Source organism: Nocardia sp. NPDC058633 (assembly GCF_042717045.1).
Taxonomy (GTDB): domain Bacteria; phylum Actinomycetota; class Actinomycetes; order Mycobacteriales; family Mycobacteriaceae; genus Nocardia.
Genome location: NZ_JBHXRA010000025.1, coordinates 1 through 57,671, shown reverse-complemented (window position 1 = coordinate 57,671; position 57,671 = coordinate 1). Strand labels below are relative to the sequence as shown.

Annotated in this window: 52 protein-coding genes and 1 pseudogene (1 of these 53 running past the window's edge); 29 read left to right on the top strand and 24 right to left on the bottom strand. The window is 65.4% G+C overall.

Annotated features, from left to right (window positions below; translation table 11 throughout):
* Nucleotides 1-345, top strand: partial view of a polymorphic toxin type 44 domain-containing protein gene (locus tag ACFWUR_RS27315; RefSeq protein WP_378910603.1) — the 3' end only. Its footprint begins 975 nt before the window's first position; the window shows 345 of its 1,320 coding nt (coding positions 976-1,320); its start codon lies beyond the left edge, outside the window; its stop codon occupies nt 343-345.
* Nucleotides 346-1,446: 1,101 nt separating this feature from the next.
* Nucleotides 1,447-2,361, top strand: a complete 915-nt coding sequence (locus tag ACFWUR_RS27310) for an ADP-ribosylglycohydrolase family protein (protein ID WP_378910602.1) — start codon at nt 1,447-1,449, stop codon at nt 2,359-2,361.
* A 112-nt stretch (nt 2,362-2,473) separates the two neighbouring features.
* On the opposite strand, the gene ACFWUR_RS27305 is transcribed toward ACFWUR_RS27310, so the two are convergent.
* From ACFWUR_RS27305 to ACFWUR_RS27295, 3 genes are all read right to left on the bottom strand, one after another.
* Entirely contained in the window at nt 2,474-3,175 is a 702-nt protein-coding gene (locus ACFWUR_RS27305) for a hypothetical protein (protein ID WP_378910601.1), read from the bottom strand.
* 94 nt (nt 3,176-3,269) lie between these two features.
* Entirely contained in the window at nt 3,270-3,770 is a 501-nt protein-coding gene (locus ACFWUR_RS27300) for a hypothetical protein (RefSeq protein WP_378910600.1), read from the bottom strand.
* A gap of 116 nt (nt 3,771-3,886) precedes the next feature.
* Nucleotides 3,887-4,177 carry a macro domain-containing protein gene (locus ACFWUR_RS27295; RefSeq protein WP_378910599.1) on the bottom strand — a complete coding sequence of 97 codons (291 nt, stop codon included), beginning with the start codon at nt 4,175-4,177 and terminating at the stop codon, nt 3,887-3,889.
* A 220-nt stretch (nt 4,178-4,397) separates the two neighbouring features.
* On the opposite strand from ACFWUR_RS27295, the pseudogene ACFWUR_RS27290 reads away from it, so the two are divergent.
* The 12 genes and pseudogenes from ACFWUR_RS27290 to ACFWUR_RS27235 all read left to right on the top strand — a co-directional run.
* Nucleotides 4,398-4,616: pseudogene (locus tag ACFWUR_RS27290) on the top strand (helix-turn-helix domain-containing protein); the annotation flags it as partial.
* A gap of 204 nt (nt 4,617-4,820) precedes the next feature.
* Nucleotides 4,821-5,828, top strand: coding sequence for a hypothetical protein (locus ACFWUR_RS27285; protein WP_378910616.1), 1,008 nt, complete (start codon nt 4,821-4,823; stop codon nt 5,826-5,828).
* A 280-nt stretch (nt 5,829-6,108) separates the two neighbouring features.
* Nucleotides 6,109-6,954, top strand: a complete 846-nt coding sequence (locus tag ACFWUR_RS27280; protein WP_378910598.1) for a hypothetical protein — start codon at nt 6,109-6,111, stop codon at nt 6,952-6,954.
* 72 nt (nt 6,955-7,026) lie between these two features.
* Complete coding sequence (locus ACFWUR_RS27275; protein WP_378910597.1) at nt 7,027-8,520, top strand: pyridoxal phosphate-dependent decarboxylase family protein; 1,494 nt, start codon at nt 7,027-7,029, stop codon at nt 8,518-8,520.
* Nucleotides 8,517-9,434 carry a methyltransferase gene (locus ACFWUR_RS27270; protein ID WP_378910596.1) on the top strand — a complete coding sequence of 306 codons (918 nt, stop codon included), beginning with the start codon at nt 8,517-8,519 and terminating at the stop codon, nt 9,432-9,434. The genes ACFWUR_RS27275 and ACFWUR_RS27270 overlap by 4 nt, the downstream gene beginning before the upstream one ends.
* Nucleotides 9,431-10,156, top strand: coding sequence for a hypothetical protein (locus tag ACFWUR_RS27265; protein ID WP_378910595.1), 726 nt, complete (start codon nt 9,431-9,433; stop codon nt 10,154-10,156). Before ACFWUR_RS27270 ends, ACFWUR_RS27265 begins: the two co-directional genes overlap by 4 nt.
* Nucleotides 10,157-10,203: 47 nt before the next feature.
* Complete coding sequence (gene argS, locus ACFWUR_RS27260; protein WP_378910594.1) at nt 10,204-11,970, top strand: arginine--tRNA ligase; 1,767 nt, start codon at nt 10,204-10,206, stop codon at nt 11,968-11,970.
* Between the two features lie 328 nt (nt 11,971-12,298).
* On the top strand, nt 12,299-13,843 hold the full coding sequence (locus tag ACFWUR_RS27255; protein WP_378910592.1) for an N-6 DNA methylase: 1,545 nt from the start codon (nt 12,299-12,301) through the stop codon (nt 13,841-13,843).
* Nucleotides 13,844-13,848: 5 nt separating this feature from the next.
* Nucleotides 13,849-15,024, top strand: coding sequence for a restriction endonuclease subunit S (locus ACFWUR_RS27250; protein WP_378910591.1), 1,176 nt, complete (start codon nt 13,849-13,851; stop codon nt 15,022-15,024).
* Nucleotides 15,021-15,953 (top strand): restriction endonuclease, encoded by a 933-nt coding sequence (locus ACFWUR_RS27245; protein ID WP_378910589.1) that lies wholly within the window; start codon nt 15,021-15,023, stop codon nt 15,951-15,953. The genes ACFWUR_RS27250 and ACFWUR_RS27245 overlap by 4 nt, the downstream gene beginning before the upstream one ends.
* Nucleotides 15,950-16,528 (top strand): hypothetical protein, encoded by a 579-nt coding sequence (locus ACFWUR_RS27240; protein ID WP_378910588.1) that lies wholly within the window; start codon nt 15,950-15,952, stop codon nt 16,526-16,528. The genes ACFWUR_RS27245 and ACFWUR_RS27240 overlap by 4 nt, the downstream gene beginning before the upstream one ends.
* A 148-nt stretch (nt 16,529-16,676) precedes the next feature.
* Nucleotides 16,677-20,123 (top strand): DEAD/DEAH box helicase family protein, encoded by a 3,447-nt coding sequence (locus ACFWUR_RS27235; RefSeq protein ID WP_378910587.1) that lies wholly within the window; start codon nt 16,677-16,679, stop codon nt 20,121-20,123.
* 190 nt (nt 20,124-20,313) lie between these two features.
* On the opposite strand, the gene ACFWUR_RS27230 is transcribed toward ACFWUR_RS27235, so the two are convergent.
* Complete coding sequence (locus ACFWUR_RS27230) at nt 20,314-22,479, bottom strand: AIPR family protein (RefSeq protein ID WP_378910585.1); 2,166 nt, start codon at nt 22,477-22,479, stop codon at nt 20,314-20,316.
* Nucleotides 22,480-22,531: 52 nt separating this feature from the next.
* Nucleotides 22,532-23,536 carry a hypothetical protein gene (locus ACFWUR_RS27225; RefSeq protein ID WP_378910584.1) on the bottom strand — a complete coding sequence of 335 codons (1,005 nt, stop codon included), beginning with the start codon at nt 23,534-23,536 and terminating at the stop codon, nt 22,532-22,534.
* A gap of 818 nt (nt 23,537-24,354) precedes the next feature.
* Here ACFWUR_RS27225 and ACFWUR_RS27220 point away from each other — a divergent pair.
* Nucleotides 24,355-25,143, top strand: coding sequence for a hypothetical protein (locus tag ACFWUR_RS27220; RefSeq protein ID WP_378910583.1), 789 nt, complete (start codon nt 24,355-24,357; stop codon nt 25,141-25,143).
* Between the two features lie 161 nt (nt 25,144-25,304).
* Here the strand turns inward: ACFWUR_RS27220 and ACFWUR_RS27215 are convergent, their stop codons facing one another.
* Both ACFWUR_RS27215 and ACFWUR_RS27210 read right to left on the bottom strand, forming a co-directional pair.
* Complete coding sequence (locus ACFWUR_RS27215) at nt 25,305-26,840, bottom strand: hypothetical protein (protein WP_378910581.1); 1,536 nt, start codon at nt 26,838-26,840, stop codon at nt 25,305-25,307.
* Complete coding sequence (locus ACFWUR_RS27210) at nt 26,837-27,052, bottom strand: hypothetical protein (RefSeq protein WP_378910580.1); 216 nt, start codon at nt 27,050-27,052, stop codon at nt 26,837-26,839. The genes ACFWUR_RS27215 and ACFWUR_RS27210 overlap by 4 nt, the downstream gene beginning before the upstream one ends.
* A gap of 181 nt (nt 27,053-27,233) precedes the next feature.
* Here ACFWUR_RS27210 and ACFWUR_RS27205 point away from each other — a divergent pair, with 181 nt between their 5' ends.
* Complete coding sequence (locus tag ACFWUR_RS27205) at nt 27,234-27,875, top strand: TetR/AcrR family transcriptional regulator (RefSeq protein WP_378910579.1); 642 nt, start codon at nt 27,234-27,236, stop codon at nt 27,873-27,875.
* 187 nt (nt 27,876-28,062) lie between these two features.
* On the opposite strand, the gene ACFWUR_RS27200 is transcribed toward ACFWUR_RS27205, so the two are convergent.
* A complete protein-coding gene (locus tag ACFWUR_RS27200) occupies nt 28,063-29,481 on the bottom strand; it encodes a WGR domain-containing protein (RefSeq protein ID WP_378910577.1) in 1,419 nt (472 codons plus the stop codon).
* Between the two features lie 431 nt (nt 29,482-29,912).
* Between ACFWUR_RS27200 and ACFWUR_RS27195 the strand changes: the two genes are divergently transcribed.
* The 3 genes from ACFWUR_RS27195 (at nt 29,913) to ACFWUR_RS27185 (ending at nt 32,108) form a co-directional block, all read left to right on the top strand.
* On the top strand, nt 29,913-30,614 hold the full coding sequence (locus ACFWUR_RS27195) for a hypothetical protein (protein ID WP_378910576.1): 702 nt from the start codon (nt 29,913-29,915) through the stop codon (nt 30,612-30,614).
* A 139-nt stretch (nt 30,615-30,753) separates the two neighbouring features.
* A complete protein-coding gene (locus ACFWUR_RS27190; protein WP_378910574.1) occupies nt 30,754-31,494 on the top strand; it encodes a glucose 1-dehydrogenase in 741 nt (246 codons plus the stop codon).
* A gap of 80 nt (nt 31,495-31,574) precedes the next feature.
* Complete coding sequence (locus ACFWUR_RS27185; RefSeq protein WP_378910573.1) at nt 31,575-32,108, top strand: hypothetical protein; 534 nt, start codon at nt 31,575-31,577, stop codon at nt 32,106-32,108.
* Nucleotides 32,109-32,155: 47 nt separating this feature from the next.
* On the opposite strand, the gene ACFWUR_RS27180 is transcribed toward ACFWUR_RS27185, so the two are convergent.
* From ACFWUR_RS27180 to sucB, 9 genes are all read right to left on the bottom strand, one after another.
* A complete protein-coding gene (locus ACFWUR_RS27180) occupies nt 32,156-32,467 on the bottom strand; it encodes a pyrimidine/purine nucleoside phosphorylase (RefSeq protein WP_378910571.1) in 312 nt (103 codons plus the stop codon).
* 28 nt (nt 32,468-32,495) lie between these two features.
* Nucleotides 32,496-32,690 carry a DUF86 domain-containing protein gene (locus tag ACFWUR_RS27175; protein WP_378910615.1) on the bottom strand — a complete coding sequence of 65 codons (195 nt, stop codon included), beginning with the start codon at nt 32,688-32,690 and terminating at the stop codon, nt 32,496-32,498.
* Between the two features lie 117 nt (nt 32,691-32,807).
* Nucleotides 32,808-33,107, bottom strand: coding sequence for a nucleotidyltransferase family protein (locus ACFWUR_RS27170; protein WP_378910570.1), 300 nt, complete (start codon nt 33,105-33,107; stop codon nt 32,808-32,810).
* A gap of 32 nt (nt 33,108-33,139) precedes the next feature.
* Nucleotides 33,140-34,162 carry a lipoyl synthase gene (lipA, locus tag ACFWUR_RS27165; RefSeq protein WP_378910569.1) on the bottom strand — a complete coding sequence of 341 codons (1,023 nt, stop codon included), beginning with the start codon at nt 34,160-34,162 and terminating at the stop codon, nt 33,140-33,142.
* The gene (gene lipB, locus ACFWUR_RS27160; RefSeq protein ID WP_378910568.1) at nt 34,159-34,908 is read right to left on the bottom strand and encodes a lipoyl(octanoyl) transferase LipB; all 750 of its coding nucleotides are present in this window, start codon (nt 34,906-34,908) and stop codon (nt 34,159-34,161) included. Before lipB ends, lipA begins: the two co-directional genes overlap by 4 nt.
* A gap of 42 nt (nt 34,909-34,950) precedes the next feature.
* On the bottom strand, nt 34,951-36,291 hold the full coding sequence (locus ACFWUR_RS27155; protein WP_378910566.1) for a hypothetical protein: 1,341 nt from the start codon (nt 36,289-36,291) through the stop codon (nt 34,951-34,953).
* 13 nt (nt 36,292-36,304) lie between these two features.
* Complete coding sequence (locus ACFWUR_RS27150; RefSeq protein WP_378910565.1) at nt 36,305-36,808, bottom strand: GNAT family N-acetyltransferase; 504 nt, start codon at nt 36,806-36,808, stop codon at nt 36,305-36,307.
* Between the two features lie 7 nt (nt 36,809-36,815).
* Entirely contained in the window at nt 36,816-37,709 is an 894-nt protein-coding gene (locus tag ACFWUR_RS27145; RefSeq protein ID WP_378910563.1) for a TIGR01777 family oxidoreductase, read from the bottom strand.
* Nucleotides 37,710-37,721: 12 nt separating this feature from the next.
* Nucleotides 37,722-39,470, bottom strand: coding sequence for a 2-oxoglutarate dehydrogenase, E2 component, dihydrolipoamide succinyltransferase (gene sucB / locus ACFWUR_RS27140; protein ID WP_378910561.1), 1,749 nt, complete (start codon nt 39,468-39,470; stop codon nt 37,722-37,724).
* Between the two features lie 232 nt (nt 39,471-39,702).
* On the opposite strand from sucB, the gene ACFWUR_RS27135 reads away from it, so the two are divergent.
* On the top strand, nt 39,703-40,053 hold the full coding sequence (locus ACFWUR_RS27135) for an oxidoreductase (protein ID WP_378910560.1): 351 nt from the start codon (nt 39,703-39,705) through the stop codon (nt 40,051-40,053).
* Here the strand turns inward: ACFWUR_RS27135 and ACFWUR_RS27130 are convergent, their stop codons facing one another.
* Nucleotides 40,054-41,562: a leucyl aminopeptidase gene (locus ACFWUR_RS27130; protein ID WP_378910559.1), complete on the bottom strand. Its 1,509-nt coding sequence runs from the start codon at nt 41,560-41,562 to the stop codon at nt 40,054-40,056.
* A 147-nt stretch (nt 41,563-41,709) separates the two neighbouring features.
* Here ACFWUR_RS27130 and ACFWUR_RS27125 point away from each other — a divergent pair, with 147 nt between their 5' ends.
* From ACFWUR_RS27125 to ACFWUR_RS27110, 4 genes are read left to right on the top strand one after another with little or no spacing between them, the layout of a single operon-like run.
* Complete coding sequence (locus ACFWUR_RS27125; RefSeq protein WP_378910557.1) at nt 41,710-42,495, top strand: hypothetical protein; 786 nt, start codon at nt 41,710-41,712, stop codon at nt 42,493-42,495.
* Nucleotides 42,492-43,577: a hypothetical protein gene (locus ACFWUR_RS27120; protein WP_378910555.1), complete on the top strand. Its 1,086-nt coding sequence runs from the start codon at nt 42,492-42,494 to the stop codon at nt 43,575-43,577. The genes ACFWUR_RS27125 and ACFWUR_RS27120 overlap by 4 nt, the downstream gene beginning before the upstream one ends.
* Complete coding sequence (locus ACFWUR_RS27115) at nt 43,574-45,055, top strand: hypothetical protein (protein WP_378910554.1); 1,482 nt, start codon at nt 43,574-43,576, stop codon at nt 45,053-45,055. Before ACFWUR_RS27120 ends, ACFWUR_RS27115 begins: the two co-directional genes overlap by 4 nt.
* Nucleotides 45,052-46,353 (top strand): AAA domain-containing protein, encoded by a 1,302-nt coding sequence (locus ACFWUR_RS27110; protein ID WP_378910553.1) that lies wholly within the window; start codon nt 45,052-45,054, stop codon nt 46,351-46,353. The genes ACFWUR_RS27115 and ACFWUR_RS27110 overlap by 4 nt, the downstream gene beginning before the upstream one ends.
* A gap of 18 nt (nt 46,354-46,371) precedes the next feature.
* Here the strand turns inward: ACFWUR_RS27110 and ACFWUR_RS27105 are convergent, their stop codons facing one another.
* Nucleotides 46,372-48,327 (bottom strand): GMC family oxidoreductase, encoded by a 1,956-nt coding sequence (locus tag ACFWUR_RS27105; protein WP_378910551.1) that lies wholly within the window; start codon nt 48,325-48,327, stop codon nt 46,372-46,374.
* A gap of 108 nt (nt 48,328-48,435) precedes the next feature.
* A complete protein-coding gene (locus ACFWUR_RS27100; RefSeq protein WP_378910550.1) occupies nt 48,436-48,939 on the bottom strand; it encodes a carboxypeptidase-like regulatory domain-containing protein in 504 nt (167 codons plus the stop codon).
* A gap of 145 nt (nt 48,940-49,084) precedes the next feature.
* On the opposite strand from ACFWUR_RS27100, the gene msrA reads away from it, so the two are divergent.
* The gene (gene msrA, locus ACFWUR_RS27095; RefSeq protein ID WP_378910549.1) at nt 49,085-49,600 is read left to right on the top strand and encodes a peptide-methionine (S)-S-oxide reductase MsrA; all 516 of its coding nucleotides are present in this window, start codon (nt 49,085-49,087) and stop codon (nt 49,598-49,600) included.
* 108 nt (nt 49,601-49,708) lie between these two features.
* Nucleotides 49,709-50,737 (top strand): hypothetical protein, encoded by a 1,029-nt coding sequence (locus ACFWUR_RS27090; protein ID WP_378910548.1) that lies wholly within the window; start codon nt 49,709-49,711, stop codon nt 50,735-50,737.
* Between the two features lie 54 nt (nt 50,738-50,791).
* Here ACFWUR_RS27090 and ACFWUR_RS27085 read toward each other — a convergent pair whose 3' ends face one another.
* The gene (locus ACFWUR_RS27085; protein ID WP_378910547.1) at nt 50,792-51,040 is read right to left on the bottom strand and encodes a hypothetical protein; all 249 of its coding nucleotides are present in this window, start codon (nt 51,038-51,040) and stop codon (nt 50,792-50,794) included.
* Between the two features lie 114 nt (nt 51,041-51,154).
* Between ACFWUR_RS27085 and ACFWUR_RS27080 the strand changes: the two genes are divergently transcribed.
* Nucleotides 51,155-52,189, top strand: coding sequence for a hypothetical protein (locus ACFWUR_RS27080; RefSeq protein ID WP_378910614.1), 1,035 nt, complete (start codon nt 51,155-51,157; stop codon nt 52,187-52,189).
* A 14-nt stretch (nt 52,190-52,203) separates the two neighbouring features.
* Here ACFWUR_RS27080 and ACFWUR_RS27075 read toward each other — a convergent pair whose 3' ends face one another.
* The 3 genes from ACFWUR_RS27075 to ACFWUR_RS27065 all read right to left on the bottom strand — a co-directional run bounded on the left by ACFWUR_RS27075 (nt 52,204) and on the right by ACFWUR_RS27065 (nt 54,862).
* Entirely contained in the window at nt 52,204-52,857 is a 654-nt protein-coding gene (locus ACFWUR_RS27075; protein WP_378910545.1) for a nucleotidyltransferase domain-containing protein, read from the bottom strand.
* A 79-nt stretch (nt 52,858-52,936) separates the two neighbouring features.
* Complete coding sequence (locus ACFWUR_RS27070; RefSeq protein WP_378910544.1) at nt 52,937-54,562, bottom strand: phosphatase PAP2 family protein; 1,626 nt, start codon at nt 54,560-54,562, stop codon at nt 52,937-52,939.
* Nucleotides 54,563-54,727: 165 nt separating this feature from the next.
* Nucleotides 54,728-54,862, bottom strand: coding sequence for a hypothetical protein (locus ACFWUR_RS27065; RefSeq protein ID WP_378910543.1), 135 nt, complete (start codon nt 54,860-54,862; stop codon nt 54,728-54,730).
* A 109-nt stretch (nt 54,863-54,971) separates the two neighbouring features.
* Between ACFWUR_RS27065 and gcvT the strand changes: the two genes are divergently transcribed.
* Both gcvT and ACFWUR_RS27055 read left to right on the top strand, forming a co-directional pair.
* Nucleotides 54,972-56,072 (top strand): glycine cleavage system aminomethyltransferase GcvT, encoded by a 1,101-nt coding sequence (gene gcvT / locus ACFWUR_RS27060; RefSeq protein ID WP_378910542.1) that lies wholly within the window; start codon nt 54,972-54,974, stop codon nt 56,070-56,072.
* A gap of 89 nt (nt 56,073-56,161) precedes the next feature.
* Nucleotides 56,162-57,259 (top strand): branched-chain amino acid aminotransferase, encoded by a 1,098-nt coding sequence (locus ACFWUR_RS27055; protein ID WP_378910541.1) that lies wholly within the window; start codon nt 56,162-56,164, stop codon nt 57,257-57,259.
* Nucleotides 57,260-57,671 lie beyond the last annotated feature (412 nt).

Sequence of the window (57,671 nt, the reverse complement as noted above, 5' to 3'; positions counted from 1 at the left end):
GATCGTTTCGATCTCTCCGCCGAAGACGATTACTACTTCAAGGATCCCTCCCAAGACCGAGCAGTCTATTACGACCTGTACTCAAATATTCATTACGGATATGTTGGCCGAGCCGCCGGATTCCCCGAGGATACCTTGATATGGGCGGCGAATCAGGGTGGGTCGACTGGCGCCAACGATGTGGGCGATGACATCTCGATGCGAATCGGTTCCGAGTTGTACGAAAAGTATGGAAATGATATGACCCAAGCCCAACTCCACGAGGGAATTGAACAGGCCATGCAGGAAATGGATCAAGCGATGAGTGAAGGCGAGAGCGTTACCCAGATCAGGGTGACTCAGTGATCCTACCGAGGTCGATAGCTATGCCCCACTTTTTCCTTTCGGCGCTAGATAGCGTGTCCGTAGTCGGTTCGGAGTGACCAATGGTGGATAGTTCCAACTTTGTAGATCGGTCAGCGAGGCCGACCGGTCGAGCCCTAGCGATCTATGTCGTGGTCAGCCTCGTGGCAGGTGTAATCACCTCTAAAACGGTCCACAGCACGGTCACGCGTTCCTGGCGTGATTGCGGGGTGGCTGGAGCTGGGGAAGGTATCACCTTGCTGCTGCTCTTGGTGCCGAACATTATCGTGGTCGCTCTTTGGTGGGGGGCCACCCTGACGGTCAGTAGGCGCTTTAGCGGTAGCACCCCTGAAATTCTTCGGGTTTGCTTGACCTTCGTGGTTTGCCTGCTCGGCTCATTCGCGATTCTATGGTTCATGATGTTCTGGCTTCATGATCCCGGTCAGGCTGCCCGGATTCCGGTGTGCCCGCCGGGCAACATCCCGCCATGGTGGCCTACTTGGTTGCCAATTTGATCCCCCACTGTGGCGGCTCAGGCTAGGCGCGCGAGGGCTACAGCGTTGGCCCAACCGGCGGTGGAACTGGCGAACAGCCAATTCACCGTGCACAACAAGTATTTCGACCCTGCGACGGGCCGGGTCGTGATCCAGATGGTCGAGAGGGAACCGGTAGTCATGACGACCCCCCCACGACGAAGAGTACGAGCGGGCAGTACGGCAACTTGAAGCGTTCGAGGAGATGCGCGCCCAGGTGCGCCTGCGTGCGATGGATCCCACGGCCCCACGCGACGTCACCTACATCAAAGATGACGGCAGGTCCGGCACACCCCAAGAGAATTAGACGGTCTCACACGACGGACGTGAATGGCGCGACGAGAACGGTGCGCTGGTCTATCGCCGCGATAGTGAATGCTTCTGGCTCGCCCCCGATGGACGCCGAGTGTTCGATCCCATCGGCAATCCGATCAACCCCTGACAACATCGTGGGCGCTCACACCGCGGTAAATGCAGTTCAGCCGGTCTGCGCACCCGAGCCAGGAAGGCGGTCGATACCGTGATCGGATGGAGACGGCGGTCGGATCCCACTATCGGTCGTCTCGAACTGATGCTCGATTCGCTCGATGGGCTCTCCGCCGGCGATGCGCTGGGTGCACAGTTCTTCATCATGGGCAGGTCACTTGCGGATCTTCGGTCGGGCAACCCTCCACCAGCACCGTGGGATTGGACCGATGACACCGAGATGGCCTGCAGCCTCGTCGCCGAACTACGCCGCCACCAGTGCACCGACCAGGATCGGCTGGCCGCGGGTTTCGCGCGCCGCTTCTCCCCGGAGCGCGACTACGGGCATGCGACAGTCACGACCCTTCGACGTATTCAAAATGGTGCGCACTGGCGAGAAGTAGCAGCAGCGGCGTTCGAAGGTCAGGGTTCCTGCGGCAACGGTGCGGCTATGCGGGTCGCCCCGCTGGGGGCCTACTACTTCGACGATCCACAACGGGTTGTCACCGAAGCAGTTCGGTCAGCGCAGGTCACCCATATGCACCCTGACGGAGTGACCGGCGCGGTCGCGGTGGCAGTTGCCGCTGGGCAGGCGGCTCATGCCCGCCGCACCCAAAAGGTCCCCACTGCAACGGAATTCCTCACCGCCGTCCTGGACCGTCTCGAACCCGGTGAGACAACGCGTGGCGTCCGTCGCGCTCGTGCCCTGCTCGACGCAACCATCGCCGAGGCCGCACACGAACTGGGCAACGGATCCCGAGTGAAGGCGCAGGACACGGTGCCGTTCGCATTGTGGGCCGCGGCAACGCATTTGGACGACTACCCGGCAGCAGTCACCGCCTGCATCGAAGCGGACGGCGATATCGATACCACGTGCGCTATCGCAGGGGGAATCGTCGCCGCCTACACCGGCACCGCCACTGGAACCGGGGTGCCCCAGGAGTGGCTCGCAGCCCGCGAACCGCTACCGTCCTGGCTCACCTCGATCAGCCCGTCGCGCCGCCGCCTCCGAGGTATGTGAGCTGGTTCGATGCTCGCGACGACAGCCTCAATAATTACTCCCATCGTGGCGAAGACATCTCCATCGACCCGCGCAGCTACCAGCAATTCCACGACGGAGGTGCTGGTGCTCCTCACCGGAGGCGGGCTGCCAGCCAGATTCCGTGGTCCACTTCCCACGGCGTCACGACGCGACCGCATTGCACGCTCAATGCTGCGGCCACTTCGGCGAGCAGCGTCCGTGCTGTCGGTGCATCGACATCGAATCCGTTGCGCGCCAACCACCAGAGGACCATTCTGTCGGGTTTGATCAGGTTTTCGTCACCGATGAGCATCCACAAATGCCCACGCCTGACACCCGATGCACCTTCGCCCGGCACGCTGCGCAACTCGTTGTCAATTTGATCGATCAGCGGGTTGTCGAATATCGCGGCGCGGCCATCCGCCAGTGTTTGAACACCGTGGTGGTCGAGGATCTTCGCGTAGCGAATCACTGCGTCCGCCTTGTGAATTCCGCCGCGCGGAGAGGTGTTTTGACGATTGTTTGCCACTGCCAGGAGTGAATCCGTGTCCGGGTAGCGCTCAAGTAGCGCATCGAGAGGCACGGGGTCGGCGATCGACTTCGCAGCGGCCGGCGTGGCGGCTCGCACCTTGATCCCGAAGTCGTCGGCTATCCGGCGTACGACCGGCACCACGTGCTTGTCGTAGTTGGCGCCGATGCTGTACACCGCGTCGAGGACACAGAAACTCAGGCTTACCCACTGCCGCTCCCGTGGTCGAGGATCTAATGCCCTGACCGCATCCACGAGCAGATCGAACGAACCGTGGTCCTTCATGGGCCCGGACTGTAGCTGTCCGGTCCGACAGCGCGCACCGGACAGCCGGTGGGACTGCTGCGCGATCGGGTGGCGGCGAAAGAGCGCGTCGTTGCTACGCAGGCCGCAAGGCGCCTTGCCCGGTCCCAATGAGAGGCGTGTCCGCAAGGATCTGTTCGGCCCCCTCGAAACTGATAGCGTGATCGGCCTTTCCATACCAGGACGTCGTCTGAATGGGCTGAGTTCCGTTGAGGAACAAGTAGTAGCCCTTCGTCGGGCCCCCGGCATCCGACTTCGTCGGCATGTTTTCCCAGCATGCGGAAGTAGTGCCGGTTCGACGATTCAGCTCGTCGGTCGTAATGTCCTGCGGCACCTCGACCAGGCGATCCCAGCCGCCTTGCCACCCCGCGCTATCGGCGATGGCGCGCAGGGTAGTTGGGTCCCCAGTTTCGGCGGCGGCATTGGACTGGTCAGCGAACCGGCTGATGAGGCCGAGAGGTTCTGCAGTGCCGAACCGGAACTCAGTTGTGCAGGAAACGCTCTCAGCGCTGCCTCCGGATGCCGTGATCATTCCGCAGGCAGTGCTCGAAAGAGCGGTGGCGCTGAGGATCGTCAATGTCGTTATGGCGCTTCGTATCACGGTGTGGCTACTTTCAGGGAGAAACCGACACGTCCGCAGCTCGAGACGATCCGCGGAAGTCTGCCATCTTTATATTAATTCGAGAGTCTGCTTCACCCCACCGGTCGCTCATTGCTGACTGGTGAAGAGAGCCGAACATCGACCACGCCGGACAGCGGTTGCAAAGCCTCGCGGGTCAGTGGCTCGACGTCTGCCCAGTTGAGACCGCCATACCCGCAACCGAGTGCCGAGATGGCCGCGGATCGGATCTCGTTCCGTTCGATGGTCTCGACAAGGGTAGGAAGGCCCGCGACCACATCGGCCAGGCGACTGGGGGAGCGCCAGTGCCGTTTTGTCGGGTAGTTGATGATGAACCGCGGCCGCTCGTGGCACCGGTCGCCCACACTGCATCTGCTTGCTGCCGGTGCTGGCTGATGGGCAAGCTACAGATCGGCATCGACAAGAAGCGGAATCGGTGTGACCGGAAACTATGGCTGCCCTGCAAAACGAACGGGTGCTCAGCCCCGAAAAGCAGTGACAGGATTCCCTTTATCTGCTCGAATGGTCATCGACCGGAATCTCAACGGTCACGAACTGGCTGGGTAGGAGCCGATCGTGGATGGGATGCAGACGTCCGGGTGGTTGCGGCGCGACGGGGACGGCGTTGCCGCGCCGACGGTCGGCCAGGTTGTTCGTGAGTACCGGCTTGCGGGTGGGACCAATCAGGCCGCGGTCGCTGATGCGTTGGGGATCACTCAGCAGTTCCTGAGTCAGGTCGAGAAGGGAACGCGCAAGGCCACGCTGGAGCAACGGCAAGGGTTCGCTCGAGTTCTGGGGATTCCTCCCGAGGAGCTCGGAATCGTGGGCCGCGCTCACCGCCGTGCGGGCGCCGATGACACTCCTGCGGTGGCCACCAGTCGAGGTCGGTGGCGAGTTCAACGCAACTGGTTGAATCACCACCGCGACGACCTGGCGAGACTGGCGACCGCGTGGTATCCGGACGAGTACCGGCTTCCGAGGACATCGCTGATCACTCGCGACGGTTGGATGCCTGCTGCCCCAATGGACTTGGATTCGATTCGTCTCGAACTCGATGAGGGACCGCAACTCGCCGAGATCACCGGAGCCGAGGGAGAGACCGCGCCCGTGCGCCCGCTTCGCGTTCCAGGGCTCGCCTTCGAGACGTATTCCGCAGCGGTGAAACATCTTGACCCGCCTCAACTCTTCGAGTCGAGACCGAGCTACCGGTATCTCGGTGGCACCGTCACATCCGGTGCATTGGGCTTCGGATTGGCCAGCTACTTCGACAAACTCGATGTCAGCGAGGCACTCGCGCACGAGTTGGCTGCGGCTTGTCTGGCTCATCCGACCGCCGACGTTTCGGACTTGAGGGGCAGGTTGCCTTTCCGTGAGCTCATCGGAGATCCGTTCGATCCGGCACGGCGCGCGATCATCCCCGCGATCACCACGTTGACGATCCGGCTTCGCAGGTTCCCAGCACCGCCGTCGTTCCTGCTGCACTGGCGTGACCCTTCTCGTGTCGCGACCGCGGCCGGGGTCTATGACGTGATTCCGGCAGGTGAATTCCAGCCGTCGAGTATGGGGTTGTGGGACCGCCGCAACGATTTCTCCCTGTGGCGCAACATGGTTCGGGAGTATTCCGAAGAGGTGCTCGGCCATCCAGAACATGACGGGACACGAAGTGTTCCGATCGACTACGCGAATTGGTCGTTCTATCAGCAGCTCAGTGCGGCTCGTGCGCAAGGAAAGGTCACCGCGCATCTACTCGGGTTCGGGCTCGACGCGCTGACATTGGCTGCCACGTTGCTCACTGTCGTCGTCATCGACGACGACGTATTCGACGAAATCTTCGGCACGATGGTGCAGTTCAACGAGGAAGGTGAGGTAGTCAGCATCGGTGATGGACGAGCCGCCGATGGAGTGCCGTTCACCGAGGAGTCGGTGACGCGGATGCTGGAAGCCGAACCCATGGCCGCGCCGGGAGCAGCGTGCTTGGCGCTGGCATGGCAGCATCGACACAGCTTGATCAGCTGAGGAATCTGGAGATCACATGCCCACGCAATCGCGCACCCTGACCGACAGCGAGCAGGCGTGGGCCCGAACCCGCTCCTATCTGCGTGAACACCGTACCGAACTGGACCTTGCCGCGGCGGGGGAATACCCAGACGCGCACCGTGTGGCCGATTCCGCGCTACTCGCACGACGCGAGTGGCTGCCGACCTCGCCAATTCCGGTGAACGACATCAGGTTGGATTGGTCCCCCACGGAAGCTCTGTCGTTCCCAGCCCAGCCACCGCGAAGTTCTGTCCTTCCTGTGCGCGCCGACGATGGAGAGTATGAGACATATTCCGCAGTCGTCGGCGATGTCGCGGCACCGACAGTCTTCGAGAATCGGCCGACTTACCGGTTGCTCCATGCGGAGCTGGCTGGTCAATCGCCAACTCTGCGATTTAGCTTGGGGCACTACTTCGACAGTGTGGATGTGGGAGAAGCGGCTGCTCACGAGTTCGCGGTTGCCTACCGCGACGGACAGGTCGCACCAGGCGTACGCGCTGCGATCACCGACCCATGCGACCTCGGGCAGCGTCGCGCGAACCTCGCGATCAGCACGCTCACAATCCGGCGCGATGTCGACACCGGCAACCGGTCGTTCCTCCTGCACTGGCGTGACCCACGAAAGGTCGGACACGCCGGCGGGATGTATCAGGTAGTTCCGGTCGGCATCTTCCAGCCCTCGGGGTACGCCGAGTGGAACACGGGAAACGACTTCTCCCTTTGGCGCAACATGATCCGTGAGTTCTCCGAGGAACTGTGTGGCGCCGATGAGGACCACGGCAGCGAGCAAGCCCCGATCGGCTACGAGTCATGGGAATTCGCCTCCAAGCTCACGGAGGGCCTCGACGACGGATCGGTCGAGGCCTACTGCTTAGGCCTTGGCGTCGATCCGCTGAGCTTCGCCACGGACCTGTTGACTGCCGTGATCATCGACGGACCGGTCTTCGATGAACTGTTCGGCGAGATCGTGGCCGACAACGACGAGGGGCGTGTGCTCGAGTTGCAGCCCTTCACTTCTGAGCGGGTCGAGCAGGTCATCGCGGAGCATCCGATCCAAGCCGCAGGTGCCGCAGCCCTTCGGTTGGCGATCGCTGACCTGCCCTGACCCGATACAACAGGCTGTTGTACAGCAGCCTGTTGTTGGAACCCCAGCTCTGGTCGGAGAGACGCTGGAGCAGTGAAGAATTCAGAGACAACAACGACCGGCTTGTTGTACCGCGCGGTCGATATCGGTTTGCAGTTCAAGGCCCGCCCCGAGATATTCGGTCGGCGAAGCACAGCACGCGAGATCCGAGACCTGCTGGTCACTGAGCTCCCGGTGCAGTCCATGACTGGTGAGGAGGTCCTGGCCGAGTTTGTGAATCATGTGCTGCCACTGTGCAAGAACGAGGCATCGCCACGGTTCATGGGTTTCGGTGACACCGGCGATGACCAGCTCGCTCTGATGGGCAGCGCGCTGGCAGTACTGACGCAGCAGAACATGATCAACCAGTCGTTCGACTGCCCGAGCGCCACATTTGTCGAGATCGCCGTGCTGCGATGGCTGCGAGACCTGCTCGGTTACGCGAATCCACCGGTCGATGCGGTGCACACGGTGTGGGATGTGGGCGGCATGGTCACTCCCGGCGGGACCACCAGCAATACCGTCGCGATGATGCTGGCCAGGGAAGCGAAAGCGCCGGGCACGATGCATACAGGTGTCACCAACCCCGGCCGGATGGCAGTGGTGGTTCCGAAAGGGATCGGACACTACAGCGTGAAGGCGGCGTTGACGTGGATCGGGTGCGGGGCGCAGGTGATCGAAGTCCCCACTCGAGGATTCCGTTACGACAGAAACGAACTCGCCCGAATTTTGCGGGAAGACGGTGATCGCGTCATGGCAGTGGTCGCTTATGCCGGTGACAGCCGAACTCAGACGGTCGAGGATTTGAGAGCCGTGCACGATCTCGTGCGGGCAGTTGACCCGAGTATTTGGTTGCACGCGGACGCGTGCTGGGGGCTGCTCGCGGCATTCAGCCCGAAGTTGCGGGCCAAGATCGACGGCATCGCCGAGTTCGACAGCATCACCGTGGATCCGCACAAGATCATGGCCGTGCCCTACGGGCTGAGCGCACTGCTGGTGCGTAAACCTGCTGTGCTGCGGACGATCTCGACCTACTCGGATCTGATCATGCAGGAAGACTTCGCCTTCGGACAGGTCACTCCGTTCATCGGCACCAAGGGATGGATGTCGCTGAAGCTGTGGATGATGATGCTCGGCCGCGGCCGAGCGGGACTCGCGGAACTTGCCGACCATCGACAGAAGCTGACTCGACGATTCGCTGAGTTGGTCGACGCGCACCCACGGCTGGTTCGGCTCAACGACCCAGACCTGGCGGCGGTTGTCTTCGCCTACCTACCGGCGGGAAGCATGCTCGGCCGTATCGACGAGCCTGCGCTGGACCGCGTCAATCAGCTCAACATCGCCCTCCATGAGCGGATCCTCGCCGAAGGCCGCTGGCACCTGCACCAATTCACGTTGCCGGATGACCTGGGGCGCCTACGAAAAGGATCGGTCGTGTATCCGCTGAGGTTCATGGCCAACAACCCTGGGCTCACCGAATCCCATATGCACGAAGTTCTCGCCTACCTCGACAATCTCGCCTCGGATCTGGAGGAACAAGCAGCATGACGAACTCGAGTTTTCGCGCGGTGTACGAGACGGCAGGCACCTACGACAAGCTGCTGTTGCAGCATTTCTACGGCGGCACCGAAGACATCGACCTGGTCGCGGACTGGCTCACCGAACACCATGCGGCACCGCGTGCAGCGTTGAACGTCGTCGAATTCGGCTGCGGCACAGGCCTAATCACTGACGCGATCGCACCCTACGCCCGAGATCTCGTGCTGGCCGATTACAGCGAAACGATGGTGGCCGCGGTCGCGCAGAAGTTCCCCGACGCCCAAACGATCTGCGCGGACACCAGCGACGCCGTGACCTCCCTGCTCGCGGCCGACCGAGCGGCGACCTTCGACCTGGTAACGGCGTTCTGGTCGTTGAGCTACCCGATCGGCGAGTTCTTCGAGCAGCTGTCGTCGGCGGGCGTGCAGCCACGGGGTGACCAGGCCGTCGCGGCTGAGCACGCGCGGAAGTTCGTGCTCGACCTGGTTGGGCTGACTGCACCGGGTGGGCACTTGCTGGCGATGTTGTTCGACGCTGAAAGCCCCGAACAGCAGTTGGTGACGCAGGCCTGGGAAACAGTCGCGCCATTCCCCGGCGGTGGCCGCGCTTACACCCGGCACGTCCTGATCGATGCGCTTCGCGAGGCCGAGAACCGCGGCGACGGCACACTGACCCACACGCGGCTCGGGGGAGTGGCGTGGGCTCCCACACGTGAATTTGCCCGGGAATGGTTCTTCGGCGTCCATTTCAAGCACCACCCCCAACTGCTCGACGACCTCGAACTCGGGCGGGCCGTGGAAGAGTTCATCGACCGATACGAAATGCCGGAAGGTGGTGTCGCGCTGCCGAGCGGGGTCCATTTCATCGACTTCCACGCAGTCGCGCATCCGCGTGCATCGCTTCCGGACGGGTTGGCGTCGTGACTCCCGAACTGTTTGCCGCCGCGGCGCAGCTATGTCGCACCAGTACCCCGGTCGGCGGCTACGGATTGGCGTACGGCTCACAGGCCGTCGGCGTTGGTTACTCGGACTCGGACCTGGATCTGGTGTTGGTTGGACGGCATCGCCCCGGTTGTCACATCATGAACGACCTGGTTGCCGCTGTGTGCAAGATCCACGATGACTTCGGGCTACGCAGTGACACGGAAGTCGATTACGAGACAAAGCTTTTCGCGACCTACGCCGATGTCGACAGCGCAGTTGGATTGCGGTGCTTCTCGAGAATCAGCGGTGTGCTCAGCCCGGCTCCTGTCGTTGCCGACCGACGCTGGTTGAATTCGCCGGCCTTTGCCCAACGACTCATTCTCAACGCCCTGACCAGTGAACACGTGTTCCTTGGTGGAAGCGTGGCGCGGTACCGCGCTGACCGGGCGAGGGCGGAGCAGGCGGTCGCGGTGCTCGCGATTTCGATACTTGGGGTACCCGAAGTAACCGTGCTCGACGCCGTACGGGCACTCACCGAAGGACCCGGAGGAGAGCGAGGCAAAGACTTCCTGGGCTACACCCCGGGCGCTCGCCTGTGCTCGATCGTTCAGTCCGGACTGGCATCGCTGGTCGCCCGGAATTTGGTCGAGGTGATCGACGGCGCGCGGTTTCGCCGATGCCATGTCCGCGACGAACAGGTCGGTCCTGGTCACGCCGCATGACGCACCTGCGACAATGGGCTCACCATCCCCACCGAAAGGAATCCAAGGTGAGCTCTGCCGGTATTGTGCCGCTGCTCGGACGTGTCGCTGCCGCTGTGTCGGAGGCGATCGTGCGAGTTCGCCCGGAAATGGCGGATGCGGACCCGGTAGTGCGACGATCCGATCGGGCCGACTTCCAATCCAACGCTGCGCTGCCGTTGGCGAAGAAGGTCGGAATGCCGTCGGCTCAACTCGGTGGTGAGCTCGCCAGCCAGCTTGATCTCACTGATGGTGTGATCGCCGATGTGCAGGTGTCGGGCCCGGGATTTCTGAACATCTCTCTCGCTGATCGGGCGATCTGGGAAAGCGTCGCCGCGCGCCTTGCCGATGAGCGTCTCGGTGTGCCGACCACCGAGAACGGGCATCGGGTGGTCATCGACTACTCCGCGCCGAACGTGGCTAAAGAAATGCACGTCGGGCATCTGCGGACCACGATCATCGGTGACAGCCTGGCCCGGGTTTTCGGATTCCTCGGTGCTGATGTCGTGCGCGCAAACCACCTCGGCGATTGGGGCACCCAATTCGGCATGCTCATCCAGTACATCGACGAGCACCCCGAATCGGCATGGCACGCCGAAGAACTCGACGCTGAGACCAGTGCGGTGTCAGCGTTGGACAGCCTGTACAAGGCCGCCCGCGCCCAGTTCGACTCCGATCCGGCCTTCGCTGACCGGGCACGAACGCGGGTGGTTGCTTTGCAAGCCGGCGATCCCGACACGGTCGCGCGGTGGCGAGAGATCGTCGCCGAGTCCGAGAAGGCCTTCGGTGCGATCTACGACCGGCTCGGTGTCTTGCTGACCCCGGATGACTACGTCGGTGAGTCGTTCTACAACGATCAATTGGCTGATACGGTCACCGAACTCATCGACAAGGGTGTAGCCGTCGACAGCGATGGCGCGATCGTCGTGTTGTCGGAGCAGGTCACAGGTCCTGATGATCAGCCTGTTGTGCTGATGGCCCGCAAACGTGACGGCGGGTACGGCTATGACAGCACTGACCTGGCCACGATCCGGTATCGCATCGCTTCGCTGCATGCGGATCGGTTGCTGTATGTCACCGATTCGCGGCAGGCGCTGCATTTTCAGCTGATCTTCGAAGCTGCGCGGCGGGTGGGCTGGCTCACCGACGCGATCCAGCTGGACCACGTGGCGTACGGCACGATCTTGGGGCCCGATGGCAAACCGTTCAAAACCCGTGCAGGCGGAACGGTTCGGTTGATGGGGCTGCTCGACGAGGCCGCCGCTCGTGTTCGTGCTGTTGTCGCGGAGAAGAACCCGGACCTGACTGCCGTCGAACTCGACACCATCGCTGAGCAAGCGGGCATCGGTGCGGTCAAGTACGCGGACCTTTCGACATCGCGGGTCAAGGACTACACCTTCGATCTGGACCGGATGACGACACTCAACGGCAACACCGGTGTTTACCTGCAGTATGCCCATGCTCGAGTGTGTTCGATCCTGCGCAAGGCCGACGCCACGACACCGTCCACGGTCGATACTGCTGTCCTGCTTGAGCCAGCCGAGCGGGAGCTGGCGTTGGTGCTCGATGGCTACGGGACTGTCCTGGCCGAGGTCGCCGACCTGCTGGAGCCGCATCGGCTGGCGGGCTACCTCTACGAACTCGCCCGTGCCTACACCTCCTTCTACGACGCGTGCCCGGTCATCGCGGCTGCTGAACCGGTCCGATCGAACCGAATCGCGCTGTGCCAGTTGACTACTCGAACGCTGGAGATGGGGTTGGAGCAGTTGGGAATGGCTGCACCGCAACGGATGTGACCTATCGGCCGGGAGCTTGCCACATCGATGCGGCACCCAGTCAGCGATTGCAATCCGTTGCTTGCCGCGACCACGAGCCGGGCCGCGCGTGGTGCTCGACCGGCGTGAAATCGTCGACCTACTACGGATGTGTTTGCCGTCTAGGGCGGGCGCCGTCGCGCAGGTCGTTCGCGGCAATCTGCGGCTCGGCTGGGCTTCGATGGGTCGCTACCGATCGCGCAAAGTTCCCGATTGATGCCGCGGTGGGGCGGGGGCACGTTGTGTCGGTGGCGTGGTCTATACAGTTCAGTTGGTCTTCGTCGAGTAGAACAGGCAGGTATCGGTTTCCGTGATCACCGGTGAGATCAAGAACAAGGTCGACGCAGTCTGGGACGCGTTCTGGACGGGTGGTATCTCCAACCCCCTGGAAGTGATGGAGCAGATCACCTACCTGCTGTTCATTCGTCGGCTCGACGATGAGCAGACTCGCGCGCTGGAGATGGCGAACCTGCTGGAGCAGCCGATCGAGGGCAATCCGTTCCCGACAGGGAAAGACGAGAAGGGTCGGCCGTACAACGACCTGCGCTGGTCTGTATTCCGGGACCGGCAGGCCGACGACATGTTTGCGATCGTCGCCGACCGGGTGTTCCCGTTCATCAAAGAGATGCGCGGCGAGGACTCCACGTACGCGCACTTCATGAAGGACGCGCGGCTCACGATCCCGAACGCGGGCATGTTGCAGCGTGTGGTGGATCGGTTGGACAAGGTGCCGATGGAGAACCGCGACACGAAGGGCGACATCTATGAGTACCTGCTCGCGAAGATTGCTTCCGCCGGGCAGAACGGCCAGTTCCGCACCCCGCGCCACATCATCGAGTTGATTGTGCACATGACGGCGCCGAAGCCGCACGACACCATCGTCGACCCGGCGTCCGGGACGTGCGGCTTTCTGGTGGGCGCGTCGGAGTACCTGCGTGCGAACCACGCGGACGCGATTAACTCGGGCACCGGTAAGCAGCACTACCACCACGAGATGTTCCACGGCTTCGACTTCGACAACACGATGCTGCGAATCGGGTCGATGAACATGCTGCTGCACGGTATCGAGCAGCCCGACATCCGCTACCGCGATTCTCTCGCGGAGGCGAACACCGTTGACGCTGAGGCGTATTCGCTGATCCTAGCGAATCCACCCTTCTCCGGATCGTTGGACTACGAGAACACCGCGCAAGATCTGCAGCGGATCGCGAAAACGAAGAAGACCGAGCTGCTGTTCCTTGCACTGTTCCTGCGACTGCTGAAGCCTGGTGGGCGTGCGGCGGTGATCGTGCCAGACGGGGTGCTGTCCGGATCGTCGAAGGCGCACAAGGAGCTTCGCCGAATTCTCGTAGAGGAGCAAAAGCTCGATGCGGTAGTGAAGCTGCCATCGGGTGTATTCAAACCGTACGCCGGTGTGTCGACGGCGATCCTGTTCTTCACCAAGACCAACTCCGGCGGCACTGACAACGTGTGGTTCTACGACGTGCGTGCAGAAGGCTACTCGCTTGATGACAAGCGCAGTGCGCTCCTGAGCGAGGGCAAGATCGGTGTCCTCGCAGAACTGGGTGAGGACGAACATGAGAAAAACAACTTGCCCGATGTGCTGCGGCGTTGGAATGAGCGCGAGGGCTCCGAGCTGGATAGGGTGCGGACCGATCAAAGTTTCTGCGTCCCGAAGGGCGACATTGTCGCGCAGGGCTACGACCTGTCTCTGAACAGGTACAAAGAGGCGGTGCACGAGGAGGCTGAACACCGTTCACCTCTGGAAATCCTCGACGAGTTGGAGCGGCTTGAGAAGGAGATCGGCGACGGCATGATGCAGCTGCGGGAAATGCTCGCGGGTGGTGGGAAGTGAATCCAATGCGTGAAGTGCCATTGGGCGAGGTAGCAACCGCCTCGGGCTCGAAGGCAGGCGACCGAATCGATTTGCCCGTGTACTCGGTTACAAAGCATGCGGGTTTCGTTCCGAGCGCTGAGTACTTCAACAAGCAAGTGTTCAGCCGGGACCTATCTGGATACAAGTTTGTCCAAGCTGGAGAGTTTGCCTATGCAACAATTCATTTGGACGAGGGTTCGATCGGTATTGCGCCGGTCGATTCGTTGATCAGCCCGATGTACACGGTATTCGCTACCGACGAATCTCGTGTTGACTCGCGATACCTGGCGCGGTACCTAAAGAGTCCCCGCGCGATTGCGGAATATCCGATGCTTGGTACCGGCTCCGCTGAACGGCGAAAGTCCATCCCCTTCGCTCGATTGAAGGGTATGAATATTCCTCTGCCGTCGATCGAGGAGCAACGGCGGATTACAGCGATTCTCGACAACGCCGACGCCATCCGCTCCAAGCGCCGCGAAGCCCTCTCCCGCGTCGACGAGCTGACCCAGTCGATCTTTGTCAACACGTTCGGCGATGCGCAGACAATTCACACCAGGTGGCCGAAGGCTGCGCTGAAAGACATCCTGCTGGGAATCGAATCGGGATGGAGCCCTACCTGTCACGCTAGACCGGCAACCGACGATGAGTACGGCGTTCTCAAGCTGGGCGCGGTAACCTACGGGGTTTTCAATCCAGGTCAGAACAAGGCACTTCCAGAGGACGTCGAGCCCGATGTGCGCCATGAGGTCAAGGTCGGCGACCTCCTGTTCACGAGAAAGAATACTGCAAACCTGGTTGGAGCTGCGGCGCTAGTTCGTAAGACGAGAACAAAACTGCTTATGCCCGATCTAGTCTTCAGGTTGCGCATCGACCCCAGAAGCGCGATAACCGCGACTTACCTGCAGGCGGTGTTGATGTACCCGCCAATCAGGCGAACGATTCAGGGACTGGCCGGTGGTTCGGCGGGCTCGATGCCGAACATCTCGAAGGCGAAGCTGTTGACGGTCGAGGTGCCGCGACCAGCGATCGAGCAGCAGCTAAGTTATGAACGTCGTATCGACGAGATCGACCGACTGAAGAGCGGGCACCGCACTGCCCTCGCCGAACTAGACGCCCTCTTCGCCTCCCTTCAATCCCGTGCGTTCCGAGGTGAGCTGTGACCGCCCCGATCCCTGTGTCGGCGATACCGATTTGGTCCGGCTTCCTCACTCCAGTGCTGGAAGTCCTTACCGACGGCCAGATCTGGCGCAAGCGAGACCTCCACACGGCGGTCGAGGACCATATCGGGTTGACGGCCGAGCAACGGGCCGAGGTGTTGCAGTCGGGGCAGCGACGCGCTGACAACCGGATCGGGTGGGCGCTCAGCGCGTTGTATCGCGGGAAACTGGTGGACAGGCCGGCTCGCGCGACATTCGTCATCACCGACGCGGGTCGTGCGCTGCTCGCGGCCAATCCCGCCGGGGTCACCGCAAAGATCCTGCAGGCGCTCCCTGCGTACCGTGCTCACACCCCGGTGCGTGCTGGTACGGCGAATACCGGTACCGCAACCGACGCAGATATCACCGACGAGGAAGTCGACCCACTCGAACAGATCGAAGGCGGCGTCGGTCGGCTGCACGCCGAGGTTGCCGCCGATCTCCTCAAGCGGCTGCGAGAACAGCACTCCGACTTCCTGGAACAGTCGGTGCTCGATGTCCTCGTCGCGATGGGCTACGGCGGCACCGAAGGTCGGGCCACCCGGATCGGTGGATCAGGCGATGGTGGCGTCGACGGTGTTATCGACCAGGACCCGCTCGGTCTCGAACGCATCTACGTGCAGGCCAAGCGCTACGCAGCGGACAACACGGTCGGCCGTCCGGACATCCAGGGGTTCGTCGGCGCACTGCACGGTGTCGGCGCCGCCCGCGGCATCTTCATCACCACCAGCACATTCACATCGGGTGCCCGCGAGTACTCGCGCAACCTCGGCACCCGCGTCATCCTCATCGACGGTGCACGCCTCGCAGAGCTGATGATCCGCTACGGCGTCGCCGTCCAGACACGCCAAACCTTCACCGTCGTCGAGGTCGATGAGGACTACTTCGAATGAGCACAGTCCACCCATCCGCCAGACACGCGAACTTCGTCGAGCTGCAGCAGGACCCGTTCTTCGACCCCGCGATGGACCTCATCGCCGACTACCTCACCGACGCGTTCGACGACCCCGCCGGTGGGGAAGTAGACCGGTGGACGCTGAGCGCACTTCCCACCACGAACAAGACCGCCGAACGTGAGCGTCTTTTCACGCTGAACGTCGGGCCGATGGAAGTGCTCTACGTCGAGCGGTTCCTGGAGGGTGGCGACGTCGTGGACTACCGCGTCGCGATGTACGTGTCAGAATCCGCGCTCACCGCAGCGATCTCCCGCACTCTGGATCAGCTGCGAAATATGTTCCCGCTGTTGCAGTTTCAGCCGTCCGACATGGCCTCGGCCGACGGCGATGGGGCGGTGATCGGCTGGTTCCTTTCCCACGAAGGTGCCGACGAGCAGTTCTTCAGCTTGCCCCTGGTTGCGGCGATTCGCCCGCTCGCCGAGCATCTGGTGGCCAAGGGTCGTGGACCGTACGCGCAGTATCACAACCGCGCCTTCGCCGCCGACGTCCTCGGGCGGATCAGCGGCGCCTGAGCACCAGGACTTGTCCCGACGAGGCGAACTTGTCAGACCCTGCCCGTAATGTCCGAGGGCTCCGGCAAAGTCTGGACTCCTGTGCCAAGATCGAGCACGGGACGGCACGTCACTGCGCGGTGCGCACACGAGTTTGGAGAGCGGGATCATGGTGGGGAACTTCGACTTTTTGCAGGCCGAATGGCCACAACTGCACGCGGAAGCCAGGAAAGCAGAGCGTGACGCGCTGTTCGACCCGCGCACCACGTGCTTCTACGCGCGCCGCACCGTCGAACACACCGTCCAGTGGATCTACCGCACCAAGAACCTGCCTGAGCCGTACAAGTCCGACCTCGCGGCCCGGATCCACGAGGGCAGTTTCGTCGGTGTGGTCGGCCACGGGCTCATCACGAAGATGGACCTCATCCGGCGCCTGGGCAACGCGGCCGTCCACGACGACAAGCCGGTGTCCAAGGACTCTGGCCAGAAGGCCCTGGCCGAGCTGTTCCACATCATGTCGTGGCTGGCCCGAACCTACGCCACGCAGCCGTCGAGCAAGCCGTCGCCGCAGCAGCAGTTCGATCCCGCCCGCCTGCCCAAGCCCGGCGGCGGTGCCGTCGTTGCGAAGACCGTCGCGCAGTTGGGGAAGCTCGAAGCAGAGCTGGCTGCCAAGGATGCGCAGCTCGAGAAGTCCGAGTCTGAGAAACAGGACCTCATCGCGCAGCTCAAGGCTCGCGACGAGGCTGTGCAGACAGCGGACCTGGATAAGGCCAGCTACGAGCAGTTGGTCACGGAATTGCGTGCCCAGATCCACGCCGCGCAACAAGCCAGCGCAGCAGCGCCCGACACGCACGACTATGACGAAGCGCAGACTCGCCGCGACCTCGTCGACCTCATGCTCCACGAATCCGGCTGGGCGCTGGACCAGAAGCGCGACCGTGAGTTTCCCGTCGTCGGAATGCCCGATGACAAGAACGGATTCGTCGACTACGTGCTGTGGGGCGCGGATGGACTGCCGCTGGCTGTCGTCGAGGCCAAGAAGACGTCCGTCGATCCGATGGCTGGGCAACAGCAGGCGAAGCTGTATGCCGACTGCCTCGAGCAGAGGTACGGCAGGCGGCCGGTTATCTACTACAGCAACGGATTCGAACACCACTTCTGGGACGACCTGCGCTACCCGCCACGGGAGGTCGCTGGTTTCCACACCCGTGACGAACTCGAACTCCTCGTCACCCGCCGGACGTCGATGAAGCTACTCGCAGATTTTCCCGTCCCCCAGGAAATTGCTGGCCGACCGTACCAGGAGAACGCGATCCGCGCCGTCACCGAGCGGTTCGAGATCGAAAACCAGCGTGCCGCACTGCTTGTCATGGCCACCGGGGCAGGCAAGACGCGCACCGTCGTCGCGCTCGCCGATATGCTGATGCGCGCCAACTGGGTCAAGCGAGTGCTGTTTCTCGCCGACCGCAAGGCGCTGGTCAAGCAGGCCGTCGGTGCGTTCAAGAGACACCTGCCCGACTCGTCGCCGGTGAATCTGTTGACCGACAAGAACACCGAGGGACGGGTTTACGTCTCCACCTACCCGACGATGATGGGTCTCATTGACGAAACTGATGGTGGTGCAAGAAGATTCGATCCCGGACACTTCGACCTCATCGTGATCGACGAGGCGCACCGCTCCGTGTACCAGAAGTATCGGCACATCTTCCGATACTTCGACTCGCTGCTGCTGGGGCTCACCGCGACCCCGAAGGACGAGGTCGACTTCAACACCTACCAGCTGTTCCATCTTGAAACCGGTGTTCCGACCAACGACTATTCGCTCGACCAGGCCATCGCCGACGAGTATCTCGTTCGGCCGCGCGCGGTGGACGTGCCGTTGACGTTCCCGCTGCAGGGGATTCGCTACGCCGCACTCACCGATGAGGAGAAGAAACGGTACGAATCCATCGATTGGGGAGATGACGTCGCCGAAGACGAGATCCCCGATTCCGTCCAGGCCGAGGCCGTCAACAAGTGGCTGTTCAACACCAGCACTGTCGACAAGGTCCTCGAAACCCTGATGACCCACGGGCATCGCGTCGCGGGCGGTGACCGCCTGGGCAAGACCATCGTCTTCGCGAAGAACGAGCTGCACGCCCAGTTCATCGCCGCCCGGTTCGACGCGAACTACCCGGAGTTCAAGGGCTCGTTCGCCCGCGTGATCACCCACTCGGTCAGCTACAGCCAGGACCTGATCGACAAGTTCTCCCAGCCCGATCAGGAACCGCACCTCGCGATCTCCGTCGACATGCTCGATACCGGCATCGACGTCCCCGAAGTCGTGAATCTTGTGCTGTTCAAGCCAGTCCGGTCGAAGTCGAAGTTCTGGCAGATGATCGGACGCGGTACCCGGCTGCGCCCCGATCTGTACGGTCCCGGCCAGGACAAGACCGACTTCTTCGTGTTCGACGCGTGCGGCAACTTCGACTACTTCGAACAGAACCCCGAGGCATCCGAAGGCGCGCTCGCGCCGTCACTGTCGCAGCGACTGTTCACCATTCGAACCGAACTGCTCGCCGCCCTCGACCGGTCCGGCGCCTCGCAAGACTTGCGCCGCGACACTGCAGACCTGCTGCACGGGCAGGTCGCCGGGATGCGGTTGGACAATTTCATCGTGCGTACCCGGCGCCGTGAGGTGGAGAAGTACGCCGACCGCGCTGCCTGGGATTCCGTGCTCGAACAGCAGGCCGCCGAGCTCATTGCAAAGAGCCTCGCCGACCTGCCTACTACGGTCCGAGACACCGACGAGATGGCGAAACGATTCGACCTCGCCATGTTGCGCGGCCAGCTCTCTGTCGTGGTGGGCGACGGCATCCTGTCTCGGCACAAAGACACGATCCGCGGTGTCGCGGACGGACTGCTCGACGACGGTCTGGCCATCCCGAAGGTGAAGGCCAAAGAGGAACTGCTGCGCGAGTTGGCGGGCGACGAGTGGTGGGAAGACGTCACCGTCGACATGCTCGAACACGCTCGGCGTGAGGTCCGAGCCATTGTCGGGCTGCTCGAAAAGAAGAAGCGTGTGGTGGTCTACACCGACTTCACCGACACCCTCGGTGAAGTCGTCGAACGGGAGATGCCGGAGATGCGGTCCGGTACTGACGTCGAGCGATACACCGCGAAAGCGCGCGACTATCTGCGCCGCCAGCCCGATAACCTGGCACTGCAGAAGCTGCGTACGGGCAAGTCGTTGACCCCGGTCGACCTGGAATCACTCGAGCAACTGCTGGCCCACAGTGGTGCAGGCGAGCCCGACGCTATGGAACGCGCCGTCGCCAACGCCCACGGACTCGGACGGTTCATCCGCTCCCTCGTCGGCCTTGATCAGCAGGCCGTGCAGGAAGCGTTCGCGGAATTCCTCGGCGAACGCACCGCCACCGCCAGCCAGATCAACTTCATCAACCTCGTCATCGGTCATTTCACCCGGCACGGCGAGATGGACCCGAAGCTGCTGTTCGAGGCTCCGTTCACCGACGCGGCGCCGCAGGGGCCGACACAACTGTTCGCCCCCGAGCAGACGAAACGGCTCGTCGGTGTCATCCGGTCGATCAACGATTCGGTGGTCGCCACCGCCTGACGACTACCGGCACCTCTCGCACACTTTTGATCCTTCCGGCGGTCGCCGCTCGAATCGGTCCGCTGCCAAGACCATTCGACCTCGGCAGCCGTTTGGCGATCGGCTCGCCAGGTATGTCGGGGCTTTCGATGCGATGGTGGGCTTGGGTGTGCGTCGGTCAACGCATCGCGCAGGTCACGCGCAGTAGCAATCATATGTCCGTAGGAGTAAGTGACCCTTGGGTCAGCGCCTCAGCCTCCTGATCGTCTATCTCCTCACCGTCCTCACGGTGGATTCGCTGGGCCAGACCCCACAGAGTATGGCCGTCTGCGAGGTGCCAGCGAGTGGTGCCTTGGTTCGCCACCGGTCGGTCGTCCCACCCAGCGTCCCACCACATTTTCGAGACCAGTCCCGACGGCGAGTACTGCTGCCCGTCATATGCCCACAGGATCGACTTTGTCCGGTGGTTGACCCAAGTGGCTTGCCGTCGCCGTTCATCTTCGATGAGCCAATCTTCCAGTGCGCGGCGCTCTGGCTCGGTCTGACCTTTATACCAAAGAAGGGTCCCCTCCTTGATAACGCGACGATCGACCAGGAGGGGCACGGTATTCCGCCGCCGCGGTTTGCGAAGCTTGGCGGTTGGCTCGGGGATAATGATCCCGTCCGCGACCTGCTCCAGAACTTGGAAGGCGAGATCCTGGCAGTCCGTTGCGGACTTGAACATAACTCGGACCTCGCGCCGAGGGCTAGTCAGTTCGATCTGATATGCCAGCCGACGGACTAGCTCTGGGACCAGTGCCGGAATCTTCTCCAGGACCTCGCTGTCCCAATCGAAATCGGGATCATCGATACTTGCTCCACCGAGGTGTTGGAACAGCAGATGAGTGATTAGAGATCCGCCGTGTTCAGCGACGGCGGCCTCTCGTCCGCTGAGCTCGCTGCTGAGCTCGCTACCGGCCTCGTATACGGCGCTACGCGCCGCGCGGAGCGTCAGTACCGAACGCCAGACTTTCTGCGGGCTGGGCTCTCGATGGAACAACACAGTGTGGCTGCCCTTAGGCCCCAGCTCCCAGAGGTTCTCCATCGAGCTGCTGGCGCGAGCCGCTTGCTCGGCGTCAGGGTGCAGACAGGCAAGGGCGAGGGCGAGTTCGTCCAGCGAGCAGCCCGTCTCAGGAGCCGGAGGCTGATCCCCTCGTTTGATCACGTAGTGCTTGCGCAGCTCGGCGCGCAGATTCGCCTTGATCGCCTGGTGCACAGGTTCGAGGGCGATGTGGTCACGTTGTTCGATAGCGTTCTGCCGGTTGGCTGCCTGCGATACGTCTATCCCGAATTGTTTGTCGCCCTTGGTGTTGATGATCTTGATGCTCAGCGTGGCATTTGCGGCGGTCTCGCCATCATCGTGCATTGCCCTGGCGACGGCGCGGACAGTCTGTCCACCGTTTACGACGCTGGCGCCCCTCACCGTGAGGGTGGTCGGTCGGCTCTGAGGTGATTTCGCGCTGTCATGCCTTACTTCTAGCCCGTCACAGATCATCGTGATTCCGTTGTTGAGGTGCCAGAACGTGGTGGGTGTCGAGGTCAAGGTCTGACCGATCGCCGCGTTGGTCACTGTGGTGCCTAGCGGCGCACGCAAGTTGTGCTCGAAAAGTGCTGTGCCATGTCCCTCGAACCAGTCGGCAACCAGCTCCGCGGCGACTGTGCCCTGGTAGGCCTCGAGGGGCCCCTTCTGCTGGTACCAGTCATCCAATCGCACCTCGAGGCAAATCGGGTCCGGTCGAAGGTCAGCGTGGATCTGCTCATGAAAATCTTTGGCCAGCAAGACTTCGATGCTCAAACGCGCGCCGTGTCTGTTGAATTCGTTGAGGGCGTTCTGAAGTACCTCAAGCGCTGGTGGTGAAGGCCGGACAGTGCCCATCAAGGCAATCACGAGAATCGTTTTGCCAGTGATCAGCAGCGGCCGTGCCTCTTGCGCAAGGGTCGCCGCACGCTCGTTGAACTGTTGATAAAGCTCGCTCTCGATGCGGTTTAGACCGTCAACCATTTTCGTCGCCGCGACAACGTCAAAGGTTGCAGACCCCTGGTCGCTCCATTTTGCCTGCACCAGCAGGACGTGTCCGCTATCGGGCAGTGGTGCGATAGCGTCTAGCCCCTGGTCAGCAATTCCATCGGTGACGAAGGATGCGGCTTCCGTCGCACTGCATTTGGCGAGGCGCCGTACGGCCAGCGCGGCAAGGGCACGCGAGAGGAAGCGTTGCTCGTAGCCGTTTCCTTTATGGTGCGCGATGTCACTGTCATCGACGACACCGTCAAATGTTTCGTGAAGCTGTTCGCGGACTTGCGTGACCTGGCGGGGCGTATCCGCTTCCAGCGTAGCCATTGGTGGTTGTCCTTCGGTTGTCGTTTCGGATTGATCGCGTTCGCGTCCGCAGTTAGGGCCCGTTGCCCCTAGGGCGAGGACTCATGTCGACTACCAGAACTGCACACCCCAGCGTCTCCGCTGACATCGCCACCATCGCGGTGACGGTGCGCCGGGTGACCTCACGCGCGCCAAACCAACCGTCACGTGCTAGCCGGGCGAAGTCAGTCGGCACCAGGTGCCTGTCCAACTGGTAGGAGGCAGTATCGGACGAGATGGCTGCAGAGAGCTGCTCGATGGGATAGATCGCGCCCGGGCTCGTCTGCGGCAAAGCCGTGGTGAACGGTTCGTCGGCATGAATGCGGACAAAGAGCGGGTCTTCCACCAATCCGTAATCGTCGGGCCTCCGACTACCGGGGTCGACCGCGACGCGAAGCAAGTTTTGGAGTTCGGTGAGGCTGTGTCGAATACGGGGCAGTGCGAGCGGGGCCAACCCGGGCCCGACGTAGCGCAGCGTGATTAGGGTACCGCTGTCATCGTGGTAGTAGTAGGCGTCGATCGAGCCACTGGTTGCGCTGGCCGGGCGGGGCACGACGACTGATGCCAACTCCAGGTGGTAGTTGCTGCTGGTCGCCTTTCCAGCGCCGCCAACGACTGTTCGTACCGTTAGATCGCCAGCTCCACCAAGGTCGCTGGCGATGTCCTCTCGAACGTCGCCGAATGCCGATTGGACCGCGTCGCCGCGCATCCCGCTGATGAAACTCGCGCCAACTGCGGGCGGCGTCCAGTTATGCAGCTGCACAAAATCGTTCGCGGAAACGCCCGCGATTTTCGCGAACAGTGCGACGGCGTCACGCTCGTCTCGCCACCGAAGTCCGTTCGCGCTCGAATCGACAGTGTGATCGAGTTGAAGCACCAGCGCTTTCACCGCTGTTGCAACGTCAGACGAGAGCTCGGCTAGGGCGGTCAGCACTGCGTCCGCGCGAGTTGTGATTGGCCCGGTTTCCGGCAGATGGTCGACGCTGTCCGAGTCGAACCAGCGCGACGGGGCATCCACCCGGTCGCGGAACTCGCGCACCTGGGATAGAAACACCTTCCGGTCTCGGTCGGTATCGCGGGCGGGGCGCACAATACCGACTCCCCAAATCCGTTCTGTATGCCGACGAGCGGGGACTCGATCACGCGTTGTCGACGGAGCGACAATGATCGCTAGGCGCGGTTTAGAGTCCGGCCAGTCGAGACAAGACTGCGAGTAGGACCTCTCCTTCGACAGGTCTCTGAGGACCATCCCGAGAAAGACTTCGTCGGGGCGAAGGATCGCCAACCGTACCTGAACTACCGGACTGCCAGCCACCACTGCTGATTTTGTCCGTGTTGGCCCCATATGTACCCCTCGATCACGATCTCCAACCGCATATGGAAACTAGGTTAGCTTGTCGCACTGGCTGTTTCGCACGATGCGGTTACCGCATCAGGCCGGCACCCCGTCAGACTGTAGTTGCTCGAGCTCGGCGGGCCTGGAGCGGCCGTACGCGGAGAATCAGACTCCCTCGGTTTCGAGGAGTTGCCGGGGGTCGTCGGTGCAGTGCGGGTCAGGCCAGCTGAAGCCTTCGGAGACGGTGCCCAGGGAACCGAGGACTCGGTGAGCGTTGGGGCAGGGGGGACCTGAGGCGGTTGCCGAGGGGCCGTGGCGCGGTGCCGAGTAGGACGGCGAGATCGCCGTAGGTTGTCCATCGTCCGGCGGGGATCACGGTGAGGATCTGGTTGAGTTCTGCCCAGGTGGGGTTTTCAGGGAAGGCTGATTCGTCGGCGGGGCGGACGTAAGCCCTGCCACTTCCGTACCCGAAGTACGGTGAGAAGCCTTCGTGTATCGGCAAATTGAGGCACGATTGCCTTATGGACGGCGCTCCCGACGTATCAGAAGATCAGTGGGCTAAATCGGCGAGGCTCGATGATGAGCCGACGCACGAGGGCGACACCACAACCACCGCTGAGGACCGTGCGGAAACGGGACGGGTGCTGTCGATGCTTGACCGTGCGCTATCTGCCGCACAACCTTTGATAGTCGCGCGAGTGGAACGACTGCGCGACCGCAATCCGGACGCGACGCCGTCGGAGCTGACCCGGAAGCTCGAGCTGACCTTCATGTCGTCGATGACTGCGACCGGCGCGGCGACAGGCGCAACTGCCGCGGTACCGGGTGTGGGCACCGGCGCGGCGCTCGCGCTGACGGCCGGAGACGCCTCTTGGTTCTTGACCGCGTCGGTTGTGCATGTGTTGTCCGTCCTGCAGGTCCACGGCATCCGCCTCGGTGACCTCGAGCATCAAAAGGCCGTGGTCCTCGCAGTCCTCGCAGGCGGCGGGGGTTCGGGGTTCTTTGGCAAAGCGGCGGAACGAACAGGACCGCACTTGGGGCGGTTGCTGGCTGATTCGGTGCCTTCGGCAACGATTAGGTCAGCGAATAAGGTATTGGGCCACAACTTTGTGACGCGGTACGGAACCCGGCAGGGAATCCTCGTGCTCGGCAAAGCCGCACCATTCGGTTTCGGCATGGCGATCGGGGCGGGCGGGAATTTACTGATGGCGCGGGCGGTGGTCAAGGCCACGCGGGTTGCGATTATGACGGCGGTGCCAACGGCGGCTACCGATTCCACGATCGAGCCGGACGAGTCGATCGTAGGGTAGGTGGGCGCTACCAGCGAGTCGCTCGAGGCGCTCCATCGTCGACAGTAGACATCCGACCCCTGCTTCGTTGCAGAACACGCTGCCCCGCAATGTATGCCCCGAGCGAGCGAGCGAGCGTCCGTCACGACTAGACGTCACGAGATGCCAATAGGCCCGGACGATCAGGTGGCGGTCAGGTTATCCGCGAGTTCTGGTCGACCGCATCGAGTCGCCTGTGCAGCGAGCAGATTGCGGAGGTGTCCGGGAATTTCCGTGCGGATGTCGGACAAGCCTTCCCAAAGGGCGAGATCCCGCGTGGTGATGGTGCCGACAAGGGTTTCCAGGTTGCCGGCTTCGTTGATGAGGGTGAGGGAGCGGGATCGAGGGGCGAAGTCTTGGCGGAGAAGGATTTGTATCAGGGTTGCGGTGCAATCGGCTGCGGGGGCGGCTTGGACCGCGGCTTGGACCGCGGCTTGGACCGCGGCTTGGAATTCGGTGTCGGTGAGAGTATTTATCGTGGTGGCGAGGGTGTCGTGGGTGGTGGTGGGGAGGTTGTTGAGGAGGGGGAGGGCTGCTGGCCAGAGGTTATGAGTGGCGGTGGCTTTTATTGCGGCGGTGAGGAATTCGGGTCGGTGCATGACGGGGAGGGAGGCCAGGCGTTTGCGGTCGGGGGTGGAGAGGGCTAGGGCTACGGGGAGGAGGGTGGGCCAGTGGTTTTCGGTGTGGGCTTGTTCTATGAGGGTGGTCAGGGAGGCGTCGGGTTCGGTGGCTACTCGGGCGGCGACGGTGTGGAGTTGGGTGGGGGAGAGGTGGGTGGCCAGGGGGAGTAGGGAGAGCCAGAGGTTTTGGGTCAGGGCCAGGTCGGCGACTTTGGTGAGGAGGGTGGGGTTTTGCATGGCGGGGCGTTGGGCCAGGCGTTGGAGGGATTGCGGGTTCATGCCTGCGGCTACGGGGAGGAGGGTGTCCCAGGCATCGGCTTCTTCTACTGCGGTGAGGAGGCCGTCGATGACTTCGTCGTCTTGGGCGGCGACGACGTTGGCCAGTTTGGAGCGTTCAGTGGGGCCCAGGAGGCCGAGCAGGGTGATGGCTTTGGGCCATTCGCCTGCGTTGTGGGTTGCGCGGATGACGCCGGGGACTCGGTCTGTGACGACGGTGAGGAGGCGGTCGGCTGCTGAGGTTTCCTCGAGGTAGTAGCCGACTTGGAGGATGTCGAGGTCGGAGGCGTGGGGGAGGGCCGCGCGGAGGACCGAGTCGGGGACCGAGCCTGCGAGGTTGCCCATCGTCAGATAGTCGCCGCGGCTGATCAATTCGCGGGCGACGGCCGCGGCCATCGGGGCGGGTACCTGGGCGATCAGTTCGACGGCTCGGCGTGGGTCGAGGGTGAGGGTGGCGTCGGCGAGGAAAACCGGGGAAAGCGCGCTGGCGATCGCTACGGCGCGGGCCGGGTCGACCGAGCCTGCGATGGCGGCGGCCAGAACGGGGCCGAAGGCGGCTTCGGCGATCTTGGCGGCGATGGGGGCGGGGACGATTTTCGCGGCGGCGCCGACGCGTTGCATGCGACGGGCTTCGCGGCGGGCGGTGAGGTCGGTGATCTGGTCGCGGAATTCGCGTAGGGCCTCGGGTGGGAGGGTGGCGAGGAAGGCCAGGTCGCCGGGGTCGCGGTCGAGGACGCGGGCCAGTTTGGCTAGTTCGACGGTGGTGTGGTGGGTCGCGGTCACAGTCCGAGCACCTTCTTCACGGCGGGGCGGGCTAGGCGGGGGATGAGGCGCATGCCGGAGTCGAGGGCGTCGTCGAGGGTGGCCTCGCGGTGGTCGAGGGCGGCGCGGACGTAGTTGTCGAGGAGGGCCAGCTCGTCGGGGGTGAGAGTGGCGAAGTCGGGTGGTGGTGGGGCGCCGAGTGTTGTGGTGAGTTGGCGCAGGGCATCCGACACGGACCGTCTCCTTCGATGCGATGTCCGGAAGTTCGTACTGCCGGTACGAGCAACGATACTGCCGGTACGCGATACCTTCTGTAAAGAGCCATTCGCTCGCGGTGTGTGGAAAGTCCCGATCGTACTGCTGGTACGTGTATCGTTCTCGACCGTGACCCGTGCCAGTCGACGACCTCCGCCGGTGAGCCGGGATGTCATCGTCGACGCGGCGATTCGGGTGCTCGATCGGGACGGGCCTTATCCGAGTATGGATGCTTTCGCGGTCGAGGCTGGGATCACGAAGCCGCGGCTGTATCGGCAGTTCGCCGACAAGGGTGACCTCTACGCGGCCATCGGTACGCGATTCGCCGACTCGGCGTTCGCGGCGACGGGAACCGACCTGACCCTGCTGTTGCAGCCACCCAGCGCCGCCATCGATCGTGCGCTTACCGACTATGCCGTCGGAATTCTTGCCCACCCCAACGTTTTCCGGTTCCTGACACAAACGAGTGCGAACCGCGAGGAGGTGACGGGTCAGTACGACCTCGCGGGTGCGGTGGCGGGTCGCTTCGCGGAAAAGGCTCGGGCGGTGGCGGATTCGATTCCGCTGGATGCCGAGGGGATCGAATATCTGGCGCGGGCGATCGTCGGTGTGATGATCGTGCTGACTGATCTGTGGCTGAGTGACGCGAACCCGGATTCCGGTGAATTCGTCAGCAGGGTGCATGAATTGGTGTGGGGGATGATCGATGCGTTTCTGCGCGGGCGGGGTATCACGGCGGATCCGGGGGTGCCGATCTTTGCCACCCTGGCTGCGTTGAACCCCGATGCGGGCGACGTCTGAGGCAGCCCCCCACCAGCCACATCCGCCATCTCGTGACTGGCGGACGGTAGTCGTTCGTGGCCGGCGGTGGGGCTGCGACGTTCGTGCGTGTGTTCCGATTCGGTGATCGGGGTCCAGGCCGTCGTCGTCGGCTAGTCGATGGGTGCCGGACTTTGCATGGCGGCGGGGTCGGGCCGCGGTGGGGGTGTCAGCCCAGGCGGCGGATGTCGCCGCGGACTCGGTAGAAGCCGCCGCGGGCGGATTCGGAGACCGCGTCGACGACGTAGCGGGCGCCGGCTAGGCGGATGTCGCGGGGGAATTGGACGTTCCAGCCGGGGTCGTAGCCGGGGGAGATGACGTGGACGCGGAGGGAGTCGCCGTGTTGGAGGCATTCGACGATGACGCCGGTGCCGACGTCGGTGGTGAGTTCGAGGGTGGTGCTGGGGGCTACGGCGGAGAATTCGGGGGCTTTCACCGAGCGGGTGGTGGGGAGGACGCCCTGGTCGGCGTCGCGGATGGCGGATTCGCTGACGTCGAGGCAGGCCAGGGCGCCGGAGGTGGTGACCAGGTAGAGCTTTTCGTCGTGGTACTGCATGGAGTAGGCGGAGCCGCAGCCGGTGGCGAGTTTCCACAGGCGGGTGCCGGTGGCGTCGAAGCAGTAGACCGAGGAGTGGGAGTCGCCGGCGAAGACGTAGCGGCCGTCTGGGGAGGCGGCGCAGGAGAAGACGGCGGCGTCGCACTGGTAGGTGCGGGTGGCGGTGCCCTGCTTGGTGATCTCCTCGACCTGGTTGTGCGAGGTGCCCGCGTAGACGGTGTCGGATTCCTGCCAGCCGAACAGGACCGCGCCGCGGGTGGACGAATTCCACTGGGAGCGACCGGTTTCCAGGTGGTACTTGGTGACGCCGGCGCTGTGGCCGTGGTAGACGCCGGTGGGGTCGACGCGGACCATCCAGCCGGAGTTGCCCTTGCTGCGCGCGGACCAGAGGGATTCCTCTTCGTGGTCGATGACGGTCAGGCCGCCCGCGGCGTCGGAGGCGGCGAGGATGCCGTCGTGGATGTCGAGCCAGTAGACGTCGTCGGCGGAGACGTCGTAGGCGGCGCGGGGGACTTTGCCGGACAGGTCGTAGACGCGGCCGTCGTCGCAGCCCGCGTAGATCCAGAAATCATCGGCGACGATGCATTTGACCGCGTCGGGCAGTTTGTAGCTGTTGGTGACGACGCCGGCGGGGGAGAGGGTGAAGACCTCGCCGTTCTCGTTGCCGACCCAGCAGCGCTGGTCGTCGACGAAGATGCCGAAGGCGGCGGCGCCGGAGTCGAAACGCCACAGCACGGGGGCCGACTTGGCGGTGGAGCGCTGGCTGGTGATGCTGCGGCGGGTGACGGTGCGGCGTTCGCGCGCGCCCATGACGGCGGGGGCGTAGCCCTTGCGGACCTTTTCGCCGATTTTCTTCTGCGCGGCCGACTTCGCCTTGTCCTCGGCGGCGAAGGAGCTCGCCTTGGATTGGCCCTGTTCGCCGATGCGGCCGTAGCGGATATTGACGTGCGTTCCGGTGACGACTACCTCGTAGAACTTGTGCGAGGAGCCCGCGTCGTCGGACAGTTCGAGATAGGTGGTTTCGGCGGTCATGCGTCCTCGCTGAGCTCGTGGAGATCGAATGCACGAAAAGTAGCAAGGGGCACCGACATTGACGCGGCGCTCGTCTTCGGTGGGGTATCCGGCCCGTCGGAAGGAAGCGAAGGCGGTCCGACGCACTGGTACCGCCTGAGCGGTGAACATGCCGATCGGGCTCGTTTGGCAGCTCGACCCCGACTGCCGACCGGCCCCCTGATGGTGGGATCGCGCCGATGATCGATCCGCGAAAACCGTCTACCGGCGCCCCTCGAGGTTGCTGGTGCATCCCGAGACGTCGATCCGTCGTTACCCCTCGAACCGGTGACGTGAGCGCCAGGAGAATTGCCCGCCGTCATCGCGACAGGCCGCGGTTGTAACGACACGCGGCGAAAGGATTGCGGGATCGCGTTGGGTGATAGATGCTGGTCCGACTGTGTAGTGCGCGTGTGGGCGTGACATTTCCGCGACCGTTTCGTAATCTTACAGTGACCTGTTCTCGACAACGTCTGGTGATCTACATCGTGACTGCTTCGCATCGCAAACCGTCGGCTCCCAAGAGTCGCATGCCGCTGGCCGTATGCAGTCTCGCGGCGACCATTCCCGGCATGCTGATGATGGTGATGCGACCGGGCGCGCAGGTCGAGGCGGTGGCTTCGGTCGAACCGCTGTCGACCTCGGCTGTCGAGCTCGATCCGATCGCCGCCGCGCCGATGCACGATGAGCCGCAACCGGGGCCGATTGTCCGGGCCGATGACGAGATGGCGGCATTGTCGGCGCTGAAGGTGAAGGTTCTGTGCGGGACGGAGTTCAACGGGACTCTGCCGCACGTGGCGCAGGTCGGCAATCTGTTGCAGAAGATGTTCGGGGTCTCGAACATCGGTGGTGCGCACGGTCGCTACGACGGCGACCATGGGGCGGGCCAGGCGCTCGACGTCATGACGTCGAATACCGCGCTGGGCAATACGATCGCCGATTTCGTGCTGGCCAACAAGGCGCGCTTCGGGGTCACGTATGTGATCTGGCAGCAGCGGTACAACGATGGCAACGGCTGGTCCTACATGGAGGATCGGGGCAGCCCGACGCAGAATCACTATGACCACGTGCACATTTCGTTCAAGTCGTCGGGCGCGGCCAATATCGCCTGCTGATCCCGGCTCGCGGCACGCACTGTGAGTGCGCTGCCCTTCATCGACCAAAAGTGGAACGTGTTCTAGCAATACTGCCCATTCGTGCGGGCCGTCCTCCTACGGTGTGAGGAGGTTCGATTCTACGAAGGAGCATGCGGACATGGGACGGTTGGCCGGCAAGGTCGCGGTGATCAGTGGTGGGGCTCGGGGGATGGGGGCGGCGCATGCTCGGCGGTTCGTCGCCGAAGGGGCGTCGGTGGTGATCGGGGATGTACTCGATGACGAAGGCGCCACGGTGGCCGAGGAACTCGGGGATGCGGTGGTGTATCGGCATCTCGATGTGCGGGAGCCGGAGCAGTGGGCGGGGATCGTGGCCGCTGCGGTCGAGGAGTTCGGTGGGCTGCATGTGCTGGTGAACAATGCGGGGATCGTCAATGGGAATCTGTTGGTGGACTTCGCGTTGGACGAGTGGCAGCGCATTATCGATATCAATCTGACCGGGACGTTTCTCGGGATGCAGGCGGCCGTTCCGGCGATGAAAGAAGCCGGCGGCGGGTCTATCGTGAATATCTCCTCGGTGGAGGGGATGCGGGGCAGTCCTGGGCTGCACGGGTATACGGCGACGAAGTTCGCGGTGCGTGGGCTCACCAAGTCGGCGGCGTTGGAGCTCGCGCCACAGGGGATTCGCGTGAATTCGGTGCACCCCGGGCTGATTTCCACGCCGATGACCGAGGGAATCCCGGCGGATTTCTTGCAGATTCCGCTCGCGCGGGCGGCCGAACCGGATGAGGTGTCGGCGCTGGTGGCGTATCTGGCGTCGGACGAGTCCTCGTATTCGACCGGTGCGGAGTTCGTGGTGGACGGTGGGCTCACCGTTGGTGTACCGCACAAAAGCTTCTGACCTGGCATGGAGAGCGTTGTGCGCGATCGGCTCACCAGAACCGGTGATTTCGGCGCGCAAAAGCGGGGAAGATGGAGAGTATGGCCCCCAACAGTGCGAAATATCTGATCAGCAACGGCACCGACGACCGGGTGTCGCTTTTCGACGACGGGCGCGTGAAGGTTTGGTCGACCACCCACCTGTGGACCGAAGAAGGTCGCGAGCGGCACAATGCGCTCGGTGAGACTGTGCTGCTCGGTATCGGGCGCACGCTCGCGACGGCCGGTCCCGTGGACAGGCGTCAGCAGTGCGATGCGGAGTTCGAGCTCGACCCGGAAAAGGGTCACACGGTTGCCGCGACCGTTGGTGCGGACAACGGGACGTTCGTTCAGTTCTTCCACGACGGCCAGATCGCGGTCGGCAACGACGGGCGCGATGTGGCGACAGTGTTCAACGCGGGCCGGGAGACGAATTCGGCTCGGGGTACGACCGGTGTGGGTGGGTCGGTGATGATCACCTTCGGTGGCAGCTACCGGCCGAGGACCAAGCGCGAGAGCGACTTTCAGGTGGAATTGAGCGAGGCTACCGCCCCGCGACCCAACCGCCTGTACAAGGACGAGTTCCAGGTGAAGTAGATCCGGCGAACCGGGGCGACCGATGCGGTCGCCCCGCTCCGGTGGCGTCAGCCGTAGTAGCAGACGTAGTGCATGGTGTCGACGACCTCGATGGCGAACGAGCTGTCGCCGGGGACCTTGAACGACTCGCCCGCGTGGTAGGTGATGGCCTCGGTCGTACCGGCCAAGGTCACGTTGGCCTGGCCCGCTACCAGCTCCATGATCTCCGGCGCGCTGGTGGTGAAGGTGAGCGACGACGGCTGGATCACGCCGACCGACACCGAGGCGCCATCGGGCATCTCGAGGCTGTAGCTGACGCACTTGCCGTCGAAGTAGACGTTGGCCTTCTTGCTGACGGAGACGTTCTCGAACTTCGACATGGGACCTTCCACAATAGTTAGGGGAGGCTCAGTCTAGCGATGAGGGCTTCTGGGCAAGTACGCGCTGGGCCTCGTCCGGGTCGCGTTGTGTCAGGATCGCCAGGACGCGGCCGGCCAGTTCCGGCACGCTCTTCGTGGCGGCGTTGAACACAATGATCAAGTCGGCGTCGAAGTACTGATGAACCAGCATGTTTCGCATGCCCCGCACCAGCTTCCATGGAATCTCCGGATCACGCCATCCTGGCGGAGATCGTCCTTCTGGAAATCTGCGAAGGAGAGGTTTTCGAGGTACGAGGCAATTCGGTAGTGGGCCGTGACGATGTCGGCGAGATACAGGTCTTCACGCCGCGACATGCAGGTCCTTCGCTTCCGCCAGTACGGCATCGCGAATGAACCAGTGCAGATACTTCTTCGGAACGACGTCGACCTTTCGGCCGAGGAGGTCCTCCAGCTCTTCCTGGAAGCCGAAGAACTCCAGCCCGATCTCGGTGTCCGGCTTCAGCAGGTAGAGCAGGTCGACATCGCTGTCCGGTCGATCCGATCCCCGAGCCACAGATCCGAACACCGACAGTTCGACAACGTCGTACTTTTCGCACAGCGCCCGCAACTGTGGCATCAGCAAGTCGAAATCGATCGCCATGCCTTCAGCTTAACCGGGTGGACCAGCGCTTTTCAGCTGCCGAAGCGGGCCAGGACCGAGCTGGCTTCCTGGGAAGCGGAGCCTTCCTTGGCGAGGTGGGCCATGGCTTCGGGGATCTCGCGGCCGTGGTGGGTCATCGCCTGGGCGTAGAGGCGGCCCGCACGGTAGGAGGAGCGGACCAGGGGGCCTGCCATGACGCCGGCGAAGCCGAGTTCTTCGGCGACCTTGGAGTGCTCGACGAACTCCTCCGGCTTCACCCAGCGGTCCACGGGGTGGTGGCGGGGGGAAGGGCGCAGGTACTGGGTGATGGTGAGGATGTCGCAGCCGGCTTCGTGCAGGTCGCGCATGGCCTCGGTGACCTCGTCGGGGGTTTCGCCCATGCCGAGGATGAGGTTGGACTTGGTGACCAGGCCTGCCGCGCGGGCGGCGGTGATCACGGCCAGCGAGCGCTCGTAGCGGAAGGCGGGACGGATGCGCTTGAAGATGCGCGGCACCGTTTCCAGGTTGTGCGCGAGGACTTCGGGGCGGGTGGAGAAGACCTCGGCCAACTGGTCGGGGTCGGCGTTGAAGTCGGGGATGAGCAGTTCGACGCCGGTGGCGGGGTTGAGGGCCTTGATGGCGCGCACGGTTTCGGCGTAGAGCCAGGCGCCGCCGTCGTCGAGGTCGTCGCGGGCTACGCCGGTGATCGTGGAGTAGCGCAGGCCCATCGACTGGACGCTCTCGGCGACGCGGCGGGGCTCGTCGCGGTCGAGGGCGGCGGGCTTGCCGGTGTCGATCTGGCAGAAGTCGCAGCGGCGGGTGCACTGCTCACCGCCGATGAGGAACGTGGCTTCGCGGTCTTCCCAGCATTCGAAGATGTTGGGGCAGCCGGCTTCTTCGCACACGGTGTGCAGGCCTTCGGATTTCACCAAGCTCTTGAGCTCGGTGTATTCGGGGCCCATGGTGGCGCGGGTACGAATCCACTTGGGTTTGCGCTCGATCGGGGTCTCCGCGTTGCGCGCTTCGATGCGCAGCAGCTTGCGTCCGGCGGGGGCAGAGGCGTCTACGGAACTCACTGGACCGACTCTACGCTCGGGGCCTTGGCGTTCGCCGGGGCGGTGGTGCGATCAATGTCATGGGGCCGAACGGGAATTTCACCGTCGAGCGCGGCAACGATCGCGGCGGCGACGAGAGGCTTGAGTTCGGCGACGGTGACTTCGCGGCCGAGTTCGCGGGTCAAGGTGGTGACGCCGGCGTCCTTGATGCCGCAGGGCACTATGGCCTGGAAGCCGTCGAGGGCGGAATTGCAGTTCAGGGAGATGCCGTGCAGGGCGACACCGCGCTGCACACGCACACCGATCGCGGCGATCTTGCGCTCGGCGAGCAGTTCGGTGGCGGGCAGCCACACACCGGAGCGGCCTTCGATGCGGCCGCAGGTGATCCCCATACCGGTAACGACCTGGATCAGTGCTTCCTCCAGGCGTCGGACGTACTGGACGACGTCGACGGGCTCGGCGAGGCGGATGATCGGGTAGCCGACCAGCTGCCCGGGACCGTGCCAGGTGATCTTGCCGCCGCGGTCGACCTGCACCACGGGGCTGCCGTCGATCGGCAGATCCTCGGCCTCGGTGCGGCGGCCCGCGGTGTAGACCGACGGGTGCTCGAGCACGAACAGCCGATCGGCGCCTTCGCCTGCGGCGCGCTGATCGGCGGTTTGCCGTTGCAGCTCCCAGGCGGCGTGATAGTCGATGAGTCCGAGATCCTCGACCACGATCGGGGTCGTATCGAATCGAGCGGACGCGGTGGGGCGCGTGTCGTTCACCCTTGCGACGTTACGCCCTCGGGTTGCCGGGGCGACGTGCGGTCATCGCGCCCATGCGGGGCGGGTAAACGCGTCGACGGGCGGGTTGTCGCGAAGCTTCTTGTCGAGCAGCCAGGTCCAGCCCGGTCGCCACTCGTTCGACCTACGGCGCATCTCGGAGATGAAAACGTCGAGACCAACAGCGCAACGGAGGTAACCGGTCGTCCACTCGGGGAAGTGGTCGTACACGCGTTCGATATCGATGGCGGTAGGGGTCACGCGGATGCGCAGGAGGAACCAAGTCCCTCGTCGGCGATGGCTTTCCACGGCGCGGAGTTCGTGGGCCAGGTCGGTCGGGTCCGGAGCGATCGGGATGCCCTCGGCATTGTGTAGTCCGGTGTGGCCGGCGGTTCCGTAGGGCAGTTCCGCCTCGGTGAGGACTCGCTGTTCGGGGATCACCTGGGTTCCGTCAGCGGTGCGTAAGTCATAAGTGGTGGCCCCACCCATACAGGTGATGAATGTGATCGAACCACCGTGCTCGTCGGCTGTGCCGCGCAGCGAGTCGAGTAGCGCGCGGAGTTCGTCGGAATCCGGTGGAGTGGGTCGCCCGAGGTCGGTAGCCGCGTGCATCGCTGTCTCGACGAGCTGCCACCACTGCCGATCATCGATTCGCGGTACTCGAAGACGGTGGGCGGGCACGGATGTTCCCGCGGGCATCGGTGCGACGGCGACAGCGCTGTTCGCCAAAATGCCGCCGGCGCGCAGGGTCTCCGAGACCGCGGCGATATCGAACGAGAGGTCGGCGAAAGGCGCAAGGTGGGATTGCTCGACTCTCCGTTCCAGTGCGGTGGCCAACAGTTCTCGCAGATGACCGTCGGCTACCGCGGGCAAATCGGCGCACATCCACCGGAGCAGTTCGTCGAGGTCGGCGGCGGCCTGCTCGGAGCAGCAATAGCCGCGGATCGCATCCTCGACGCCATCGGCGTCGACCGAGTCCGGGTAATTCGATCGTGCCCACCGTGCACCGTCCCACCAATACGCGAAACTGAAGGGGCTCGATCTGGAATCGGAACCACCGACGGATTCGATGTCGGCAATCCACTCCCACGGCAGTGCGGCCGGTGCGTCCGCGAACAAATTCAGTGGGATGTCGCGTAAGTCCACGGTGTTGCGAAAGTTCGAGCCGATGAGCAGAAAACGGGCACAGTCGAACCGCGCCAGCCGCCACCAGTTGCCCTCGAGGTCGAGAAAGAGGGAGCCGTCTTCGGCGATGTGGGCGAACTTCGCCCATGTTTGGTCCATCCCTGCCGACAACGCGGCCTTGACCACTCCGAAGGTCCACAGAGTCTCCGGATGCGGCACGTCGGAAGGAAGAGCAGGTAGGTGAAAGTCGTTGTCGCACATGGACAACAGTGAATCACGGCTGGATGGGGAAGTTTCGCTGCATGAGGGTGAGGTCCATCCAGCGGCCGAATTTGTGGCCGACCTCGGGGAGCTCGCCGACGGTGTGGAAGCCGAAGCGTTCGTGCAGGACGATCGAGGCGCTGTTGCTGGATTCGATGGCGGCGATCATGGCGTGCACGCGACCGGAATCGATGGCGCGCGCGATCAATTCGGTGAGCAGGGTGGTGGCTACGCCTCGGCGCTGGAAGTGGTTGTCGACGTAGACGGAGTTCTCGACGGTGAAGCGGTAGCCGGTTTTGGGGCGCCATCGGCCGTAGGAGGCGTAGCCGGCCACCTCGCCGTCGATCTCGGCGACGAGGATCGGCATGTCGGCCTCGGTGCGGGTGGTGAACCAGGTGAGGCGGTCGTCGAGGTCGACTTCGTCGGTGTCCCAGATCGCGGTCGACTCGGCGATGTTGGTGTTGTGGATGGCCAGTACGGCGGGCAGGTCGGCCTTGTCGGCGTCGCGGATCAGCACGGTGGCCTCACTGGGGGCCGACGGCGGCGGTCAGCGCGGCGCCGATGGTCGGGTGCTGGTAGGTGTAGCCGGCCTCTTCCAGCACCGCGGGAATGGCGCGCGGCCCGTGCAGAATCGATGCGGCCAGCTCACCGACGAGGGCGTGCAAGGCGAAGCCGGGGACGAGGAACGGGGTCGGGCGGTGCAGGGCTCGGCCGAGGGCCCGGGTGAATTCCGCGTTGGTGACCGGCGCGGGGCCCGTGGCGTTGATCGGGCCGCAGATCTCGGGATGGGTGAGCGCGAAGACGATGGCGCCGACCTCGTCGTCGAGGGAGATCCACGGAAGGTACTGGCGGCCACTGCCGAGGCGTCCGCCCAGGCCGACCCAGTACAGCGGGTGCAGTTTGGCGAGCATGCCGCCGTTGCGGGCCAGCACCACGGCGCTGCGCATCAGCACGGTGCGCACGCCCGCTTCGGCTGCCGGTTCGGTGGCGGCTTCCCAGTCCCGGCACAGCGTGGCGAGGAAATCTGTTCCGGCAGGCGATGTCTCGTCGATGACGGCGTCACCGGTCTCGCCGCCGTAGTAGTGCGCGCCGCTGGCGTTGACCAGCGTCGGCACCCCGGCGGCGGCGACGGCGGTGGCCAGGACGTCGGTGGGGGTGATGCGACTGTCACGTAGTAACTGCTTGTAGCTGCCGTTCCAGCGGCGATCGGCGATGCCCACACCGCAGAGGTTCACGACCGCGTCGGCCCCGCGCAACGCCCGCTCGTCGAGCTGGGCGCGCGCGGGATCCCACGTGAATTCGTCCGGCGCGGCGGCGGGGCGCCGGACCAGGCGGGAGACCTGGTGCCCGTCGCGGCGTAGTGCCGCGACGAGCGCCGTCCCGATCAGGCCGGAGGAACCGGCGATGACCACCTTCATCGAATTCCTCGGCTACAGGCCGAGATCGGCCTCGAACGCCGAATCTTCCAAGCGGTGCTTGATGGTGGAGACGAACCGGCCCGCGTCGGCACCGTCGATGAGACGGTGATCGTAGGTGAGCGGCAGGTACACCATCGAGCGCACGCCGATGGACTCGCCACCGGCCTCGTCGGTCACCACCACCGGGCGCTTGACGATCGCGCCGGTGCCGAGCATGGCCGCCTGCGGCGGAACCAGGATCGGGGTGTCGAACAGCGCGCCCTCGCTACCGATGTTGGTGATGGTGAAGGTGCCGCCGGACAGCTCGTCGGGCTTGAGCCCACCGGTGCGCGCGCGGTTGGCGATGTCGGCGATCGCGCGGGCCAGCCCGGCCAGCGACAGGTCGCTGGCGTTGTGGATGACCGGCGAGAGCAGGCCCTGCTCGGTGTCGACCGCGATACCCAGGTGCACCGACGCGTGGTAGGTGATCTCTTTGGTGTCCTCGTTGTAGGACGCGTTCACGTTCGGGTGCACACCGAGCGCCTCGACGACGGCCTTCGCGAAGAACGGCAGGTACGTGAGGTTGACGCCCTCGCGTGCCTTGAACGAAGCCTTCGCGAGCTGACGCAGATGCGCGATCTTGGTGACGTCGGCCTCGTGGACCTGGGTCAGCTGCGCGGTGCTCTGCAGCGATTCGCGCGTCTTCGTCGCGGTGATCTGGCGAATCCGGCTGGCCTTCTGCGTGGTGCCGACGAGGGCGGCCAGCTTCGGGGCGGCGGACTGCTTGGCCGCGGGTGCGGCCGGTGCTGCGGCAGCGGCCGGAGCCGGTGCGGCGGCGGGCGCCTTCTTGGCCTCGGCGGCGGCGAGCACGTCCTGCTTGCGGATGCGGCCGCCGACACCGGAACCGGTGATGCTCGACAGGTCGACGTTGTTCTCGTCGGCCAGCTTGCGGACCAGCGGGGTCACGTACGGGGTACTGCCGTTCGACGATGCCGGGGCAGGCGCGGACGCGGCAGGCGCGGGCTTGGGCGCCGGTGCCGACTTCGGTTCCGGTGCGGGCTTCGGAGCGGGCGCCGCGGCAGCGGGCTCGGGCTTCGGAGCGGGCTCGGGTTCCGGGGCGGGCTCGGGCTCGGGTTCCGGAGCCGGTGCGGCGGCTGCGGGCTCGCCGCTACCGATCACACCCAGCTGACCACCCACATCGATGACGTCGTCTTCCTGCGCCGTGATCTCGAGCAGCGTGCCCGCGACCGGCGACGGGATCTCGGTGTCGACCTTGTCGGTGGACACCTCGAGCAGCGGCTCGTCGACGGCGACGGTGTCACCGACGGCCTTGAGCCATCGGGTGACGGTGCCCTCGGTGACCGACTCGCCCAGTTCGGGCATCTTCACGGGTGTGCCGGACGCGGCGGAGGCGGCAGGCGCGGCGGCCGGGGCGGGTGCCTCGGCAGCGGGGGCCTGCGCGGCCGGCTCGGGTTCGGGCTCGGGCGCCGGTTCGGGGGCGGCGGGTTCGGCAGCGGGCGCAGGAGCGGTGGCGGGGGTTTCGTCGGCATCGCTGATCACACCGAGTTCACCGCCGACCTCGACGATGTCGTCTTCCTGGGCCACGATCTTGGAGAGCACGCCCGCGGTCGGCGACGGGATCTCGGTGTCGACCTTGTCGGTGGAGACTTCGAGCAGTGGTTCGTCGACCTCGACCGTGTCTCCTTCCTGCTTCAGCCACCTGGTCACCGTGCCCTCGGTGACGCTCTCACCAAGGGCTGGCATCTGGACGGAGAAGGCCATGTCCTCTGACTCCTCTGAGTGTGTACCCGGCGGACATTCGTCGCGGGTCGCGGCTTTCGTCCACCCCGCCGGTCTCGGCGGAGCACCCGGGAAACGTTGGTTCTTGTTCCGGCAACCATCCTTGCACTCGCTCGCCGCCGGTGTAGCGCAGGGCGGCGATCCGGGCGAAGCTGGCACCATGGAATGTACGGCGGTGAGCAGAATTCCGCCGGAATGTAGGAGGTCGAGCCGGATGGGTTTGCTGGATCGTTTCCGCGGTGGGCGCGGTGCGAGCAGGTCAGGCGCTCGCGAGAGCGCGTCGGAGGTGAGCGCGTTGGCGGACTGGGCGCGGACGCGCCGCGGCGTCGAAGCTTTCGTCGAACCCAAAACGACTGTGACCGATGTCACAGCGGTGTTGGTGGCCGCGGACGGCGAATGGACCCGGCGCATCGTCGGGGAGAAAGGCGCGCGGCGGTTGGCAGGCGCGTTGAAGGTTCCGGTCTACGACGTCAACCGGACCGGCTATCCGCAACGCATGCGCGACTTCGATGCCCGCCGCCGCATCGAGCAGCGGCGGGCTCGCGAAGCCGAACTGGAGGAGTGACTACTGCGCGCCGATCTCCTCGATCACGGTGATCAGCGTGCGCACCGGGACGCCGGTGCCGCCCTTGCCGATGTAGCCGAACGGGCCACCGGTGTTGTAGGCCGGACCTGCGACATCGAGGTGGGCCCACTGCACACCCTCGGGGACGAAGTCCTTGAGGAACAGCGCGGCCGAGAGCATGCCGCCCCAGCGGTGCGGTGCGACATTGGCCAGGTCGGCGACCTTGGAGTTGAGGTCGGCGCGCAGCTCGGCGGGCAGCGGCATGGCCCAGCCGTTCTCGCCGACCGCACGCGAGGTCGCGGCGACGCGGTCGCGGAATTCCTCGGTGCCCATCACGCCCGGCGTGCGGGTGCCGAGGGCGACCATCTGGGCGCCGGTGAGGGTGGCGACGTCGATCAGGTAGTCGGGATCGTCCTCGACCGCGCGCACGATGGCGTCGGCCAGGATGAGCCGGCCCTCGGCGTCGGTGTTGATGACCTCGACGGTGGTGCCGCCGTACTGGGTGAGCACGTCGCCGGGGCGCTGCGCGGTAGCCGATGGCATGTTCTCGGCCATCGGCACGGTGGCGGTGACGGTGACGGGCAGGCCGAGACGCCCGGCCAGCAGCACGGTCGCGATGACCGCCGCGGCGCCCGCCATGTCGGAGGTCATGTTCTCCATGTTGGCGGCGGGCTTGATCGAGATGCCGCCGGTGTCGAAGGTGATGCCCTTGCCGACGAGCGCGATCTTCTTCGGACCGCCCGCGTAGGTGATCCGCACCAGTCGCGGCGGACGCGAGGAGCCCTGGCCGACGCCGATGATCCCGCCGTAACCGGCCGCGGCGAGCGCGTTCTCATCGAGCACCTCGACCTCGAGACCCGCGCCCTCGGCGAGGACGCGAGCCCGATCGGCGAACTCGGCCGGGTAGAGCGCACTCGGCGGGGTGTTGACGAAATCGCGGGCGGTGGCGATGGCCTCGGCCACCAGCTGGGCGCGCAGCAGTTCGAGGGTGCCGAATTCGGGTTCGGGGACGAGCAATTCGACGCGGACCACCGGACGCTCGTCCGGCTTGGGCGCACTCTTGGACTTGAAGGTGGAGAAGGTGTACGCGCCGAGGTAGAAACCTTCGGCGGCGGCACCGAGATCGATGCCGGACAGGGTGGTGGCGACGAGTTCGGTGCCGCTGAGCGCGCGTCCGGCGACACCGGCGCTGCGGCGCACCTGTTCGGCGTCGATCTTGTCGGCGGCGCCGAGGCCGACGGCGAGCACACTGGTGACGTCGGCCAGTGCCGACGGTGCGGGCACCCGGGTGAGCTCCTCGGGCTTGCCCTTGGCGCCGACCGAGCCGAGCGCGTCCAGCAGTTCCGCGCGAACCTCGGCGGTGAGCACGTCGCCGAACAGGTCGGCGGGGACGATGGCCGGTCCGTTCTCCGAGGATGTCAACCCGATCACCAGCACATCGGTGTCCGCGGCAATGGTTTCGGTGCGCGCCAATTCCGGTCCGAGTGAACGATCTGCAACAGCTGTCATTGCCCCAGGTTATTCGTTCGCTTTCGGGGCTCGCATCACGAGTCCGGGTGTGTGGCGGTGAGCCGCGCACACTCGGCGGCTCGCGCCGGTCGCGGAAATACTGGGAATTACTGGACAATACTGGTAGCTGTGGATACGCTCCGTCTCGTGACGGACTCGGCTGAGGAGCTGGAGGTGCGCATCTCCGGTTTGCGGGCCGAGGTGCGGCGCGCGGCCGCCGGTGGGGATCGGGCCGGGGCTCGGCAATTGCGTGCCGAATTGCGCAAGGCCGAGTTGGCCTGGGACGCGGCGGTTCTCGGGTCGGTTCCGGAAGAGGCCTCGGACGCGCCGGGTGTGCCGGTGCGTGAACATGTGCATCGCGCGCTGACCTTGCTGTCGGTGCCGTCTTCGCCGAAACTCGTGCTCGCCACGCATGACGCGTTCTTCTCCGGTGAACTCCTGCCCGCCCGGCTGACGAGTCTGCGCCGCGACGAGGAACGTTCCTTCCGGTCGGCGCCGTACGCGCGCCCGTACTACCTGTGCGCGGCGCTCACCACCGATCTGCTCGCTCCTGCCCGCGGCTTGATGGCGGTGAGTTCGTGGCCGCTGGAACGGCGGATGGTCGGTCCGTTGAGTCCGCGGGTGGGGCTGCTGGTCTCCGCTGTTCGCTTGGCGGAACATCTTTCGGCGCAGCCTGCGGTGCGAACGTCCGGTTTGCGCGTACTGTGGCGGCTCGCGGTGTCGATTCCCGGTATCTCCAGCGCTCCGGATTCGCTCGACCCGGCGAAGGTCATCGAGGCCGCGCGGCGTGAGCTGGCGGTGCACGAGGACGAGGACGCTCGGCAGCGCTCGATGGCCGCGCGTCGGGCGGCGGATCAGCTGGCGGATCCGGCCGCACAACTATTCGGTGTTCGGCTCGGCGTAGCCGACCGGCGACGAATCGAGGTGAAATGAGCACTCTCGCAGCACAGTTGGACGAGTTGCGCGGCGAAGCCCCCGCGACCAGGCACAATGCCCGCACTATCGCCGCGCTGACGGCTAATCCCGGATGTGCCCGCCGCGCCCTGCTCGACGCGGCGGCGGTGGACAAAACCGTGATCGCCCAATCGTTGGGCTTTCCCCCGCAATTCGGTCAGTCCCAGTTCGCGATCACCCGTGGCAATGCCTTCGAGGCGATGGTGAAGGCGAACGGCTGTGCGGAGCTGCTCGCCCTGTTGCGCGACAAACTGGGCCTCACCATTCCCGAAGTGGCCTACCACGACCTGAATTCGGTCGGGGAGAACACCGGCAACGCGGTGCGTTATCAACGTACGAGGCAATTGTTGAAGAGCACGATCGCGGCGGGCGACGGCACGCTGTTCGATCACCCCATGCTGCGACTCGATATCGCCGGTGCCACCGCCTATCTCGAACCCGATGTGGTGGCCGTGCAGGTGGACGGCAAGTTCCATGTGGTGGAGGTCAAGGCCTTCCCGGTGATCGACGGACAGGCCGATCCGGCGCAGGTGGCGGCGGCCGCGCGTCAGTCGGCGGTGTACGTGATCGCCTTGCGCGAATTGATGGCCGAGATCGGTGAGTCACCGGAGATCGTGTCGCACAATGTGATTCTGGTGTGCGCGAAGGACTTCTCGAACAGGCCGACCGCCGAATTGGTGGATCTGCGCAAACAACTCGCCGTGGTGTCGCGCCAATTGACCAGGCTCACCGCGATTCCCGACCTGCTCGACCTGTTGCCGCCCGAGGCCACCTTCGCGCCGGGGGAGAACCTCGAGAAGACGATCGCCGCCATCCCGGCGCGCTACGCGCCCGAGTGCATGTCGAGTTGTGAGCTCGCCTTCGCCTGTCGCGACGAGGCCCGTACCTGCGGTTCGGTGGACGCGCTCGGTCGTGGGGTGTGCGATGTGGTCGGTGGTATCGACAACATCCACACTGTTCTCGGCTTGGCCGACGGGACACTGGAGCCAGGCCCCGAGCACGCCGACATCACCGCCATGCTGCGGACCGCCCATCGGCTGCGCTGGGAGATCGCCGGATGAGCGTGCTGGCGGCCCTGGCCAAGGCCGAGGCCGTGCGGGCGGGTCGCGCGCAGGCGACCGCGGCGGTGCGCCACATTCATCTCGCCGAGCGGCCGCTGGTCGCAGTCCCGTTGCGGCTGGCGGGGGAGGCGGCGGCGCCGGTGGCGATCATGATCGGCACTTCGCTCGGGGACCAGAACGTCCTGACCGTGCCGCAGCCTCGCGACCGCGTGCTGCGCCTGCGGTTCATCGAGCAACTGGCTGATGTTGTGCTGCCCTATCTTTCGACATTTCTCGTCGAGACCGAGGAGCTCACCAGCAAAGCGGGTGAGACCTACACGCGCTGTCTCGACGCGCCACAGGTGTGGACACCCAATCCCGGCGGCGTGAACTTCCTGAAACTGCTGGGACGGTCGGTGCGGTTCCACCGCGTCGACGGCGACAATCCGGTGCCGGAGTCGATTCCGTTGCTCGGGCGGTGGCTCACCTGGTTCGGTGATCGGGCCGAACATCCCGGGTCGGCGGTGTTGCCCGCGATGACGGCGGCGCTGTCGGCGCACTGGGCATCGGGTCAGTCCACTCTCGAAGACGGCAACCTCGCGGCGCTGCTCGGGTGGATCGATCCGCCGCCCGGGCTGACCGGCGCGGAAGCGGCTGCCCTGGCGGAGGATCCGCTGCTGTCGCCGCCCGCCGGCCCGGCCACCGATCCCGGATTCGACAACGAAGAACTCGCGCCGTTGATCGCCGCCTACAACGCCGCGCTCGACGAGTCCGCGCGATCTGTCGCGGCCGAACGACTCGAGCGTTCGCTGCGTGCCCAGCTCGAACCCACCTGGCGACTGATGTGGCGCTCGATCGATCTGCTGAGCGCGCTGCCGGAAGGGGCCAGCGTCGAGAATCGGTGGACCGATGATCGCGGTGCGTTCTCCCGCTTCGCCGCCGATGTGATGGAGGGGATTCCGCAGGCCCGCCGCGATTCCGCGGTGCCCGCGGTGCGCAGGCTGCTGGAACGTGAACGGGCTTCGGAAGCGCTGCAGGCCCAGTGTGCTTTCGACGATCCGCTGCGCATGCTCGAACATCGGGTGAGTGGCGCAGCATTCCGTGGCACCGTCGTGCACAGTGAACCGGAGCGCCTCGACCGTTCGGGGTCGCGCCCGAAACTGCGCCCGCACATCCACATTCGCACCACCGATCCGTTCATCGCGGTGGTCGGCGAGGAACTGACGTGCGTCGAACGACCGAAGCAGATCGGGCTGGTTGTCGACATCGACGGTGACAACATGGTTCTGGAACTGTCCGGTGGCATGGGTCGCAAACTCATCGCTGAGCCCGGAAGCGTTCCGGAGGAAGGTGATGACCTCGGTTTCGCTCGCTTCAGACCGACGCCGTTCAACGGGATGCTGAATCTGCCCGCGCGCGAGGAGACTCCGTGGACCCACGGCGGTCCGCCACCGGAATGGACGCCGCCCAGCGACGATGAGGGAGAAGAACTCCAGTGACCACTCCGGACGAGGCCGTCGCGGGAATTCTCACCGACCTGCGCGAGGAGAGCCATCGCGCGATCGTGGTCGACTCCCCGCCTGGAGCGGGCAAGTCCACGCTCGTCGTGCGCGCGGCCCGCCAGCTCGCCGAGGACGGCGACCAGCGGATGATCGTCGCCCAGACCAACGAGCAGGTCGACGACCTCATCGACCGCTTGGCCCTCGCCGACCCCGAGCTGCGGATCGGGCGGCTGTCCAGCGCCGCCTACGTGGTGAGCGACCGTGTCGACCGGCACGGCAACGTGCGGGTCGCCAAGCAGCCGGGCGACCTGGTCGACCGCACCATCGTCATCGGTACCGCGGCCAAGTGGGCCACCATCACCGAGGGCAGCTGGTCGCACGCCATCATCGACGAGGCGTATCAGATGCGCTCGGACATGTTGTTGCGCATCGCGAATCGGTTCGATCGCGGGCTGTTCGTGGGCGACCCGGGGCAGCTCGATCCGTTCGCGACCGTCGAAACCGCGCGCTGGGCCGGCCTCACCTGGGATCCGACGATGAGTGCCGTCAGCGTGATGCTCGCCAACAACGACAACATCCCCACCCACCGGTTACCCGTGTCCTGGCGGCTGCCCGCCACCGCGGCGCCAGTGGTGTCGAAGGCGTTCTACCCCTTCACCGAATTCCAGTCCGGCACCGGATTCGGCGACCGGCGCATGGAATTCACGACGCGGGGCATGGGCGGGCCGGTCGACACGGTGCTGGAGGAGGCGGCCGAATCGGGGTGGGGCTGGTACGAATTGCCCGCCCGGCACACCTTGCGCACCGACCGTGCGGCCGTCGCGGCGATCGCGGCGATCGCCGCGCGCCTGGTCGAACGCGGCGCCACCGCGCACTCGGAGTCCGGCAGCCATCCGGTGACCACCGACCGGGTCGCGATCGGCACCGCCCACCGCGACCAGGCCGACGCCATCCGCACCGCGCTGCGTGGCACCTGCGCCGAACCCGTCACCGTCGACACCGCCAACCGGCTCCAAGGGCGCGAGTACGACGTCACCCTCGTGCTGCACCCCCTGTCGGGGCGCCGCGACGCCAGCGCCTTCCACCTAGAGGCGGGCCGACTGTGCGTGCTGGCCTCCCGGCACCGCCACGCCTGCATCCTCGTCGGTCGGGCGGGCATCCCCGAACTCCTCGACGCGCACCCTTCCGCCGACCCGGTCCATCTCGGGGTCCCGGTGAAGTTCCCCGACGGCTGGGAAGCGAATCAGGCTGTCCTGAGCCATCTGTCGAAACATCGCGTGCGCGCCGAGCACTGAGCGATCGCGGGCACGCTCCTAGGTCAGCCGCGCGGCCAGCCGCTTCGCGTTCATGTAGCCGATGGCTTCGATGGTGACCATCGGGTTCACGCCGGGGGCGGAAGGGAACGTGGACCCGTCGGCGACCACGATGTTGGGAACGTCCCAGGTGGCGCCGTCGGGGTCGGCGGCCGAGACGTCGGCGGAGCCGCCCATGCGGGCCGAGCCCATGATGTGCAACGCGCCCATCGAGCAGCGGCCGGGGCCGTAGCCCGCCGACCTGGCGGCGGCGTCGAAAGCGGCGAGTGAGCCGTGGGTGCCGGGTTCGAAGCAGACGCCTGCCTGGTGCCCGGAGTAGATCCGTTGCGCACCCGCGGCTTCCAGGATGGAGGCGGCGCCGACGATGCCGGTGTGCAGGTGCTCGGCGTCGTAGTCGGAGAGCCGGTACCTCACCACCGGTTCGCCGGACTTGTCGATCGAGACGGTGCCGGGGTCACGGTCACGGGTGATGATGCCGATGGAGGTAGTCCGGGCGAAATCGAGCATGGCGGCGCGATGTGCCGCCGCGCCGCGCCAGCTCATGAAGCCCGTGGCCAGGCCGGGGTGAACCGGACCGGTCTCGTAGATCACGCCGTAGCCGTTGCCGTCGAGATTCGCGTGCTGCCTGCTGATGCGCGCCTGCAACGCGCCTTCCCACGGGCGCACCTCGTCTTCGAACACGCCGAAGACCGCGGCGGCCGGATGCAGGCGCAGGTGCTGTCCGATGTTCTTGTTGCCCAAGCCGGATCGTCGCAGCAGCGCCGGTGTCTGGATCGCGCCCGCGGCCACCACGACCGCCTTGGCACGCACCGTGATCTCCACGCCCGTGGCGGTGAGCGCAGAAACCGATTCGGCTCGACCCGCTGTGACGGTGATCGCGCGGACATCGGCATCGACCACCAGGCGGGCGCCGTGCTCGGCCGCGTCGGCGAGCCAGGTCTTGGTCGCCGATTGCTTGGCGCCGAGGCGGCATCCATAACCGCAACGCCCACATTCGATCGCGGCGTCACAGGCATCGCTGACGTTGCGCGGCAGCGTGTCCACGTCCCAACCGAGCGCCCGCGCGCCGCGTTCGAGAATGCCGTCGCGCGCCGAGAGCGGCGATCTGCGGTCGGTGACGCCGATCCGCTGGTGCACCGCGGCCAGCGCGTCGCCGAACTCGTCCTCGGCGAACTGCGCGACGCCGGTTTCGGCCCATTCGGCGCGGATCGAGTCGGGTGTGGGCAGCGAGGTGCTCCAGTTGACCACGGTGCCGCCGCCGAGACAGGTGCCCGCGACGAGGGTGATCTGACCCTCCGCCGATGCGGCGGGACCCGGTGCGTACAGGCTGGTCAGGGCGTCGAGTTCGCCGGTGCCGAAATCCTGGTCGTCGTAGTGGTCACCGCGCTCCAGCACGATCACGTCGAGACCGGATTCGGCCAGCACCGCCGCCGCGGCGCCGCCACCGGCGCCGGAGCCGACCACCACGACATCACAGTCGAGCGCGGTGGACTCGGTGAACCGCAGCGGCGACAGCGATGGCTTCGGGGCGGTCTCGAGGCGGCCGACCGGCGCCGGGTAGCCGATTTCCTTCCACAGCGGATTCGTCCCGGTGGGACCGGGGCTCACGTTGTAGGCGAGCAGTGACGCCTGCTTGAGCGCCTGGAAGATCGCCCGGACCGGCGCGAGGCCGGAATCGCCGAGGCGCAGCAGAGCGGCCTCGCGCCGCTGCTGGGAAAGCGTGGAGAACCGGCGCAAGCCGCTGCCTGTGAGCAGGCCGAAGGCGCGAGAATCCCACAGCCCCAACAGCGTTGCGAGCTGCTTGTGGTCGGCCTCACGAGGATTGCGGCCCAGGATCCGGAAGATCGTATCGACCGCGCCGATCTCGGTGGCCGCGGGCAATCCGAGGCTGTCGCCGGGGAGAAACGTATCGCAGATCATTCCCAGCGCGGCCCGCTGTTCGGCTGTCGGTTCCATGCGGAAAGCCCCCCTTGTCACTCTGGGGTGAGTTCTATCACGGGACACGCGACCGCGCTGGGGGTCAACAGGTTTCGGGCCGGGCAGCAACGCCCGGACCCGTCGGGATCAGTCGGCGGTACCGAGAGTGAACTGGATCGTCTTGAGCGACGGCGTCGACAGGTCGACATCGGCCTTGGTGACCGACTGCGCCGCCGAGTCACTGCGATACGCGGTGAGCTGGTAACGGCCGGGTTGCAACCCGCGGAAACTCACCTGGCCGTTGGCCCCGGTGGACATGTGCCGGTGAATATTGTCGCCACACGCGTCGATGCCGGTGAGGACGATCTTGCCGCCCGCGATCGGCCTGCGATCCTTCGCGGTGATCAGCACGGCGTCGATCTGCCCCGCCGCCGCCGGGGTGGCCGCACGGACTCCCCGGTCGTTCTGTCGCGCCTGTCGTCGCTGTTCGCAGGGCGCCGCGTCCTGCGCGATCGAGTCGTCGGCGCCGGGGTGCGCCCCCGCGCTGCCCACCACCACCGCCCCCATCAGAGCTGTTGTCGCCAATCCGATCGCCAAACACTGGGAAATGACAAACCGTGGCATCGCGCCGTCTTCCTCCTGCTTCCTCACCGGACATGAAAGTGCACGTGGACGTTGCTGTGGTAGCGCTCGGGCGGCAACAATACTGACGGGAATTCCGTCGCCGAAACCGGTGTTCCATAGAGGCGGTTCTGGTCGATTCGTGCGACCGTTGAGCCCTCGTGAAGGAGGACGTATGAGTGAGACTCGTAAGGCGATTCTGGCCGGTGGATGCTTCTGGGGCATGCAGGATCTGATCCGTCGTCAGCCCGGCGTGCTGGCCACCAGAGTCGGCTACACCGGCGGGACCAACGACAATCCGACCTACCGCAATCATCCGGGCCACGCCGAGGCCGTCGAGATCGAATACGACCCGGCGCAGACCGATTACCGCGCGCTGCTCGAGTTCCTGTTCCAGATCCACGACCCGACCACCAAGGACCGGCAGGGCAACGATCTCGGTGACAGTTACCGTTCCGCGATCTTCTATCTCGACGACGATCAGCGCCGAATCGCGCTCGACACCATCGCCGATGTCGACGCCTCCGGGCTGTGGCCGGGCAAGGTCGTCACCGAGGTGACCCCGGCGAGCGCGTTCTGGGACGCCGAACCCGAGCACCAGGACTACCTGATCCGCTACCCCGACGGCTACACCTGCCACTTTCCTCGACCCGGCTGGAAACTCCCGAAGCGCGAGAACACCGACAAGTAGCGTTTTCCATATGTCATGATCGGCAGTGTCGGCGTGACCGTGACGTCGGATCGGAGTACTCATATGAGCGGCATCGGCCGTCTCGAACGATGAGGGGAAGCGATTCGGATGACATATGGACAGCAGCAGCCCGGCTATCCGCCGGTGGGACCGGCGCTCAGCGTCGGCGACGCCATCGGGTACGGGTGGACGAAATTCAAAGACAATGCGCTGGTGTGGATCGGGATGGTGGTCATCTCGTTCCTGATCCAGGCGGCGATCAACTTCTTGTTCGGTCTCGGTAACACCACCGAGACCGATGCCGACGGTGGGATCAGTTTCGGGTTCGGCCTGTGGCAGATCATCGGCACCATCGTGAGCACGATTGTCGGATATCTGATCTCGGCGGCATTCGTCCGTGGCGCGCTGCACGAAACCGATGGGCGCAAGCCGGGATTCGGTTCGTTCTTCCAGTTCACGAATGTGGGCGCGGTGATCGTGGCCGGCCTGCTCGTGGGTTTGGCGACCGGCATCGGCGTTCTGCTGTGCATTCTGCCGGGTCTGGTCATCGCGTTCTTCACCTGGTGGACAATGCAGTTCGTGATCGACCGCGATCAAGACGCGGTCACCGCGATCAAGTCGAGTTTCTCGGCGATCTCCAGCAACGCGGGCCCACTGTTGCTGTTGGCGCTGGCGCTGTTCGGTATCAATCTCGTGGGTGCGTTGCTCTGCGGTCTCGGCCTGCTCGTCACCATTCCGTTGACGATCATCGCCTCGACCTATGCCTACCGGGTTGTCACCGGTGGGCCGGTCGCGGGCGCGGCGGCGACTCCTGAGCCGGGCTACCCGCAGCAGTACGGCGGGCCCGCGGGCGGATTCGGTGGGCAGCCGGGTTACGGCGGTCCGGAAGGTGGCCAGGGTTATGGCGGACCCGGCTACGGCGGTCCCCAAGGTGGCCAGGGTTACGGCGGGCCGGGTTACGGTGGCCCCGAAGGTGGCCAGGGTTACGGCGGACCGGGATACGGCGGCCCCGCTGGTGGACCCGGTTACGGCGGCCCCGGCGCTGGTGGTCCGGGCTCCGGTGGTCCCGGCTACCCCGACGGTCCTGATCTGGGCAAGCCCGGTGATCAGGGCTGGGGGCCCGAAGGCAACCGCTGAGGATCGACCCCGAGGGGCGTGCGATGGTCGTCCATCGCACGCCCCTCGTGCTGTTCACTCGCAGCCGATGCCGTTCCCGTCACGGTCGAGGCCGTAGTCGTCGGGTCCGATCACCTGCACGCGGCCGGTGTAGACGGGGCCGTTGCCGCTGCCGCCCTCGCAGTCCACGTCGCTGACGATGGGTAGGCAGGGGGTGTAGGAGTCGTGGCAGTTCGAGGGCTGCGCTCCCGCCACGGTCGGCGTGGCGATCGCGAAGGCGAAGGCCGCGACGGCAGCGGAACCGAGGGTTACGACGTATTTCATTGTGCTCCATTCAATTGTACAGCGGCGCACAGTGTTTCATGGGTGGGTGATTTGTCGGAAGTTCGCTTGTCGGTACCTGCCGGTAGCATCGGGGTCTCGAAACTAGGGGGAGTGATGTGGGGGAAGTGGCGGGCTCGGTCGTGGTGGGTGCGTGGCGTGGTGATCGCGCTCGTCTCGGTGGTGGTGGTGTCGCTGCCGGTGGCGGGGGTGGTGACGGCATTGCTGGTGTACAACATCGGCGATCAGGCCGAACAGGCGCGGACCCGGGGTAAGGACGCGGTCTGGCTCGGGCACGCCTGGGTGGACGGGCGCAAGACCGACGCCGACATCGACGGGCTCGCGACCCTGCTGGCAGGTACCGGAGTTCGGGATCTGTACGTGCACACCGGACCGTTGGAGCACGACGGAAGCCTGCGCGACGATCTGGCACCACGCGCGCAATGGTTCGTCGACGCGGTGCACGCGCGATTACCGGGAATTCGGGTGCAGTCCTGGCTGGGCGACGTCGTGCAGCCCGAATTCGATGGGCTGGACGTGGAATCGGCGGTCTCGCGTGAGCGGGTGGTGGCCTCGGCACGCCGGGTGCTCGCCTACGGATTCGACGGCGTGCACTACGACCTCGAACCCGTCCGCTCGGGATCGCCGGGCTTCCTCGCGCTGCTCGAGGCGACGCGGACCGTGACATCGGCGGCCCACGTGCCACTGTCGGTGTCGGCCCCGGTGATCGATCCGCTACCGGGACTGCATTCGGTGGGGTTGGCGGTCGCCGACCACGGGAAGTGGTGGAGTCAGGCCTATTTCGCCGAGGTGGCACGTCGGGCCGACCAGGTGGCCGTGATGTCGTACGACACGGCGATGCCGACGCGAGCGCTGTACAGCGGGTATGTGGCACAGCAGACCGAGCTGGCCGCCGAAGTGACGCCTACGGGGGTCGACCTGCTGATTGGAGCCCCCGCGTTCTGGGCCGACGACCCGGGCCATCACGGGGCCGCCGAGACCGTCGCCGCGGCGGTGCGGGGGATCCGTCTCGGTCTGACTCGCACCGAGGTGAACCGGGCGAATTTCGGTGTGGCGATGTACGTGGATTTCGCTGCCACACCGCGGGATTGGGCCGACTATCGCAGAGATTGGTGTCGAGCGGCCGACTGAATTCGGCGGCCGTACTACCGCGGGGGTGATTCGACGGTGTTCGCGCAGGTGCGGGTGAGCCACGGGTGGTCGGGGTAGAGCTGGGTCAGCCAGGAGTTCAGACGAGCCAGTCGCTGGTCGGGGAGCAGCGGGAGCACGCGCCGGAAGTCGGCATCGTCCTTGGGGCGGTGGGCTTTTGCCTTGAACAGCAGCACGACCTCGGGAATCAGATAGGGGATGCCGGTGGGGGTGGTGCGGATGAGTTCGGCGTACGGGAGAGTGATGGTGGGGTCGCGGCGGCAGATCCAGGTATCGCCGTCGTGCGGCTCGCGGAAGACGTCGAGATGGAAGGCGCCGGTGAAGGGGTCGCGTAGCCACGTCTGGTGGAGGTCGGGTCGGGTCGCGGCCGCGGGATAGGGCCAGAGCTGCCCGCTGCCGACGACGTCCCATTCGTACTCGGGGAAAGCCGCGGCGATGAGGGGGAAATCTGCTCGCGGGACCGTGATCTCGATGTCGTCGTGGGCCCGGGAGACGGCGCCCGCGAACAGATCGAGAGCCCAGCCGCCCGCGATGCCCCACGGGGTGGGGCAGGCGGCGAGCCGGGCGGCGACCACGCTCGGGGTCCATGGGTCCCAGCGCCGGGCGGCCTCGGTGTCGGTGATCGGACGTCCCCCGTCCGGCGAGCTCATCCATCCATCCTCGGCACCGGTGGTGCGGGGCGCAAGGGTGTTGTGGGCGATGGTGATCGAGACGAGACGGCTTTGTGAGTCAGCGGCGGCGGTCAGTGAGCCAGGCGAGCGGGCGGCGGTGGTGCGGGCGGGGTCGGTCCTCCCAGCGGGGATTGTCCTCGTTGCGGCGGTAGACCGGGATCCGCCCCGCGACGGAGAAGCGCAAAGTGGTGGCGATGCCGACCACTTCGCCGTCGGCGGCGACGGCGACCGGGGTTTTCGAGGTGATGGTGAGCTCCTGCATCTGGCGTTCGCCGTATACGCGACTGTGGCCGATGGCGGCGAGCATCAGGGCGATGACGGCGCGGGTGCGGGAGAAACGGACATCGGCGCGCAGCCAACGGACGTCGAGCAGGCCCTCGTCGAGGCGGGAGCGGAAGGCGGGCACGGCGCCGTGCGGATGGTAGGGGCCGTTGCCGATAAACAGGAACCACATGTCGTGCCAGCGGTCGTCGAGGCGGATGTGGATCGGCTCCGCTCTGCGCAGGGTGACGACGAGAGCGGCGGCGAACGCGGGCCATTTGCCCCAGCGGTCCTCCCACTTCTCGCGCAGGCGCACCAGTTCCGGATAGGCGCCGATGCTGGCGGTGTTGATCAGGTGGTGGGTGTACGGGCCGTCGGGGGTTTCGAAGTCGACCGCGGCGATGTTGACTTCGACGGCTTCGCCCGCGCCGGTGGCGTCGGCGACCTCGCGCAGGTCGTAGACGCCGAGGTCGCGCGCGAAGTGGTTCAGGGTGCCCGCGGGGATGACGACCAAGGGCAGGTTGTTGCGGATCGCGATGGCGGCCGCCGCGGCGATGGTGCCGTCGCCGCCCGCCGCGCCGACCGCGAGGATCGAGGCGCGATCGTCGGCCGTGCCCGCCGTGTCGGCGCGCTCGTCGGACGGTCGATCCGAGGCGGTGTCGCCGACAGCGTCGTCGAGGGCTTCCTGCAACAGTTCGACCGCGTCACGGCCGGGTTCGGTGCGCACCAGTGTCGCCGCGGGCAGTGCCTCGGCGATATCGGTGGTGGGGTCGTAGTTGGAGTCGCCCGAGCGCGGATTCACCAGCAGCAGAAGGCCTTTGCCGTCGGCGAGAATCGGGGCGCCGTGCACGACGTGCGCGTCGGCCTCGTCGGATTCGCGGATCGGCCACCAGCGGCGGGTGGTCAGCGCGATCGCGGTGCCCACGCCCGCGCCGACCAGCACGTCGGAGGGCCAGTGCGCGCCGGTGTGGATGCGCGAATAGGCGACCGCGGCGGCCACCGGCGCCACGGCGAGTGCGGTACGCGGGCTCTCCAGGGCCACGGCCGTGGCGAAGGCGGCGGCGTTGGCGCTGTGGCCGGACGGGAACGACGACGACACCGGGGCGGCGACGAGTCGACGGCCCAGCGGCATCAGTTCGGCCGGTGGCCGTCGACGCGGGATCAGCGTCTTGAGTACGAGGTTGACGACGAAACTGCTGCCGCTCAGCGCGATGACGCCGCGCAGGGCAGCCCGTCGGGGCGGACCGGGCTTCACCGCGAGCGCCGCCGCCACCGCCAGCCACAGCCCGCCGGTGTTGGCCGATCGGGTCAACCGCAGCATGCCGCGGTCGACCGCTGTTTCCGGAATACGCGACACCGCGCGGCTCATCGCGTCGTCCATCCGGGCGACATGACTGAACCGGGCTCGGGGCAACTCACTCACAGTAGGAACCCTACAGCCGTTGGGCATCAGACTCTTTGGACTCCAACAGCGCCACCCCTGCACCCCTCGATGGCAAGGGTGGAGCGCCGTCGGCGGAGAGCGTTCCTACTACGCCGGGATCGAGGGCGGGTTGCAGTCGGCGGTGGGCGGAATCCCCTGGAGCGCTTAGAGGAGGCAGCCGATGTCGATCGAGGAGGAACCCGAACCGCCGCTGCCGGTCTCGGCCTGCGCGACAGGTGTGGCGACGAACAAGGAAGCGGCGACCAACACGGTGCCCGCGGCGATTCTGCGAACGATCATGCCGTCGATCCTCGCACCGAATCGGGAAAAACGAACCCTGCGGACGCCCCCCAATTGCAGGGGCACGGTGCCGATTCGCCGGCCGGTACGGGACCGATAAACTCGTCCCATGACCGACACCGCGCTGCTCGAGGGCCCCATCCACGCTGTTCATGTCGAACTCGGCGCCACCTTCGCTCCGTTCGGTGGGTGGGAGATGCCGGTGCAGTACGCGGGCACGGTCGGCGAGCACACCGCGGTCCGCACCACGGTCGGGCTCTTCGATGTGAGCCACCTCGGCAAGGCGACGGTCGCGGGCCCGGGGGCCGCGGCGTTCGTGAACTCGGCACTGACCAACGACCTGGGTCGGATCCGGCCGGGCAAGGCGCAGTACACGCTGTGCTGTGCCGAAGACGGCGGCGTGATCGACGACCTGATCGCCTACTACGTCAGCGACGACGAGGTGTTCCTCGTGCCGAACGCGGCCAACACCGCCGCGGTGGTCGCCGAGCTGCGCGAAGTGGCGCCCGCGGGGATCACCGTCACCGACCAGCACCGCGACTACGCGGTGTTCGCGGTGCAGGGGCCCAAGGCCACCGAGGTGCTGACCGCGCTCGGGCTGCCCACCGAGATGGAATACATGGCCTACGCCGACGCCGAATGGAAGGGCCGCCCGGTGCGGGTGTGCCGGACCGGCTACACCGGCGAGCACGGCTACGAGTTGCTGCCCACCTGGGACGCCGCGGAGCCGGTGTTCCGCGCGCTGATCGCGCAGGTCGAGGCGGCAGGCGGACAGGCGGCCGGGCTCGGCGCGCGCGACACCCTGCGCACCGAGATGGGCTACCCGCTGCACGGACACGAACTGTCCCTCGACATCACCCCCAACCAGGCCCGCACCGGCTGGGCCGTCGGCTGGAAGAAGCCGCGGTTCTGGGGCAAGGCCGCGCTCGAGCAGGAGAAGTCCGACGGCCCGCGGCGCGCCCTGATGGGGCTCAAAGCCTTGGATCGTGGCGTGCTGCGGCAGGGCCAGACCGTGCTGCGCGACGGCGAGCCGGTCGGCGAGACCACCTCGGGGACGTTCTCCCCCTCGCTGAAGGTCGGCATCGCACTGGCGCTGCTCGACACCGACGCGAAGCTGGAACCCGGCGACGAGGTGGAAGTCGACGTACGCGGGCGCAAGCTGCGCGCGACGGTGGTCAAGCCGCCCTTCGTCGACACCAGGACGAAGTAGTACCCCACGCTGAGTAAGTTCCCCACAGCGGAGACAACTCCCGGCAGTGGGGCGAGACAGTACGAAATCGGCCCGGATAGGATCGCATCATGACAGTCGCTGCACAGTTCACTCGTACCCCGCATCCCGCGCCCACCCCGGCGCAGCGGCGGGAAGAGGTACTGGCGGCCCCCGGTTTCGGACGGTTCTTCACCGATCACATGGTGTCGATCGATTTCGCCGACGGCCAGTGGGGCAATGCGCGCGTCGAACCCTACGGTCCGCTCTCGATGGATCCGGCGACGATGGTGTTCCACTACGGCCAGGCGATCTTCGAAGGACTCAAGGCCTACCGTCAGCCCGGCGGGGAAATCGCGACCTTCCGGATCGACGCCAACGCCGCCCGGTTCCGCCGGTCGGCCGCGCGTATGGCGATGGCGGAACTGCCGGAGGAACTGTTCATCGAATCTGTGCGACAGCTGCTCGACGTCGACGCCGATTGGGTGCCCGCCGCCGGTGGCGAGGATTCGCTGTACCTACGGCCGTTCATGTTCTCCACCGAGGCGGGCCTGGGCGTGAAGCCCGCCTCGGCCTACAAGTACCTGCTGCTCGCCTCACCCGCCGGCGCCTACTTCCCGCGCGGGGTGAAGCCGGTGCGGGTGTGGTTGTCGACCGAATACGTGCGCGCCGCCCCCGGCGGTACCGGTGAAGCGAAAGTGGCGGGCAACTACGCCTCGTCGCTGCTCGCGCAGGCGCAGGCCACCGACGAGGGCTGTGACCAGGTCGTCTGGCTGGATGCCTGCGAGCGCAGCTACGTCGAGGAGATGGGCACCAACAACCTGTTCTTCGTTTTCGGTGCCGGCTCCGAGGCTCGGCTGGTGACTCCCGAGTTGTCCGGTTCGCTGCTGCCCGGTATCACTCGTGACTCGTTGCTCACGCTGGCCGCCGACTCCGGTTACCCGGTGCAGGAGCGCAAGATCTCGGTGGAGGAATGGCGCAAGGGAGCCGAATCCGGGGAGATCACCGAGGTTTTCGCCTGTGGGACCGCTGCGGTGATCACGCCGGTCGGCTGGGTGAAGTCGGCTGAAGGCGAGTTCGCTATCGGGGGTGGGGAGCCTGGTGAGGTGACCATGGCGCTGCGCGATACGTTGACCGGGATTCAGCGGGGGACTTTCGCTGATACGCATGGGTGGATGCGCGCGTTGTAGGGCAGGGGCTACGGGGTGCTCGGGGTGGCTGGGTGCTCGAGTCTTTGGGGTATTGGCCGTCTGGTGAGGCGATGCTGCGCGGCTGCTCGGTGCGGTAGTGGCGTGCGGGCTGGGTAAAGCGGCGGTGTGCGGGCTGCCGGGTGGACCAACGGTGTGGGGGATTGCCCGGGTGAGGCAGTGGTGTGGGGGGATTGCGCGGTTGAGGCAGTGGTGTGGGGGGATTGCGCGGTTGAGACAGTGGCGTGGGGGGATTGCGCGGTTGAGACAGTGGCGTGGGGGATTGCCCGGGGTTGGTAGTCCCAAGCAGGTTTGACGCTGTGTTTTTGGAGCGCTGGCGCGCTCGAGTTCGCGGCCCTGAGGGGCCGCCGGTCAGGCGCCGTTGCTTGCTCCTTCGTCGCGTACGCAACGGCGC

What these genes read in the sequence shown, in the direction of transcription:
- ACFWUR_RS27305 (WP_378910601.1), bottom strand. Translation starts at nt 3,175, where the DNA reads ATGAAGGACCACGGTTCGTTCGATCTGCTCGTGGATGCGGTCAGGGCA.
- ACFWUR_RS27065 (WP_378910543.1), bottom strand. Translation starts at nt 54,862, where the DNA reads ATGATCGTTCGCAGAATCGCCGCGGGCACCGTGTTGGTCGCCGCTTCC.
- ACFWUR_RS27115 (WP_378910554.1), top strand. Translation starts at nt 43,574, where the DNA reads ATGAGCGTGCTGGCGGCCCTGGCCAAGGCCGAGGCCGTGCGGGCGGGT.
- ACFWUR_RS27220 (WP_378910583.1), top strand. Translation starts at nt 24,355, where the DNA reads ATGGACGGCGCTCCCGACGTATCAGAAGATCAGTGGGCTAAATCGGCG.
- ACFWUR_RS27090 (WP_378910548.1), top strand. Translation starts at nt 49,709, where the DNA reads ATGACATATGGACAGCAGCAGCCCGGCTATCCGCCGGTGGGACCGGCG.
- ACFWUR_RS27170 (WP_378910570.1), bottom strand. Translation starts at nt 33,107, where the DNA reads ATGGCGATCGATTTCGACTTGCTGATGCCACAGTTGCGGGCGCTGTGC.
- ACFWUR_RS27310 (WP_378910602.1), top strand. Translation starts at nt 1,447, where the DNA reads ATGCTCGATTCGCTCGATGGGCTCTCCGCCGGCGATGCGCTGGGTGCA.
- ACFWUR_RS27120 (WP_378910555.1), top strand. Translation starts at nt 42,492, where the DNA reads ATGAGCACTCTCGCAGCACAGTTGGACGAGTTGCGCGGCGAAGCCCCC.
- ACFWUR_RS27235 (WP_378910587.1), top strand. Translation starts at nt 16,677, where the DNA reads ATGGTGGGGAACTTCGACTTTTTGCAGGCCGAATGGCCACAACTGCAC.
- ACFWUR_RS27130 (WP_378910559.1), bottom strand. Translation starts at nt 41,562, where the DNA reads ATGACAGCTGTTGCAGATCGTTCACTCGGACCGGAATTGGCGCGCACC.
- ACFWUR_RS27285 (WP_378910616.1), top strand. Translation starts at nt 4,821, where the DNA reads ATGCCTGCTGCCCCAATGGACTTGGATTCGATTCGTCTCGAACTCGAT.
- ACFWUR_RS27250 (WP_378910591.1), top strand. Translation starts at nt 13,849, where the DNA reads ATGCGTGAAGTGCCATTGGGCGAGGTAGCAACCGCCTCGGGCTCGAAG.
- ACFWUR_RS27270 (WP_378910596.1), top strand. Translation starts at nt 8,517, where the DNA reads ATGACGAACTCGAGTTTTCGCGCGGTGTACGAGACGGCAGGCACCTAC.
- ACFWUR_RS27185 (WP_378910573.1), top strand. Translation starts at nt 31,575, where the DNA reads ATGGCCCCCAACAGTGCGAAATATCTGATCAGCAACGGCACCGACGAC.
- ACFWUR_RS27240 (WP_378910588.1), top strand. Translation starts at nt 15,950, where the DNA reads ATGAGCACAGTCCACCCATCCGCCAGACACGCGAACTTCGTCGAGCTG.
- ACFWUR_RS27190 (WP_378910574.1), top strand. Translation starts at nt 30,754, where the DNA reads ATGGGACGGTTGGCCGGCAAGGTCGCGGTGATCAGTGGTGGGGCTCGG.
- ACFWUR_RS27085 (WP_378910547.1), bottom strand. Translation starts at nt 51,040, where the DNA reads ATGAAATACGTCGTAACCCTCGGTTCCGCTGCCGTCGCGGCCTTCGCC.
- ACFWUR_RS27200 (WP_378910577.1), bottom strand. Translation starts at nt 29,481, where the DNA reads ATGACCGCCGAAACCACCTATCTCGAACTGTCCGACGACGCGGGCTCC.
- ACFWUR_RS27075 (WP_378910545.1), bottom strand. Translation starts at nt 52,857, where the DNA reads ATGAGCTCGCCGGACGGGGGACGTCCGATCACCGACACCGAGGCCGCC.
- msrA (WP_378910549.1), top strand. Translation starts at nt 49,085, where the DNA reads ATGAGTGAGACTCGTAAGGCGATTCTGGCCGGTGGATGCTTCTGGGGC.
- ACFWUR_RS27105 (WP_378910551.1), bottom strand. Translation starts at nt 48,327, where the DNA reads ATGGAACCGACAGCCGAACAGCGGGCCGCGCTGGGAATGATCTGCGAT.
- ACFWUR_RS27230 (WP_378910585.1), bottom strand. Translation starts at nt 22,479, where the DNA reads ATGGCTACGCTGGAAGCGGATACGCCCCGCCAGGTCACGCAAGTCCGC.
- ACFWUR_RS27155 (WP_378910566.1), bottom strand. Translation starts at nt 36,291, where the DNA reads ATGTGCGACAACGACTTTCACCTACCTGCTCTTCCTTCCGACGTGCCG.
- ACFWUR_RS27080 (WP_378910614.1), top strand. Translation starts at nt 51,155, where the DNA reads ATGTGGGGGAAGTGGCGGGCTCGGTCGTGGTGGGTGCGTGGCGTGGTG.
- ACFWUR_RS27135 (WP_378910560.1), top strand. Translation starts at nt 39,703, where the DNA reads ATGGGTTTGCTGGATCGTTTCCGCGGTGGGCGCGGTGCGAGCAGGTCA.
- ACFWUR_RS27055 (WP_378910541.1), top strand. Translation starts at nt 56,162, where the DNA reads ATGACAGTCGCTGCACAGTTCACTCGTACCCCGCATCCCGCGCCCACC.
- ACFWUR_RS27145 (WP_378910563.1), bottom strand. Translation starts at nt 37,709, where the DNA reads ATGAAGGTGGTCATCGCCGGTTCCTCCGGCCTGATCGGGACGGCGCTC.
- sucB (WP_378910561.1), bottom strand. Translation starts at nt 39,470, where the DNA reads ATGGCCTTCTCCGTCCAGATGCCAGCCCTTGGTGAGAGCGTCACCGAG.
- ACFWUR_RS27180 (WP_378910571.1), bottom strand. Translation starts at nt 32,467, where the DNA reads ATGTCGAAGTTCGAGAACGTCTCCGTCAGCAAGAAGGCCAACGTCTAC.
- gcvT (WP_378910542.1), top strand. Translation starts at nt 54,972, where the DNA reads ATGACCGACACCGCGCTGCTCGAGGGCCCCATCCACGCTGTTCATGTC.